The sequence below is a fragment of the Ekhidna sp. genome, assembly GCF_040220215.1.
In the GTDB taxonomy this organism is placed as follows: Bacteria; Bacteroidota; Bacteroidia; order Cytophagales; family Cyclobacteriaceae; genus Ekhidna.
In genome coordinates this window covers 57,672-115,342 of record NZ_JAVJTR010000009.1, presented here as the reverse complement: position 1 = coordinate 115,342, position 57,671 = coordinate 57,672, and the positions used below count along the sequence as shown (strand labels likewise).

General features: G+C 40.8%; 51 protein-coding genes (2 of these 51 cut by a window edge). 26 read left to right on the top strand and 25 right to left on the bottom strand.

The features are described from left to right. Nucleotides 1-4,995, top strand: the 3' portion of a protein-coding gene (locus RIC88_RS02295) for an alpha-2-macroglobulin family protein (RefSeq protein WP_350215812.1). The gene continues 432 nt to the left of window position 1, outside the view; only the last 4,995 of its 5,427 coding nucleotides appear in the window; its start codon lies off the left edge, out of view; its stop codon occupies nt 4,993-4,995. 24 nt (nt 4,996-5,019) lie between these two features. Here the strand turns inward: RIC88_RS02295 and RIC88_RS02290 are convergent, their stop codons facing one another. Next, entirely contained in the window at nt 5,020-6,663 is a 1,644-nt protein-coding gene (locus RIC88_RS02290; protein WP_350215811.1) for an AMP-binding protein, read from the bottom strand. Between the two features lie 122 nt (nt 6,664-6,785). On the opposite strand from RIC88_RS02290, the gene RIC88_RS02285 reads away from it, so the two are divergent. From RIC88_RS02285 to RIC88_RS02260, 6 genes are all read left to right on the top strand, one after another. Then, on the top strand, nt 6,786-7,121 hold the full coding sequence (locus tag RIC88_RS02285; protein ID WP_350215810.1) for a zinc ribbon domain-containing protein YjdM: 336 nt from the start codon (nt 6,786-6,788) through the stop codon (nt 7,119-7,121). 47 nt (nt 7,122-7,168) lie between these two features. Beyond that, entirely contained in the window at nt 7,169-8,224 is a 1,056-nt protein-coding gene (locus tag RIC88_RS02280; protein ID WP_350215809.1) for a bestrophin family protein, read from the top strand. A 152-nt stretch (nt 8,225-8,376) separates the two neighbouring features. After that, nucleotides 8,377-9,891, top strand: a complete 1,515-nt coding sequence (locus RIC88_RS02275; RefSeq protein WP_350215808.1) for an FG-GAP repeat domain-containing protein — start codon at nt 8,377-8,379, stop codon at nt 9,889-9,891. Nucleotides 9,892-9,938: 47 nt separating this feature from the next. Beyond that, nucleotides 9,939-10,520 carry a Crp/Fnr family transcriptional regulator gene (locus tag RIC88_RS02270; protein WP_350215807.1) on the top strand — a complete coding sequence of 194 codons (582 nt, stop codon included), beginning with the start codon at nt 9,939-9,941 and terminating at the stop codon, nt 10,518-10,520. Between the two features lie 90 nt (nt 10,521-10,610). Next, a complete protein-coding gene (locus tag RIC88_RS02265) occupies nt 10,611-10,964 on the top strand; it encodes a nuclear transport factor 2 family protein (RefSeq protein ID WP_350215806.1) in 354 nt (117 codons plus the stop codon). 10 nt (nt 10,965-10,974) lie between these two features. Then, nucleotides 10,975-11,430, top strand: a complete 456-nt coding sequence (locus RIC88_RS02260; protein WP_350215805.1) for a DoxX family protein — start codon at nt 10,975-10,977, stop codon at nt 11,428-11,430. 98 nt (nt 11,431-11,528) lie between these two features. Here the strand turns inward: RIC88_RS02260 and RIC88_RS02255 are convergent, their stop codons facing one another. Next, the gene (locus RIC88_RS02255) at nt 11,529-11,714 is read right to left on the bottom strand and encodes a hypothetical protein (protein WP_350215804.1); all 186 of its coding nucleotides are present in this window, start codon (nt 11,712-11,714) and stop codon (nt 11,529-11,531) included. A gap of 606 nt (nt 11,715-12,320) precedes the next feature. Here RIC88_RS02255 and RIC88_RS02250 point away from each other — a divergent pair. After that, nucleotides 12,321-13,424: a hypothetical protein gene (locus RIC88_RS02250; protein ID WP_350215803.1), complete on the top strand. Its 1,104-nt coding sequence runs from the start codon at nt 12,321-12,323 to the stop codon at nt 13,422-13,424. Nucleotides 13,425-13,557: 133 nt separating this feature from the next. On the opposite strand, the gene ispG is transcribed toward RIC88_RS02250, so the two are convergent. Continuing rightward, nucleotides 13,558-15,504 carry a (E)-4-hydroxy-3-methylbut-2-enyl-diphosphate synthase gene (gene ispG / locus RIC88_RS02245; protein WP_350215802.1) on the bottom strand — a complete coding sequence of 649 codons (1,947 nt, stop codon included), beginning with the start codon at nt 15,502-15,504 and terminating at the stop codon, nt 13,558-13,560. Next, nucleotides 15,501-16,214, bottom strand: a complete 714-nt coding sequence (locus RIC88_RS02240) for an SDR family oxidoreductase (protein ID WP_350215801.1) — start codon at nt 16,212-16,214, stop codon at nt 15,501-15,503. Before RIC88_RS02240 ends, ispG begins: the two co-directional genes overlap by 4 nt. 69 nt (nt 16,215-16,283) lie before the next feature. On the opposite strand from RIC88_RS02240, the gene RIC88_RS02235 reads away from it, so the two are divergent. Then, the gene (locus RIC88_RS02235) at nt 16,284-17,027 is read left to right on the top strand and encodes an MlaE family ABC transporter permease (protein WP_350215800.1); all 744 of its coding nucleotides are present in this window, start codon (nt 16,284-16,286) and stop codon (nt 17,025-17,027) included. Further along, nucleotides 17,024-17,773: an ABC transporter ATP-binding protein gene (locus RIC88_RS02230; protein WP_350215799.1), complete on the top strand. Its 750-nt coding sequence runs from the start codon at nt 17,024-17,026 to the stop codon at nt 17,771-17,773. Before RIC88_RS02235 ends, RIC88_RS02230 begins: the two co-directional genes overlap by 4 nt. Before the next feature lies 1 nt (nt 17,774). Here the strand turns inward: RIC88_RS02230 and RIC88_RS02225 are convergent, their stop codons facing one another. From RIC88_RS02225 to RIC88_RS02130, 20 genes are all read right to left on the bottom strand, one after another. After that, nucleotides 17,775-21,077 carry a DUF8818 domain-containing protein gene (locus RIC88_RS02225; protein WP_350215798.1) on the bottom strand — a complete coding sequence of 1,101 codons (3,303 nt, stop codon included), beginning with the start codon at nt 21,075-21,077 and terminating at the stop codon, nt 17,775-17,777. A gap of 79 nt (nt 21,078-21,156) precedes the next feature. Continuing rightward, a complete protein-coding gene (locus RIC88_RS02220) occupies nt 21,157-24,573 on the bottom strand; it encodes a sensor histidine kinase (RefSeq protein WP_350215797.1) in 3,417 nt (1,138 codons plus the stop codon). A gap of 36 nt (nt 24,574-24,609) precedes the next feature. Continuing rightward, nucleotides 24,610-24,861, bottom strand: a complete 252-nt coding sequence (locus tag RIC88_RS02215; protein ID WP_350215796.1) for a DUF983 domain-containing protein — start codon at nt 24,859-24,861, stop codon at nt 24,610-24,612. A 67-nt stretch (nt 24,862-24,928) separates the two neighbouring features. Beyond that, nucleotides 24,929-25,180, bottom strand: a complete 252-nt coding sequence (locus RIC88_RS02210; protein ID WP_350215795.1) for a CAMCR motif-containing small membrane protein — start codon at nt 25,178-25,180, stop codon at nt 24,929-24,931. Next, the gene (locus RIC88_RS02205; RefSeq protein WP_350215794.1) at nt 25,181-25,765 is read right to left on the bottom strand and encodes a DUF420 domain-containing protein; all 585 of its coding nucleotides are present in this window, start codon (nt 25,763-25,765) and stop codon (nt 25,181-25,183) included. It abuts the gene before it with no gap. After that, nucleotides 25,743-26,168 (bottom strand): hypothetical protein, encoded by a 426-nt coding sequence (locus RIC88_RS02200; RefSeq protein ID WP_350215793.1) that lies wholly within the window; start codon nt 26,166-26,168, stop codon nt 25,743-25,745. Before RIC88_RS02200 ends, RIC88_RS02205 begins: the two co-directional genes overlap by 23 nt. Before the next feature lie 4 nt (nt 26,169-26,172). After that, on the bottom strand, nt 26,173-26,502 hold the full coding sequence (locus RIC88_RS02195) for a cytochrome C oxidase subunit IV family protein (RefSeq protein WP_350215792.1): 330 nt from the start codon (nt 26,500-26,502) through the stop codon (nt 26,173-26,175). 19 nt (nt 26,503-26,521) lie between these two features. Beyond that, nucleotides 26,522-27,277, bottom strand: coding sequence for a cytochrome c oxidase subunit 3 (locus RIC88_RS02190; protein WP_350215791.1), 756 nt, complete (start codon nt 27,275-27,277; stop codon nt 26,522-26,524). 18 nt (nt 27,278-27,295) lie between these two features. Continuing rightward, complete coding sequence (locus RIC88_RS02185) at nt 27,296-27,865, bottom strand: cytochrome c oxidase subunit 3 (RefSeq protein ID WP_350215790.1); 570 nt, start codon at nt 27,863-27,865, stop codon at nt 27,296-27,298. Then, nucleotides 27,862-28,752, bottom strand: coding sequence for a heme o synthase (cyoE, locus tag RIC88_RS02180; protein WP_350215789.1), 891 nt, complete (start codon nt 28,750-28,752; stop codon nt 27,862-27,864). Before cyoE ends, RIC88_RS02185 begins: the two co-directional genes overlap by 4 nt. Further along, nucleotides 28,749-29,768 (bottom strand): COX15/CtaA family protein, encoded by a 1,020-nt coding sequence (locus RIC88_RS02175; protein WP_350215788.1) that lies wholly within the window; start codon nt 29,766-29,768, stop codon nt 28,749-28,751. The genes cyoE and RIC88_RS02175 overlap by 4 nt, the downstream gene beginning before the upstream one ends. Beyond that, entirely contained in the window at nt 29,752-31,614 is a 1,863-nt protein-coding gene (locus RIC88_RS02170) for a cytochrome c oxidase subunit I (protein ID WP_350215787.1), read from the bottom strand. The genes RIC88_RS02175 and RIC88_RS02170 overlap by 17 nt, the downstream gene beginning before the upstream one ends. A 6-nt stretch (nt 31,615-31,620) precedes the next feature. Beyond that, nucleotides 31,621-32,709, bottom strand: coding sequence for a cytochrome c oxidase subunit II (locus RIC88_RS02165; RefSeq protein ID WP_350215786.1), 1,089 nt, complete (start codon nt 32,707-32,709; stop codon nt 31,621-31,623). A gap of 15 nt (nt 32,710-32,724) precedes the next feature. Then, the gene (locus RIC88_RS02160; RefSeq protein ID WP_350215785.1) at nt 32,725-34,086 is read right to left on the bottom strand and encodes a quinol:cytochrome C oxidoreductase; all 1,362 of its coding nucleotides are present in this window, start codon (nt 34,084-34,086) and stop codon (nt 32,725-32,727) included. Nucleotides 34,087-34,095: 9 nt separating this feature from the next. Beyond that, nucleotides 34,096-34,722, bottom strand: coding sequence for a c-type cytochrome (locus RIC88_RS02155; protein WP_350215784.1), 627 nt, complete (start codon nt 34,720-34,722; stop codon nt 34,096-34,098). A 2-nt stretch (nt 34,723-34,724) separates the two neighbouring features. Further along, nucleotides 34,725-35,252 (bottom strand): DUF3341 domain-containing protein, encoded by a 528-nt coding sequence (locus RIC88_RS02150; protein WP_350215783.1) that lies wholly within the window; start codon nt 35,250-35,252, stop codon nt 34,725-34,727. Nucleotides 35,253-35,297: 45 nt separating this feature from the next. Next, on the bottom strand, nt 35,298-36,674 hold the full coding sequence (nrfD, locus tag RIC88_RS02145; RefSeq protein WP_350215782.1) for an NrfD/PsrC family molybdoenzyme membrane anchor subunit: 1,377 nt from the start codon (nt 36,672-36,674) through the stop codon (nt 35,298-35,300). Beyond that, nucleotides 36,674-39,772, bottom strand: a complete 3,099-nt coding sequence (locus RIC88_RS02140) for a TAT-variant-translocated molybdopterin oxidoreductase (protein WP_350215781.1) — start codon at nt 39,770-39,772, stop codon at nt 36,674-36,676. The genes nrfD and RIC88_RS02140 overlap by 1 nt, the downstream gene beginning before the upstream one ends. A 22-nt stretch (nt 39,773-39,794) precedes the next feature. Beyond that, nucleotides 39,795-41,111: a cytochrome c3 family protein gene (locus tag RIC88_RS02135; protein ID WP_350215780.1), complete on the bottom strand. Its 1,317-nt coding sequence runs from the start codon at nt 41,109-41,111 to the stop codon at nt 39,795-39,797. 151 nt (nt 41,112-41,262) lie between these two features. After that, nucleotides 41,263-42,546: a serine hydrolase domain-containing protein gene (locus RIC88_RS02130; protein WP_350215779.1), complete on the bottom strand. Its 1,284-nt coding sequence runs from the start codon at nt 42,544-42,546 to the stop codon at nt 41,263-41,265. A gap of 31 nt (nt 42,547-42,577) precedes the next feature. On the opposite strand from RIC88_RS02130, the gene serA reads away from it, so the two are divergent. The 4 genes from serA to RIC88_RS02110 all read left to right on the top strand — a co-directional run bounded on the left by serA (nt 42,578) and on the right by RIC88_RS02110 (nt 47,122). After that, on the top strand, nt 42,578-44,470 hold the full coding sequence (serA, locus tag RIC88_RS02125) for a phosphoglycerate dehydrogenase (RefSeq protein WP_350215778.1): 1,893 nt from the start codon (nt 42,578-42,580) through the stop codon (nt 44,468-44,470). A gap of 75 nt (nt 44,471-44,545) precedes the next feature. Next, on the top strand, nt 44,546-44,932 hold the full coding sequence (locus RIC88_RS02120; RefSeq protein WP_350215777.1) for a monothiol bacilliredoxin BrxC family protein: 387 nt from the start codon (nt 44,546-44,548) through the stop codon (nt 44,930-44,932). A gap of 57 nt (nt 44,933-44,989) precedes the next feature. After that, a complete protein-coding gene (locus RIC88_RS02115; RefSeq protein WP_350215776.1) occupies nt 44,990-46,060 on the top strand; it encodes an aminotransferase class V-fold PLP-dependent enzyme in 1,071 nt (356 codons plus the stop codon). Between the two features lie 150 nt (nt 46,061-46,210). After that, entirely contained in the window at nt 46,211-47,122 is a 912-nt protein-coding gene (locus tag RIC88_RS02110) for a universal stress protein (protein ID WP_350215775.1), read from the top strand. On the opposite strand, the gene RIC88_RS02105 is transcribed toward RIC88_RS02110, so the two are convergent. Beyond that, a complete protein-coding gene (locus RIC88_RS02105) occupies nt 47,119-47,568 on the bottom strand; it encodes a MarR family winged helix-turn-helix transcriptional regulator (RefSeq protein ID WP_350215774.1) in 450 nt (149 codons plus the stop codon). The two genes, RIC88_RS02110 and RIC88_RS02105, sit on opposite strands and share 4 nt — an antisense overlap. Nucleotides 47,569-47,717: 149 nt before the next feature. Here RIC88_RS02105 and RIC88_RS02100 point away from each other — a divergent pair, with 149 nt between their 5' ends. The 12 genes from RIC88_RS02100 to dapB all read left to right on the top strand — a co-directional run. Further along, entirely contained in the window at nt 47,718-48,254 is a 537-nt protein-coding gene (locus RIC88_RS02100; RefSeq protein ID WP_350215773.1) for an RNA polymerase sigma factor, read from the top strand. Nucleotides 48,255-48,289: 35 nt separating this feature from the next. Continuing rightward, nucleotides 48,290-48,712 (top strand): hypothetical protein, encoded by a 423-nt coding sequence (locus tag RIC88_RS02095; protein ID WP_350215772.1) that lies wholly within the window; start codon nt 48,290-48,292, stop codon nt 48,710-48,712. Nucleotides 48,713-48,714: 2 nt separating this feature from the next. Then, entirely contained in the window at nt 48,715-49,191 is a 477-nt protein-coding gene (locus tag RIC88_RS02090) for a hypothetical protein (RefSeq protein WP_350215771.1), read from the top strand. An 18-nt stretch (nt 49,192-49,209) separates the two neighbouring features. Next, nucleotides 49,210-50,310, top strand: coding sequence for a TorF family putative porin (locus RIC88_RS02085; RefSeq protein ID WP_350215770.1), 1,101 nt, complete (start codon nt 49,210-49,212; stop codon nt 50,308-50,310). 66 nt (nt 50,311-50,376) lie between these two features. Next, complete coding sequence (gene pyrG / locus RIC88_RS02080; RefSeq protein WP_350215769.1) at nt 50,377-51,996, top strand: CTP synthase; 1,620 nt, start codon at nt 50,377-50,379, stop codon at nt 51,994-51,996. Nucleotides 51,997-52,006: 10 nt separating this feature from the next. Beyond that, on the top strand, nt 52,007-53,836 hold the full coding sequence (gene yidC / locus RIC88_RS02075; RefSeq protein ID WP_350215768.1) for a membrane protein insertase YidC: 1,830 nt from the start codon (nt 52,007-52,009) through the stop codon (nt 53,834-53,836). 100 nt (nt 53,837-53,936) lie between these two features. Next, entirely contained in the window at nt 53,937-54,188 is a 252-nt protein-coding gene (locus tag RIC88_RS02070; RefSeq protein ID WP_350215767.1) for a DUF6364 family protein, read from the top strand. Beyond that, entirely contained in the window at nt 54,185-54,601 is a 417-nt protein-coding gene (locus RIC88_RS02065; protein WP_350215766.1) for a PIN domain-containing protein, read from the top strand. The genes RIC88_RS02070 and RIC88_RS02065 overlap by 4 nt, the downstream gene beginning before the upstream one ends. Nucleotides 54,602-54,776: 175 nt before the next feature. Continuing rightward, nucleotides 54,777-55,553 carry a ParA family protein gene (locus RIC88_RS02060; protein WP_350215765.1) on the top strand — a complete coding sequence of 259 codons (777 nt, stop codon included), beginning with the start codon at nt 54,777-54,779 and terminating at the stop codon, nt 55,551-55,553. A 7-nt stretch (nt 55,554-55,560) separates the two neighbouring features. Then, entirely contained in the window at nt 55,561-56,451 is an 891-nt protein-coding gene (locus tag RIC88_RS02055) for a ParB/RepB/Spo0J family partition protein (RefSeq protein WP_350215764.1), read from the top strand. Between the two features lie 91 nt (nt 56,452-56,542). Beyond that, a complete protein-coding gene (locus RIC88_RS02050) occupies nt 56,543-57,124 on the top strand; it encodes a DUF5683 domain-containing protein (RefSeq protein WP_350215763.1) in 582 nt (193 codons plus the stop codon). A 3-nt stretch (nt 57,125-57,127) separates the two neighbouring features. Continuing rightward, nucleotides 57,128-57,671, top strand: the 5' portion of a protein-coding gene (gene dapB, locus RIC88_RS02045; RefSeq protein WP_350215762.1) for a 4-hydroxy-tetrahydrodipicolinate reductase. It continues 167 nt past the right edge of the window; only the first 544 of its 711 coding nucleotides appear in the window; it begins with the start codon at nt 57,128-57,130; its stop codon lies off the right edge, out of view.

The window sequence follows — 57,671 nt, the reverse complement described above, 5'->3', positions numbered from 1 at the left end:
TGGGCCAGAATCAACAAGGACAGTAAAGAAACACCTAAGGTCTTTTTAGAGCTTGAATTCAACTTTCCGGTTCCGGTAAGTGACCTTAAGAGTAAAATGGAATTGCAGTTAGGCTCGGAAACGGTCGCCTATGAAATGGATACCGAAGAAGACTATTCCAGAACCATCAAAATACATGTCAACCAATACGAACTTAAGGACATGGCTATTCCAGTCAAGTTGATCTTACAGCCAGGTCTTATTCCTTTTGGTGGTAAGGAAGCAACCAAAGAACCAAGAGAGGTTGCTACTAACCTCAACAGCCCCTATAACTTCAAGGTGACAAGTGTTTCTTCCAATTATGACGGGACTAAGGGCATCCTGACAATTGTGACCTCACAGGCGCCTCAATCAAGAAACTATGAGAGCCTTATTGAAATAAAGCCAAAGCTGAGGTATGAAGTTGAGCGAAAAAATAATGGTTTCGTGATCACAAGTGAGTCATTTGAAGTAACAGAGAAATATGAGGTAATACTGAAAGAAGGGATGGAAGGTGAAATCGGAGGTATCTTAAAGAACAATTATCGCGAAGAATTCTCCTTCGGAAAGGTGCAGCCAACAATCAAGTTCGCCAGTACCAAAACCCGATTCTTAAGTAGAAAGGGATTTAAAAATGTGAAGGTGCAAATCCTGAACATACCTGAGGTTGAAGTGGTGGTCTCTAAGCTTTATGAGAACAACGCGATGACGTTCCTATCCAGCCGTGATTATTACTACGACTACAATAGCGACGAATATTACTACGGATACAACTATAATAATACAAGCCTGCAGGACGAGATTTTTTCTGAAAAAATCAATACGTCTGAACTCCCGAGAGAGGGTAACTTCAGCTTGCTAAACCTGGATTTTGAGGATAAGCTGAAAAACTACAAAGGCATCTATGTAGTACAGGTTCGCTCTACCGAGAACCGATGGCTAAAAGACTCCAGACTTATATCTGTTTCCGATTTGGGAATGATCGTCAAAAACGGAAAAGACAAGGTTCATGTATTTGTAAACTCTCTTGACTCTAGCGAACCGATAGCCGGTGCGAATGTCACTGTGATTGGAAACAACAATCAAAAACTAAGTACGGTGACTACAGATCAATCCGGAGTTGCCGTACTCAATCTTGACCCCAACCTACCAAATGGTTTCAGGCCAGAAATGGTCACTGTGAGCAAGGGGGATGATTATAACCTACTGGACTACAATTCCACAACGGTTCAAACCTCTCGTTATGATGTTGGTGGTAAATATCTGGGCGACAAAGTCTATGAGGGCTTCATCTTTATGGAACGTGATCTCTACCGTCCGGGAGAAACGGCAAATCTTGCTGTCATTGTACGTGACAGGAAATGGGGACTTCCGGGTGAAATTCCAGTAAAAATCAATGTTCGAACTCCTGATGGAAAAGAGTTTGTGAACCGTCAGAAAATTCTGAATGATCAGGGGTCAGCCGAAACCTCTATCTCACTTCCAGGGGCATCACTGACAGGAAATTACACCGTTTCTGTTTATACATCGAACGATAAATTCCTCACGAGCAAGACGCTGAAAGTGGAAGAATTCCTGCCGGATCGAATCAAAGTAGAATCGAAGCTGGATAAAGAAGAATACCTCCCAACAGACAATAAAATCAACATGGATATCACCGCTGTGAATTTCTTTGGCCCACCAGCGGCTAACAAAAACTACGAGGTGCGCATGCAGTGGACCCGAAGTGGATTTTATCCGAAAGACTATCGGGGATACAACTTCAACTACGAAAAAAACAACACCGACTTGTATGATATTACTCGTGAAGGCACGACAAGCGAATCTGGTCAAGCCAACCTATCTGTAGACATACCGAGCAACTTCAAGAGTAATGGCATCATTCGTCTCACAGCTTATGTGACAGTTTTTGATGAAACAGGACGTCCTGTGGCTGTAGTCAATCGGGCCAACCTCTACACACAGGAAGTATTCTTTGGATTGAAAAGTGATGACTACTGGGTTAAAACCGGTGATTTAGTTAAGACCAAACTAATTGCGTTAGACAAAGACGAAAAAGTCCTGAAAGGTCAGAAAGCTACTGTTAAAATCATCAAACATGAGTATAAAACTATACTGGCGAAATCAGGAAGCTATTATCGCTACAGATCAGAAAGTTATGAGCGAATCATCGAAGACAAGGAAATGGAGTTCAATGGAATTGACACCAGCATTTCTTTCATCCCGGATTTGTCGGGTCGATATGAAGTACGCATCTTCCCTCCGGGCGTAAACAACTACATCTCTCGCAGCTTCTATGCTTATGGATATGGGTCTACTACCGTCAATTCTTTTGATGTTGACAATGAAGGTGAAGTAGATATCGTATTAGATAAAGAGAATTACAAATCGGGAGAGACGGCCAAAGTGCTTCTGAAAACACCGTTCTCAGGAAAAGTACTGGTGACTGTGGAGTCCGACAATGTGCTGGATCATTTCTACGTTCAGGCCAACAACCGATCTGCACAATTTGACCTACCAATTAAGGAGAATTACTTACCTAACATCTTCATATCAACTACCCTTTTTAAGCCGCAGAAAGAATCAGATATCCCGCTGACTGTAGCGCATGGGTATATGCCAGTGAAAGTGGATAAACCTGACAATAAGCTGGAAGTGAAAATCACTGCAGTAGAAAAATCCGAATCCAACAAAAAGCAGAAGATCACAATTTCAACTGCACCAAACGCAATGGTTGGATTGGCTGTAGTCGATGAAGGAATCCTGCAAGTGTCCAAATATCAAACCCCTGATCCGTATGATTTCTTTTATGGAAAACGTGCCCTAGCAGTCAATTCCTATGATATTTATCCATACCTCTTCCCGGAAATTGCCGGAAATCTGACTGGTGGCGGAGCGGGTCTGGCTTCAGAACTATCATCACGTGTGAACCCGCTTAACAATGACCGGGTGAAGCTGGTCAGTTTCTGGAATGGGGTTAAGAAAGCCGATGGTAGCGGAAAACTCGAATACACCATAAACATCCCTCAGTTCTCCGGTGATCTACGAATCATGGCGGTGGCATTCAAAGATGCTGCCTTTGGAAATGGGCAGAAAAATATGAAGGTTGCGGATCCGATTGTGATCAGCCCGGGAATCCCTCGATTCCTGAGTCCAACAGATACCCTGATCATGCCGGTTGCTGTCTCCAATACAACAGATAATAGCATTCAATCTACGGTTAAAGTCAGTACAGAAGACCTATTGAATGTTGCTGGCAAAAAAGAAATAAAATCGAAGCTCCCGGCAAGTCAGGAGTCCATGTTCAACTTCAAGGTTTATGCTGATAATAACATTGGAAGTAGCCAGATAAAAGTAGATGTGAATGCGGGAAGCGATAGCTACTCCCACCTCACCGACATCACAATACGTCCGAACTCCCCACTCCTGAAAATCACCGGGTCTGGCGTTATTAAAGGAGCCAAAACAGAACAGGTAGAAATTAAAGATTCCAACTTCATTGAAAAGACAGTAGAGCGAAAACTGATTGTAAGCAAGTCACCCATGGTAGAGTTTACACAGGATCTCTCGTATCTGCTACGTTATCCGTACGGCTGCATTGAGCAAACCACCTCGCAAGGGTTCCCATTGCTATATTATAGAAATGTGTCCTCGGGTGTATTGAGTAGCGATGACCTTGAGGTTAATAATGCCAACTACATCGTAAATGAGGTCATCAAGAGAATTTACCTGATGCAACTTTACAATGGTGGTTTTTCTTACTGGCCTGGTCATGGGACAGCTTCATATTGGGGTTCTGTATATGCAACCCACTTCTTAGCGGAAGCTCAACGCGCTGGCTATAGCGTAGATGCCGAGGTACTTGCAAAAGCTATGGATTACCTCAAGCAACAAGCCAATGAAAAAAAGGTAATCGACTATTACTATACCTATACTCAGAAAAGACCTATTTATCCGCGAGCAAATTTCTATTCCCTCTATGTACTAGCGTTAGCAGGTCAGCCACAGCGATCTACCATGAACTTCTATTTGTCCAAGCAAGAATATATAACCGCTGACAGTAAGTATTTACTAAGCGCAGCATATGTGCTTGCTGGAGACCCTTCCAGAAGCAAAGAACTTATCCAAAGTAACTTCACGTCAGAGTCAAAAATACGGTCTACAGGAGGTAGCTTCTACTCACCTATTCGTGATGAAGCCATAGCTTTGAATGCACTGTTGGATATCGACCCTACTAATGATCAGATTCCGGTGATGGCTAAGCATTTGTCTGATGCATTGAAAGAGCGCAGTTGGTTTAGTACGCAGGAACGTGCCTTTACTTTGGTTGCGTTGGGACGGATTGCTAAAGAAGCAGCTAACTCTTCCATCAACGCAGATATCAAAGCGAATGGAAAAACGATCGGCTCGTTTAAGAACACCAATGAACCGCTGGAGCTTACAGGAAGTGATATAGGGGGTAAGATCTCTATTTCCACTAGCGGAGAAGGGACACTCTATTACTTCTGGGAGTCAGAAGGTATCAGCAAGGATGGATCTTATGTAGAGGAGGACAACTTCATCAAGGTCAGGAGGACGTTCTATGCCGAGAACGGCTCTGTGGCTAACCTTAGCAACATCAAACAAAACGATCGACTGATTGTGGAACTGACGCTCTCGAAAAATTTCAACACTTCAATTGACAATGTTGTGGTGACTGACATGCTACCGGGGTGCTTCGAGGTGGAAAATCCAAGGTTTGGAGAGTTGCCAGCTTATCGATGGATCCGTAATGCCAGCCGTCCTGAGTACTCAGACTTCCGGGATGATCGTGTGCATTTGTTCACAGATTTGAATTACAGTGGAGAAAGAAAGTACTACTATATGGTGCGCGCAGTTTCAAAAGGACATTATCAGTTGGGTCCGGTTGCAGCGGATGCTATGTACAACAATGAGTATCACTCTTATCATGGTGCTGGAAAAGTAATTGTGAGGTAATTCAACAACTTACATCCCAATCATTCACTCCTCATAGATAACCCTACCCGGATTATCAAACCAGGTGACATACATGGGTTGATGAATGGCTTCTACCCTCGTTCGTCTGATTTTCATGGATGGGGTCATGAGTCCGTTTTCGACGGTCCAGTCTTCCTTCATAATGATTCCCTTTGCCAATTTTTCGTGGCTTGGGAGGGAGGGGTTAAGATCGGCAATAGATTTAGCGACAGACTCACTGAGCTCTTCTCTGCTTTTTGCTCTGCCTGCTTCTGAAGGAACAATCAATGCCATCGGTTGGGCGATTCCCATCCCAACCACACAGACATGCTCAAAATCCATATTCTTGGCCAGGTTCATTTCAATGCCTGCCGGAGATACGTATTTGCCTTTATCCGTTTTAAACTGATCCTTGATTCTTCCGGTAATTGATAGATAGCCATCGTGATCAAACTCACCAATGTCGCCGGTTCTTAAATAGCCATCTTCGGTAAACATTTCTTTGGTTTTCTCAGGCTCCTTATAGTATCCGACCATGAGGCAATCGGATTTCACCTGTATTTCTCCTTCCGAGGATAGCCGAGACTCAACTCCTGGCAAAGGTCTCCCAACAGTTCCGAATTTATTGGTTCCGGGTAAATTGAAATGAGACAATATGCAATCCTCAGTCATGCCATAGCATTGCTTTATCTCTATCCCCAGTTTATTATACCATTCCAGCTGACTTACGGAAAGTGGTGCTGCCCCTGAAAAACAAATGGCATTATTAAGTCCCAGTTTCTTTCGGACTTTCTTCTTGATAAGTCCTCCGATGATAGGTAAAGGCAACAGTTTATCAAGCTTTTTCTGTGGTAGCTTCTCCAGAATTTTTTCCTGAAACTTCTGCCAGATTCTTGGAACCGCCAAAAAGACATCAGGTGCAACATTTGAAAGATCCTCGGCGAAGGTGTCCAACGATTCCGGAAAGCTTACGCACCCGCCTTTATAAATCGATCCCATTTCGATCCCTATGCGTTCCGCAATATGAGAGAGGGGCAGATAAGAAAAAAATTTGCCCTTAGTAGGTAATTCCAACGCTTCTGTTCCAATGCTAGCAACCCCGTTGAAGGATTTCACCAAATGCATCACTCCTTTTGGGTTGCCGGTAGTACCGGAGGTATACATGATCGTCATCAGGTCATCAGGATTTTGAATGTGTGGGGTGAAAGACTCATCTGACTTTTCAGCGAGCTTTTCCCAAGAGTGTTGTTCCTCAATGCCATAGAGCTCAACGCCAACCCGAATGATGTCAGGAATGCCGGATTTCTGAGTTGAATAATCATCCAGCTTGCCAACTATGATCGCTTTACATTCACTATGAAGCAGGATTTCGTTAATGCTTTTCGCATCCAATGACGGATACAATGGCACAGAAACAAACCCTCCGAGCATCATGGCAAGGTCAGTCATAAACCAGTGGGCACAGTTTTTTGACAACAATGCAACGTGATCTCCCTTTTTCAATCCTTGTGCCTGCAAAGCAGCAGCAACGTTACAAGCCTGTTGGTACACCTCCTCTCTTGAGTATTCAATGAAGCTTCGATTGATGGGTTGACGTAGAAAAGTGTATGCCGGGTTTTCTTCCAGCCAATGCTGAAAGGCCTCCAGTGGGGTATTAAATTTATTCATGGGTTTAGGCGATGTTAGTTTTTTTGGAATTACTGAAAGAAAGTTAATGATTTCAAACCAGACATTCACAGTTAGAAAATGTCATAAGAAAAATCATCCCTGCATTTCCCTATTTTTACGACATGACTGAATCACCTCCTTGTCCCAATTGCAAATCGCCATACGCTTATCCGACAGACGATCTGCTTATGTGCCCGGAATGCGGACATGAATGGAATCTGGAAGATGTTGCTGAACCAGATGTTGATGCAATCAAAGATGCAAATGGAAATGTATTGCAGGATGGTGACTCAGTAGTTGTTATCAAAGACCTCCCGGTAAAAGGCGCACCAAAGCCGGTGAAAGCCGGAACCAAAGTAAAAAACATCCGACTCACTGACGGAGATCATAACATCGATTGCAAGATTGATGGGTTCGGGTCAATGGCATTAAAATCTGAATTTGTGAAGAAAGCATAAACCTGAAAGTGTTGTTGTAAATTAGTATTCTTAGAACGCCACAGACCATGTACACCAGACGAACCTACAAAGCCTCTGAGCTTTTCCTTTGGACCAGATTCGACACCCTGAGAATATTTTTCATCATCACCTTATGGGTGCTGGCCTATTATTTTCTCGATATCGCCTGGCTGCAAATCCCATGGACACCCATCGCCTTGATCGGTACCGCAGTGGCCTTTATCATCGGGTTTCAAAACAATGCTGCCTATGACCGGATTTGGGAAGGACGTAAAATATGGGGTGGTATTGTAAATACTTCCCGCTCCTTAGGGATGTTTCTGCAAGACATGATCACTAATGAGCATGCGAAAGAAAAGCAAAGCGATGAACTGCTGAAAAAGGAAGTGAAAACCCTCACCTATCGACATATTGCGTGGATGACAGCTCTTCGGCATGCCATGCGCGTGCAGAAGCAATGGGAAACGACCGTCAACCAAAAGACCAATCAGGAATGGGGCATCCGACCCCCGGAAAGACTTTCAACCTTAGAAGCTGATCTTAAACCTTATCTCAGCAAAGAGGATATGGAGGATATTCTAAGCAAAGACAACAAGCAGACGGCTCTATTGTATCAACAATCACATCACCTGAGGAGGCTCAAAGAGTCAGGACTGATTTGGGAGTTCTCTTTTCTCGAACTGGAGGGTCTGTTGAAAGACTTGTTTGACTTGCAGGGTAAGAGTGAACGGATCAAGAATTTTCCATACCCAAGACAATTCGCGACACTCAATCATTATTTCATGTGGATCCTCCTCCTTTTCCTCCCTGTAGCACTGGTTCCCCAGTTTATGGAGATTGGTGCTGGTCTGGCCAATTCCTACCCAGTGATTGGCAACCTGTTTATCTGGTTCGCCATACCTGTGTATACTGCGGTAGGCTGGGTCTTCCACACCATGGAGCGAATCGGAAGAACCGGAGACAATCCGTTTGAGGGTACTTCCAATGACGTGCCGATCTCTACCATTGCTCGTGGGATAGAGATTGATTTACGACAAAACCTGGGAGAAGTCAAGGCTGATATTCCGGAACAGTTTGAGGCTAAATTCAATGTGCAGTTTTAAGCACAGAATGTTAGCACTTAAAACAAAATTTACCTCTAATATGAATAGTTGTTTATAACCATTATTCACCTACTTTTAGTATCGATCAGATTCCTACAAACATTCAGATTGCGAAAAAATTATAGTCTGAAGCCAGTTTAAACACAGAAATAATGAAAATCAAACAAACCATATGTCTTTCACTACTGGCTATATTCTTTTCCTGTGGGTCTGATGAGCCGTCAAATGTAGAACCTCTTGATGCTGAAATTGTAACACTAGAACTGCAAGCCGGAACGAAAATATATGCAACAATTATTACTGAAAATACAATTACTACCGAAAGCAAACTTCCTTTTTTAGTTTCGGAAGTAAGTATTAAAACCCTTAATCTGTCTTCCAATGCAACAGCAGATCGAAAAGTGGGTGACAAACTTGTGCTCGATAGTGATCCGGTAACGATCACAGTAACAGCAGAAGATCAATCTAAACAAACTACTTATTCCATCGTGTTAGTGAAGGATGAGGGGCTTGAATTATCTCCAAATGCAACTATTGAATTAGGTAGTTCTTATTCATTGCAGACTTCTGATGTTTATGTTGATAGCTGGCAACTTAAAAAAATAGATGGTCTGGAATTTACGCATGCGTACGGAGATTTCAATTCTGATGGACACACAGATGTACTGATGGCTGGTGGTAAGTTTAAAACGTATGATAGATATCCGATGCATTTATTTCTTGGCAATGGATCCGCTGTAAACGCTGACTATTGTGAGTGTGCCGGAGCGTGCAACACTTCGTGTGATGGTTTTGTGGAATCTACTTCCGCATTTCCGGCAGACTTTGAAGGTATGATCAATGCCCGAAAAATTATAACCGGCGATTATAACAATGATGGATTACTGGATGCTTTTTCCATTGGTCATGGATATGATGACGTTCCTTATCCTGGTGAAGCTCCTATTTTGCTTATGAACAATGGTGCTGGTTTTACACCAACCATCTTCAATGATTTTGTAGGATTCTATCACGGTGGTGCTTCCGCAGACATTGATCATGATGGCGATTTGGACATTATCATGACAGGCTGGCCAATGCCTCAATTTAGCACTGTTATCCTGCTTAATGATGGAAGCGGTAGTTTTTCGGCTGCTACGGATCGTATTGACGACTATTTTCTAGATAATGGAGGATACTATACGGCTGAATTTATCGATATAGATAAAGATGGATTTATCGATTTAGTGCTTGCCGGACATGAAGACCCAACTGCTGAAAATGCGCCATCACTTATCTTATGGGGGAATAGTTCCGGAAAATATTACCGTGATTTGAGTACGACCTTACCTACGCTCACTGACTATACCATCGTAGTGGATATTGATGCAGAAGACATAGACAATGATGGGGATCGTGACATTATTTTAAACCGGGTTACGGATGGGAATAAGTATGGTTTTTACGAGCGATTTCAATTGCAGGTCATTGAAAATCAGGGAGACCGAACTTTCAAAGATGCTACTTCCGAACGTATTACAAACAATGAAGGCGACACGTGGAGGTTGTGGGTTTATATGCAGGATTTAAATGGTGATGGTACTGTCGATCTATATTATGAACGTGATCATTTTCCTAATTTAAAGTGGATCAATGATGGCAGTGGAAATTTCACGCTTGTGAATTAACCTGTGCAGTTCTAGCAGCTATAACTTAGAAGTTAAGTTTAGGAAAAATGGAATTCGAATCTTTAATTAACTATCTAAATCAACACATCGCCTTAAGTAGTCATGAGGTTTCTATTTTAAAGGATCGCGCTAAAATACGGACTTACCTCAAAGGGCAATACATTGTTCAGCAGGGAGACATCTGTAAATATGAAAACTTTGTTGTTTCCGGTTGCGCCAAGACATTTTTCATGGATAAAGACGGCAATGAACACGTCGTTATGTTCGCACTTGAAAACTGGTGGACTGCAGATCTGGGGAGTTTCATCAGTCAGGAGCCGGCTGATTATAACGTTCAGTGCTTAGAGAAAACAACAGTCATTCAATTTACTCCTGAGGCCCTTGAGCACTTATATTCCGAAATTCCACAACTTGAACGATTCATGCGGATTATCATTCAGAAAGCTTTCGTGGCGTCTCAAAAGAGGATTGTTCGTAATCACAGTCTATCAGCTAAGGATCGGTATATGCTTTTTAGAGAACAATACCCTGAGATTGAACAACGCGTACCTCAATACCTCATTGCTTCTTATTTAGGAATTACAAAACAATTCTTAAGTAAAATCAGGGCAGAACTAGTGGGTAGTTAATCTAGATTAACCTTCTTTTTACTCCTGGTTGAATTTTTAAGAAAACCCCTTCTCAGAGCTTTGTAGTGTTAAATTTTAAACACAAAGTTCATGAAAAACTTACAGGAAAAAATCAATGACTTAAATGATTTAGTGCTGCAGGGAAAAGCCCTGGAAGCATTTGAAAAGTACTATGCTGATGATGTTGTCATGCAGGAAAATGAAGCTGCCCCTACCTTAGGTAAATCTGCAAACAGAGAAAGAGAAATTGAGTTTTTGAACAACATAACTGAATTCAGAAATGCCAATCCTGCAAAAATTACAGTTGGAGAGAATACCACCATGGTAGAGTGGCACTATGACTACACCCATAAAGAATGGGGTGTTCGCAAGTATTCCCAGATTTCTGTGCAGGAATGGGAAAATGGAAAAATCATTAGGGAGAAATTTTACTACAACGCTTAAATCACATAAGATGAAAGAGAAAATATTTAAAACAACTGATTCTTATGCACCCTTAGCTATTAGAATCATGCTGGGGTTGGTCGTATTTCCACATGGAGCTCAGAAGCTTTTGGGCTGGTTTGGCGGATATGGTTTTTCAGGTACAATGGGGTTCTTTACAGAAACCGTTGGCCTACCCTGGATCGTGGGTTTTATGGTGATAATTTTGGAGTCCTTCGGGGCAATCGCATTAATAGCCGGTGTTGCCACAAGATTGGTTGCTGCAAACTATATTTTGCTGGCACTCGGGATAATCTTTAGTTCCCATATCCAAAATGGATTTTTTATGAACTGGTTTGGGAATCAGGCAGGCGAAGGGTATGAATTTTTTCTGCTTTGGATTGGAATGGCTGTCGGCCTGTTAATCACAGGAAGTGGAGCTTATTCTATTGATAAACATCTGATACTGAAAAATATAGACAAGTAATACTTGGGAAATTGTCACGTACATTTCTTGATTAATAACCCTGGCGATTTAAAAGCTCAATTTGCTTTTAAATCGCTTTTTTCAGCCTTGCAAAAAAATTAATTGAGACTGCTTCCTTTGATGTAGGGTAATAACGAGCTGTCACTGAAATCCTTCACCGCATCCAGCAGTAGGTCAATGGATGGTTTGTCAAAACCAGCGAAGCGTTCTTTCTTTAATAAATCCTCCAGCTTGTGAACGTCATTCAATAAGAAGGCCAGGGTTTGTGGATCGTAGTATTTCATTAGGATGGCGGTTGGGTTAGCCCCTCAAATTAGCGAAAGTGAGGGGAATGGGCAATTGAGAATTTACTCTCACTTAGCTGAATAAGGGATTTAAAATTCACCACCTTGGTTCTTATGAATCGTAAACGTAGTAGTTTGGGAATGGCATAGATGCTGCGTACATCTGCCTGTCGGCAGCAGGCAGGCATGACACTGTCGCTAAAAGCACTATCTATAATCGGAGTGTCATTCTGAGTATAGCGAAAGAATCTTTACCACTTTGCTTATTTCTAACTGAACATTAGACCCTAACACCTGCCGTCCGCGGGAGTTCAAGGTGACGGTCTGGCTAAACTGGAGAGTCGTCAGACGAGTAAATCTGTAAGTATTGGAGAGAGTTCAAGGTATGTGCTTTAAACAAAGCAACTCGTCAGACGACTTTCTTCCACCTCGGTTTTTGTCTCCACGAATCGAAAAAATAGGTTTGTGAAAGTACAAACCGAGATTAAAGGATTCTAATACCAACAACGACACTCAATGACCATCCTGAAATTGGGATAGATTGTATAAAAAAAACGGAATGACTATCTTACTATTGGTTCTGGTCTGCTTTTAATTCCTTACTCCATGAAAGTCTTACTCAGCAGCCTATTTCATTCGTTTCTGAGAATTCTAGCCTCTGTCCTTGTATGTGTGGCTGTGTTTGACATCCTTTTGAAAATTGCAGAGGTTTTCGAAAACTATACTCCATTTGAATATGCTTACTGGGATATTAATGGCACCATTTACACCTTTTTGGTTTACCTAGGCATAGCACTTGGGATTATCTGGTCCATTTATGAAAGGCAAAAAGAAAATCTAACCAACGCGCTCAACCATTTTTGTCAATTGTTCATCCGTATATGGTTAGCTTTCCTCATCTCTTCTTATGGATTTGCTAAAATTCTTCGAACACAGTTTGAGGTTCCCGAACATATCAAAGACATTCCTATAAATGCCTTGCACCCTTTTTATCTGACATGGTACTATTTTGGCTTTTCACGTGAGTATGCTTTGATCCTTGCGGCTATTGAAATTAGTGGTGCATTTTTCTTATTATTTCGAAAAACCCGATTGCTGGGGTCAGCCATCTTATTTCCTACCATGCTTAACCTGGTGTTCATTAATAAGTTTTACTTCATTAATCCCTGGTCTTTACTGGCGTCCATATTTTTCACACTCGGAACTTTCTATCTACTTCTCATAGATCTGGAAAAGATAAAATCTACCTTTTTTAACTTTACGATTAAACTAAAATGGAACATTTCAGGGTTGATAAGGACATCTTTAAAAGCCTTGGTGCTGCTTGCAGCATTTGGCCTAATCTGGATGTATGCCAATGATAGCCCGATCAATAATACCTTTTTAAAGGGGGTCTGGTCAGTGGAAGCGATGAAGAAAGGAGCTGATCCGATCACTTATCCTAACAACAAAGATTCTGTTTTAACAAAGCTATACTTTGAGTATGCCAGTCCTGAACGCATAGTTTTGGAATTCAACCATCATACTAATCGTCTTAGAGCGAATTATCAATTGAGTTCTAACAACGATAGTCTGATCATTTTAGCAGTAGATCAGCGAATCCAACTTCGCATTAATCAACTGAATGCTGAGACGTTAAAACTCGATGGGTTACAAGGAGATGACTCCCTGCAATTAATACTTAAGAAAGTACGTAATTCTTCCAGGTAGCCACGTGCCCCGGTTCATATCCTCATGTCGAAAATCTAGATGCTTCATTCTTCAGCCTGTCCTAGCAGGTAGTCATGACTCTGTCGCTAAGACTATCTTTACTCGGAGTGTCATTCTGAGCATAGCGAAGAATCTAAACCTCCACTCCTTCGGGCTCCACCCACTTGCCATGTTCTTTGATGAGGTCAATGAGTTCGTCTAGTGCACGCTCAGATGGAACGCTTCGTTTCACCACTTCCTGTCCTTTGTAGAGCGTGATCTTTCCTTTGCCAGAGCCCACATATCCAAAGTCCGCATCGGCCATCTCTCCCGGGCCATTTACAATGCATCCCATGATCCCGATCTTCACACCTTTCAGGTGATCTGTTCGCTTGCGAATCATCGCGGTGGTCTCCTGCAAATCAAAGAGCGTTCGTCCGCAAGATGGACAGGAGATATATTCCGTTTTAGTGATACGTGTACGAGCGGCCTGCAGAATTCCGAAAGCTGTATTGTTGTACAATCGCAAAGTGTCAACCGAAGGTCTAAAGGTCGGAGATAGCATAATTCCATCTCCAATTCCATCCACATACAAAGTGCCGGCATCCGTGGATGCATAGATCATCAACTCGTCTTCGGTCAGCTCAGGGTAGGCCTGTTTCAGTACGACCGGAACCTGAATATTTCGATTCATCAGCTCCACAACGAATCTGCGGATGCTTGCCGTGGCATGAGACTGCTCAGAATGCAGTATAAGCACGGTATTGGCTGTTTTTTCCAGTAAACCAAAGATTGTTTGGTCCCAGTTATCCGTATTAACTTCTATAAAGTTTAACTTCTCATTAAATGATTCAACCTTTTGTAAATCAGTAATTAAAGGGAATTTATTTGCTTGATCGCTGCACGATTGCCAAACCTCGTAATCCATGACCTCTTTCAGGCCATTCGGTAGCATGAAATCAATGGGGTTTGAGCCCGAATAAATGTAATCCGCTCCCAGGTCATTCATCCCCCATTTGTCCAACTCCGGCAAATACGAGTGCCCGATTGCTTTCAAATCTTTAGTCTTTACCTCGGCAACTTTAGAGAAGTCCGCAATGACACGTGGCACATTTTCATCTCCAAAATTTAGTACTTCTCCGGTTGATCTTCGGTGGTATTCAAACGGATGTATACTATAATTTTCGATTGATTCGATTTTCGGTTGATTCGATTTTTTTGACAATCGGTCTACCATGATCTGCGCCACCGGTGCTTCTACTTCCGGCTCCTCTGTAAGTGATACTCTTACCGTATCACCCAGCCCATCTTCCAGCAAGGTTCCAATACCAACCGCCGACTTGATCCGTCCATCTTCCGCCTCTCCTGCTTCGGTCACCCCCAGGTGCAGTGGGTATGGCTCCAGTCCTTCTTCGTCGAGCTTATTTACCAGCAAACGATATGCTTGTACCATCACCTGTGGGTTGCTACTTTTCATTGAGATCACCAGGTCTTTATAGTTCATTGCCTCACAGATGCGAATAAATTCCAAAGCAGACTCCACCATGCCAAGTGGTGTGTCTCCATAGCGGCTCATGATACGATCCGAGAGCGAGCCATGGTTGGTTCCTATTCGCATGGCAGTCCCATGCTTCTTGCAGATCTCTACCAGGGGAGAGAACTTATCTTCTATCCTTCTGATTTCATCAGCATACGTCTCGTCCGTATATTCAATCTGTTCAAATTTCTTTTTATCAGCATAGTTTCCAGGATTCACCCGTACCTTCTCTACGATAGTAGCTGCAAGCTCCGCAGCATTTGGGGTGAAGTGGATATCTGCAACTAATGGGACATTGCATCCTCGTTTGCGCAGCTCATTCTTAATGTTCTCCAGGTTTTGTGCCTCTTTAATGCTGGGAGCAGTAATTCGCACATACTCACAGCCTGCCTCTACCATGCGAAGCGTCTGCTCCACCGAACCCATGGTGTCCATCGTATCCACGGTGGTCATGGACTGCACCCGAATCGGGTTATTCCCACCGAGAGGAATGTCACCAATGAACACTTCCCTTGTTTTTCGTCGGGAATATTCTGTGAGGCTATTGCAATACTTCTGAATCATATATCTCCTAATTGAGGTCTGAGAACCACATCTTCAATCACACTTCGTTCACTCAACCGATAACTGGTGTAGATGGTTTCGGCAATATCTTCCGGTTTCATAAAACGTTCATCCGGAATATCTACTCCATCCCAGCTTGGTGTTCTCACCGCTCCTGCTAAAATGGACGTCACACGTACTCCAAACTCCTTTAACTCCTCTCTGATCGCTTGTGAAAAGCCATAAAGCGCAAACTTAGAAATCGAGTAAGAGCCGCCATTCGGGTAGGCTTTCAAGCTCGCCACCGAACAAAGGTTAAAAATATGTCCGCTCTTATTTTGTTTCATGGCTGGTGCAATAGCACGTGTCAGATGATACGCACTATATAGATTTGTGTCAATCATTTGCTCTAAGGCCCCATCCGCTTCTTCCAGTACTGATCCGGGATTAAACACACCTGTGTTGTTAACCAGGATTTCTACCGGCTTGGCAATCATCTGCACAAACTCAACAAAGTCTTTTACACCTTCCTTTTTTGAAAGGTCAGCCTTGAAGGTGTGAATGAGTGTCTGATGCTTTTCGCTTATTTCTTTTCTCAACGCATCCAGATCGTCATCTTTCCTGGAACAGGTAGCTACGGGCCACCCTTCGGAAGCAAATCGATCCACCAAAGCTTTTCCAATTCCTTTCGTTCCCCCGGTAATCACCACTAATCTCTCTGAATTATGCATGTTTCTTTTTTGATTATTCCTTAAGGTGTTATGTTTGACAAAGCTAACAATCTTAGCGTTCGCAACTTCATGAAGAGTTTAGGGAAATTCATCATCTTTTTAGGCCAATTGTTCGTCAGGAGAGAATCCTTTAAGACGTATGTCGTCAGGACTGTAGATGAAAGTATAAAGGTCGGATACAACTCTGTATTCATTGTTGTGATTGTTTCTGCCTTCATGGGGGCTGTTACAACTGTGCAAACTGCTTATAACCTCATTTCTCCATTAATTGCCGATCCAATCATTGCTCTGGTTGTTCGTGACATGACGCTTATAGAGCTGGCTCCAACTATTACAGCCATTGTATATGCAGGCAAAGTGGGATCAAACATTGCAGGAGAAATTGGAACCATGAAAATAACGGAGCAGGTAGATGCACTGGAGGTGATGGGGATCAACGCTACCTCTTACCTGGTTTTACCCAAAATAATCGGATCTGTTCTCATGTTTCCTGTTTTGGTTATCCTGGCAGGGTTTGTCTCCATATACGGTGGCTACCTCACTGCACTTTTTACAGGCGTAATTTCAGGAACAGATTATATCCTTGGTATACAAATGGACTTTAATTCATTCCAGGTCACATTCGCTTTGATAAAAGCAGTAGTGTTTGGATTCCTTGTAGCCGCAATCAGTTCATACAAAGGATACTTTACTACAGGTGGTGCCCTTGAGGTTGGTCAGTCGAGTACGAATGCAGTAACCAGCAGTTGTATCGCTATTCTTGCCGCAGATTATCTTCTTGCATATTTACTAGCACCACTACTCACTCCATGATTACGGTAAATAACATATCAAAATCATTTGATGATAAGCAGATACTCTACAACATTAATCTGCAGTTTCAACCAGGAAAGACAAACATGATCATCGGAGCTAGTGGGACAGGAAAAAGCGTTCTTTTAAAATGCATTGTTGGACTAGTAAGCCCTGATGAAGGCACGGTTGAATTTAATGGCCGGAGTTTTGCAAACGCAACTAAGGAACTGCAGACAGAAGTACGACGCGAAATGGGCATGCTTTTTCAGGGAGGTGCACTTTTCGACAGCTTAACAGTGGAACAAAATGTAATGTTTCCTTTGAATGTCCTAACCAAACAATCGGAAGAAGAAAAGCTGGAACGGGTTAATTTCTGCCTGGAAAGGGTAGGTTTAGAGGATGTAAATCGTAAAATGCCTTCCGAGATTTCAGGTGGTATGAAAAAACGCGTTGGTATTGCGCGAGCCATTGTAACAAAACCAAACTACCTCTTTTGCGACGAACCAAACTCCGGTCTCGACCCACAGACTTCCATTAAAATTGACAACCTCATCAAAGATATCACCGACGAATACGGCATAACAACAGTGGTTGTTTCTCATGATATGAACTCTGTACTGGAGATGGGTGATATTGTAAATTTCATGCATGAGGGAAGAATTCTCTGGACAGGGCCGAGTAGCGAAATTGGAGATTCAGATGTGCAGGAACTCAACGATTTTGTATTCGCCGGAAGACTGATGAAAATGGTTAAAGGAAAATAGGTTAAAAAAAAGCAGTTACCTGAACATTGCCCGTATGAATTGCTGAGGAATCTTCCGATTTTCTACCGTTGTAAAGTAGGGAGATTTGCATACCTTTCGAAAGTTTTTGTTGCCAATTAATCTGCCAGGTCTGGTTGGTTCCGGGTTGTAATGCATCCAATAGTAAATAGCCCAGATAAGAAGCCGGATCTCCTGAAAAGTCAATATTAACAACTGAAAACATCCCCCTTAGCGATCCACTCCCCGCCTGATTCCAGGTAATTTCTGAGCTATAGGTTTTAGTAAGCACTGATTCCGAACTGGATTCTGTGAATTCATTGTTTCTGGCTTTTCGTTCAAAGCTTCCGATCAATCGAAATACGTTGGAAGGCTGCCATATGATTTGAGGCCGGTAAGCATTGGTAACAATTTCGAAATTTCTTGAATCCAGAAAATCCGATTGATTTAATAATGTGCCCAAAGTTGTAGTTACTCTAAAGGTATATTCGGCACTTAAGTCCACTTTGGCATTTGACACCCATTCATTCTTTTCACGCGTCTCAAATCCCTGAACAAGCAGTTGTTTGTTGTCTGATGTCTGATAAGTAAAGTCTCCGGCAAACCCTCTCCCATTTCGGTTATAAAACATCGTATAGCGCTTACCATTCTGTGCAGCAATCAACTGATCATCGGATAATTGGATCGCAAATGGATTCAGTCTATCGTTATATGCATCCGAGGTGGTTTTATAATTAACATTCAGATTGATATTCGTTGAAAGCTTTGATGCGAATTGTTTAAAGCCACCTTGATTACGCCAACCAGCTGGGAATCGAGCATCAATGGTATGAAGATAAAAGGTCTGAAAGGAGGTGATGTAGTCGTCCGTTGGGGTAAAGATTTTTACGTAGTTTCTCTCATCCGGATTGATCGCTTCAAAAAACTCATTCAGGTCCTGAACACCATCATCATTTGTATCTCGCCAGGTGTGGGTTCCTTCTCCTGTTGCTACCGGTAGGTAAATAAACTCTCTCCTGAGCTCACGACTATTGCCGGAGGCATAAGAAAAATTGGATCGTATATTTCGATTCAAAAATGATTGAATCCAATTAATCCGGCCATTAATCACTTCGTCCTGACCAAGATTTAATTCAAGTTTATCTTCCACCTTACGATAGTTAAAGTCAGCAGTAACACTTCCCTTTTCTCCATTATAGCTGTATGAGGTTTTGAGGTTTTTTGAGAACAAGTAATCCTGTATTTCTCCATTCACAGGTAGCTGATCTCGTCTTAGTTGATATCCAATCCGGTAGGTTGACTTAGCTGAATCCGTACTTTCCAGGTATGCTTCATGGGCCTGATAGTGCATTAAAGAGCTAACGATGCTGTCACCACTCTGAATTTCATTCTGATCAAGATCAAAAATATACCCCGGAGCTAATTTCCATTTACGATAGCTTAAATCTGATTTTGATCTGACCCAATCTGTCGTCCGATCTAGTTGATCATTGGTTAAACGAAAATGGGTGCTGGATAATTGAAAGTTCGATAGCCGCTGATTAAAGTCAACGGATTGCTGCCATCCATCAATAAAATCGGAACGCTTCCTTCTGTTGAGTGAAGCTATAAATCTGTTCCCTTGATCCTTCTCAACACCTGCTTTTAAAAACAGGATCAAATCATCCGTACTTTCTGTACGATTAGGTGTGTAGTTCCAATCGCGATCGAATAAAATTGGACGGTACCGATCTATGAATGTGAAGTCTGCTTCATCATATTCCATGGAGATAGCACCCACCCATTTATAGTCACTGATAAATGCTGGTCTGCCTTGTGTTTGAATGGAAGTGAAATACCCTCTACTGCCATTATCGTCATCATCAATATTCGAATAAAGATTTTGGTCGGTCTTTGAAAAAGCAACCTCACCGGTCATTTTTTCATAAGCTGAGAGATTCACCTCACCACCGACCGTCATCATCTGCCTGCTGTTGGGCAAAGGAATGAAAGCTCCCGGTTGATAGTTACCCTGAGATACTCCACCTTCAGGTGACACCCATTCGTAAATTCTGCCATTGGCTGTAGTTTGCAAGAGCACATAATCTCCATTTCCAAATCCTACTTCAGAGAATGTGGGGCTGAATAATTCCTCAGAAGCATCTGTTGAGTATTCAAAAATCGATTCTGCTACTCCATCATTATCCACTGTATCCTTTCTGGAATAAAGAATCCTGTTTTCTGAAAATTGAACACTATCAAATCCGGTAATGAATGCCTGATCCAGGTTGTCGCCTATGCCTCTCAGTTGAGTGAGGTCATCCTCGCTGAGATTAAAACCAAAACTAGTATTCGGATTATCCCGCTCTCTATAATAGTTGGTAAATAATTTCACTTTTTCATTTGATACGGACTGATAAGCAGAAAGATTAGAACGGCTATAAAACTGCTCAGCATATTCATAATCAACCCGTATAATGGTGAACTGAGTAATGATGATGTGATTGTTAAAGGTTATTTCCCCAAGGTTATAATCAATCACATAGTCCCTATCAAACCCCCGTTCCATCTGTTTTCCATCAATGAATACCTTTTCGGAATTGGCCAGAACAATGATAAACCGTTCTCCATTTGGGCCTCTTAACTTGTAAGGCCCGGAAAGTCCGTCCACGGGTGGAATGATAGCTGAATTGAATCTGCCCTTTGACAATGCCCCGGAAACACGTGATTCGTGCTTCCAGTTTTCAGAACTTCCACGATAGCTAGCCTGAAGTCCCTGAATGTTTTTATAGTATTTAAGAAAATACCCTGCATCTGATGGTTGCTGAAGGACAATGTCCCCTGCGATTACATCAAATTTATCGTTGTACAGCTTGATGAAAACATTATCGAAATCGCGGATTTGCTGGGTATTTCCTTCCGGTTGATAAGGGACATTTTGATCCGTTATGACTGCAGATATATTCAAATTCTCGTCCAGCTTTCCATCCATCTGGAGGTTCAAACTGGAATTGACAAACAAGCTCTGCCGATTGCCGAATGACACTCCTCTTGAAATTGCGCCATATTTTTGAACTCCACCAAACTCAAATAGCTCTTCTTTTTCTACCAAGGACACCCCATTTATAATGATCCTATCCTCTCGGGAATCATCATAGTCTGCAATGTCACGATTTTGAAAAGGCTTGGTAAGAATAGTAGAAAGAACACGATAGCATACCTCTACCTCTCTAGATTGACTATCCACACTGATTGTCTGAGTAGAATCATTCCAGGTATATGAAGCATCTACCTGAATGGAACCGGACTCTATAAGTGTTGAATCCAAGAGAATTGATTGATTAGTTGGTATTATACGACACTTAAGGTTTTGACCCAAGGCATACTGACCAATAAAAATGAGCGCACTAAGAATTAGCCACCGGCATGGAAATGAAAAAGGTGGTCCCTTCATCCTGTTTAGATTCAAACCATATGTTGCCTCCCGCATTTTCAATTCCTTTTTTGGCCAATGCCAATCCTATGCCGCTTCCTGTTGACTTTGTACTAAAATAGTTCAGGAAAATCTTATCCTTCAATTCATTGGGAACTCCTTTCCCATTATCACTTACGGATAATAATCCTTTATCCGAGCGCTCTTCCAGTTTTACACTGATTTTCGCTTGCTTGTCAGAAACTGCCTGCAAGGCATTAAGTACGATGTTATTCAAAATCCTACGGAAGATATCTTTATCAGCTTCAATTTTAATATTAGGTGCAATATCAATCATCATTTCCACGTCTTCCGCACTGTAGAGTTCAACTACTTCCTTGATCAAATTTCCAAAATCAAAAACCTGATTGTCGGGTGCGGGCATTTCAGCAAATGCAGAAAACGACTCTGCAATCTGGCTCAAGGTATCAACCTGGGTAAGTAATGAGGTTAGGGTCTCATATTCCTTTGAAGCGGCATCATGCTTTCGAAGCATCTGCTGAATCTTCAATTGCATTGGAGTTAGTGGGTTTTTTATTTCATGTGCTACTTGTTTTGCAATCTCCTTCCAGGCCGTCTCTTTCTGACTTTTAGCCAGGGCAAGCTTGCTGTCTTCCAGCTTGACCAGCATTTGATTATAATCCTTCACAAGTGATCCGATTTCATCAGAAGATTCATATTGAATAGGTTTATTCACCTCTTGTAATGTGACCTTCCGAATCTTTGCAGCTACCATTCTCAGTGGATGTAACAGATTATTCAGAATGGCATTCCCAAACACAATTGCCATGATAAAGATGAATCCGAAAATGGTTATCAAATTACCAAAAACCTCAATCTGCTGCCTTCTTAAATGATTTTTAGAATCAAAGAAAGGCATGGCGATAAATCCGGCCACTTGATTATTAATGGTATTAACAACCGCATAGCACACTTTATAATCCAACGAGCCAACAGACTCTTCAGCGATTATGCTTTGATTTTCCTTTACAACCAGCTCTTCAAAAACGATTGGATTTATAAGGTTACCCTGAAGGTTCAAATTGAAGATTTCCGGCTGACTAGTAGCGACCAAATAACCAGACTCATTATAGAAACTGAGATCTGATTGAATGTAGCTGCTGATCTCGGCTAAGCGATAAGCACCTAGTTCGTTATTTACTTCCTCGATATCATTTGAAAGAATCTCTGATATGTACAAGGCCTGTTTAATGTAACTACGGTTTATTTCCTCTCTGTATGAAGTATTCAGGGTATTTAACAGTGCAAAACCGGCAATCAACAGCGGTATCATAAATGCCATTCCGAGGTAAAGCTGAATCTTGCTCGTGAAATTCAGCTTAAACCCATGCTCTATTGCAGAGCTGGTCACGCTAAAGGCACCAAATGAAAATAGCAGTAACAGGAAGAAAAATGAAAAATTCGTCAGTCTATCTCGCGCTTCGTACTTCTTTGAAATGATTAGAATGGTCCTTCCGTCATTTGTTTTTACGCCATAGTAATGCCTACCGTTCTTCTCGATTCCACTGCTATAAAGCTGCTCTCGTTCAAAGTCATCATGCTGAGGCCACTCTCCTTGTCCAAATTTGCTTCGATGGAAAAGTATATCGTCTCCGGCGAAAACAGCATAATCAAAATCATTGGATACCGAAAAGTATTTGTTGTCCGTTAAAAGCGCAGGGTAAACACTGGAAGGCACTCGCTTCTTTATTTGAAGGATAATCAAGCCCACCAAATCACCGACATTAATCTTGCAGATGTATTTAAAGTTAGTCCCCTCGTCTACGAAAAAAATGTTTTCGTAATCTGATTGATTCTCCGGGGTTAGCAAACTAAATTCCCGCGTAAATCGGGTGTTTAACTGGAGTTGCTGATAATCCTGAAATACAATTTCTAAATCATACTTGTTGAAGTATGGAGTCAGAAACTCACTTCTAATCTGCTCCTCAAGGACTCTCCTGCTTCTTTCACTCGCGATTAATGCCAGCTCCTCATTGCTGGATAGCCTTTTGATGGTTTGATCCAGGTAATACTCCCCCAGTACATCCCTTTTCAGCAAAAGATAATTGGCAAATTTTTTCTTGGCATCCAGCACCGCTCCCTCTTCATATTTGTAAATACAAAAAGCCAAAACAGATGAAATACCAAGACTTATAATCAGGATAAACAGAAGGTTAGCGTATGTAAATTCTTTGAATGATTTCCCCCATTGATAGCGAAGTGAAATCAATAAAACAGAAATATGCACTACGCTAAAAGTGATGGAAAGAATATCTAAAAATCCCATTACTACACCTGCTATTAAGGCTCCTGTAATTGCCTGAGCAATGTAATGACTGCTTCTGATTAGTTTAAGAGACAGGTAGGTAAAATAGAAATAACCAATACTCGCAAAGAGAATACAGAGATAAGCTACCGCTCTCAATGAATCAAATTGAATAGACTGACCTACATCCAGTGACAATTGAGAATTACTGATAATACTCCAGGCTATGTGTAGTACTACACCCGTCAGAATGGTATTTATGGCGCTGATAAGTGCTACTCCGGACTTAGATCGCCTAACCTGCTGCAAATAGGGTGCACCGGCCAGAATAATTAAATTCAGTAGCACACAGTTGATAAGTAAATCTCCAAGGGTAGGATTAACAACAGATGATGTGTATCGAATCGGGTCGAATAGCTCGTATCTAAAGAGCATCTGAAATGCCTCAAATTCGAGTGTTAAATACCTTAAAACGAAGAGAACAATTGTAGCTTTCCAGAATGAAGAAATGTTTTCCTTCGAAAATCGAAGGTATTCAATTGAGAGAACGATGATGATAATCACACTGACCAACACATCAACTACTCTATTGGGCATAGCCTTTACGTCGAAATACAAAAGGTCGCGATATACATAGTCTCCTGATGCTGCTGAGACATTAGTCACATACTTGTAAAGCTGATCGCTTTTATCCTCTGTGAGGTATTGATTGGTAATACTGTAGGACTTCAGCAATTGATGACAGGATACGTACACACATTGATCCTCTTTTATTTGCTGAACCAGAAATAGTCCCAGATCATTCACTACAACCTGAATAGTATCATTTCCAATGTTGGAAACAAAAGGTCTGTTGTCGCTCCAGTTCTCCAGCCTTCCTTTACAAATTGTACGCTTGCGGAAAGCATCATTTGACGATGATTCATTTTTCCAATCAATTAAATCGAGGTGCTGTGCTTCAACAATATTATCTAAGCTCTTCCGTGCCTTTTCATGTATGGTTTCTTCCCAGTCAATTGCAAAGTGATTGACGAAGATTGTGCTCAGGCACACAAGCAATAGTCCAATGGAAAGCTTATGATTCACAAGCTTGAATATACAATAATCACGCCTTTAAAGGCCTTAGCTCTTCCAAATAAGATAAAGAAATATGACCCTGGAATATCTAAAGTTCCATGGAAACAATAAGATAGCGGCTGCTAAAATGGAGATGAGATAAACATTTAGAGAAGGATCACCAAAGAAGTGGTAAAGTACAAATGCTGTAACAAGGAATATGGCTGTAGAAAAGCCATAGCTGACATACATTGCTCCATAGAAATTGCCGGGCTCCTTCTCATAACGAAGGTTACAATTAGGACAATTGGCATGCATGGAAGCCATCTTTTTTAAATTAGTTGAAGAATGAGTGAAAATCTCTCCTACTCTGCACCGGGGGCATTTAGCCTTTAAAACGCTCGTTAAAACTGACACTTTTTGTTGCTTTACTGTTTCGATACCATAAATAAATAATCACAAACACAACTACATAAGGGGTGAAGAACAGGAACATAATTCCATTATTCAAGCCCTCGGCTGTAGAAGTCTCACCTGCACTTACATTGTTCTTGATTTGCGTCCGGCACATGGCGCACTGTGCCCAGTTTATCAAGGGTAAAAGAAAAGTGCTTGTAAGAATTAAAAACTTTTTCATCTACAAAAAATAGTATGGTTTGATCATGAAGTAAACAATTACTCCTGTAATCGAAACGTACAACCAAACCGGATAGGTAAACTTAACCATTCGTTTATGTCGGGCTATCTGGTCTGTCAGTGCATAATAAAATGCGAACAGTACAAATGGCACAACTAAAATTGAAAGTAGTATGTGACTTGCAAGAATAACCAGATAGACAACCCGACTGGTTCCCGCTAAGGCTAATTCTTCTTCATTTAGTTGACCGTCATGATTCAGGTCACCGAACTTCACAGATTCTACACTTGAATGATACAGTACATAGGACAGTAGAAACAGCACTCCAAGAAACAGGGATGCAAACATAAATGACCGATGTACCTTTATATTTCCGTTCTTGATGGCTATTAAAGCCGCAATAAGCGTCAGTACGGTCATGGAATTAATTGTTGCATGCAAGCCAGGCAATAACTTAACCCAGTCTCCGGCTATGCCAAGTTTGGCAGGAAAGTAAATCAGGAATGCAACAATCATTGGGATAAGGATTGATACCAAATAGATAATCCTCAAATAAACTTTATTACCTGCTTGTGCCTTTTCCATAGGTCTGTTGAAGTTTAAGTATATCTAATTCTGTTAGCAGCTCGTCTACTCCGTCCCTGCTAAACTGATATGTTCCCCATAATCCCTTTTCGCTTACCAAAGCAAGGTCTGCTTCAGGTGTACCGATACAATCAAAGAAGCTCTGGTCTTTATAAGATAAAATAGCAGATCGTTTTTCCGCACCAAATTTGACACGGTTCATATAATTGGTTTCCACAACAGTGAGTGTATCACTTATGGAAACAATCGTAATTTCATTGTACGCTCCACATTCATTGGATAGCTCTTGCTTCAATGAAAGCGAGAAGTTGTTTGTCCCAAACAACTGTAGTATAAGATACCATGCGACAGGTATCAGAAATACGATGAAAATGATGAGTCGTTTAAGTCCCTTGCTTTTCAAAAGATCAATAAAGAACTTCTAAAATTGCTCCGCCCTGGTAGATCATAATGAAGATGAAAAACACTACAAATAGCATTGGTAGCACGATTGACATCTTCAGTGATTTCTTCTCATGACCTAAGTGCATGAATTCAGAAACAATGTAGTAGGCTTTTACAATTGTCAGTGCGATGAATACGATGATTCGAATCCACTTATGCTCATGTGGCACAGTGAATGCAATACCGAATTCCACAGCAGTAATGAGTGCTAGGTACCACATTACTTTCAGGAAGTTTTTCACTTTCGCCTTATCTACCGGCTTTACTTCGACTTGTGGAGTTTGCTGTTCCATTTATATGACAATTATAAGATTAAACTAAGTAAAAGAATGTGAATACAAAGACCCAAACAAGATCTACAAAGTGCCAGTAAAGGCCAACTTTCTCTACCATTTCATAGTGCCCCCTCTTTTCGAAGATGCCGACAGTTGCCTGATAAAAAATGATGAAATTAATCAGCACGCCACTAAATACGTGGAACCCGTGAAATCCTGTAATGAAGAAGAATAGCGCAGCAAAATTTGGAGGGCCATATTGATTGGAGGATAGCCCTGCTCCCATCAATGAGTTTCCAATTGCATTCATAGAGATATCAGCCCCATGAATAAAGTGAGCCCATTCCCAAGCTTGACATCCAAGGAAAGTAAGACCTCCTAAAATGGTCCAAAGCATCCATTTCTCAACCGCTTTTCTATCCATTCGCTCACCTGCTTCCACAGCTAGTACCATGGTTACACTACTCACGATCAGGATGAATGTCATTAGCCCTACAAATACCAATGGTGCACTCTCAATACCCAGTGCATGCATTCCAGGGAACGCCTCAAACACTTTTTCAGGGATTGGCCAGTATTCCTGTGAGAACTTAAAGTCAGCTACTGAGCCTGTATATGATGGGTGGCTGAAGCGGATTAAACCGTAAGTGATCAGCAATGCAGAGAAGGTAAAAGCATCTGACAAGAGGAAAAACCACATCATCAGTTTACCATAGCTCACTTTCATCGGGGATACACCACCAGCCCAGATGTTCTTATCTTTTTCGTCTACTATTACAGCCGAGTTAGCCATTCGTTTAGGTTTTGTAGGTTAATTATTGAAAATCAAAAATAAGTATAAAAACAACCAAAGTCCACCCAGAAAATGCCAGAATGTGGTACACATTTCTATGCGAAGTAAACTCTTGGAATGTACTTTATAGTTGAATGCTTGCTTTAAAACAATCAGTAAGAAAATCACTGCTCCAATCAAATGAACCACGTGCAATCCTGTGAACACATAAATGAAAGAACTAGCCGGGTTTCCAACAAAATGATACCCTCCATCAACTAGCTGTCCCCAGGCCTTAAACTGCCCAATCATAAATGCAATGGCCAAAACCGCAGTAATGGCTAATCCTATTCGGATGTTTTTAATATTGTTTCTTTTCGCCGAGATATAGGCGAAATGCATCGTCACACTACTCAGGATAATGATCGCAGTAGTGATCTTGAATAATGACGGAAACTCGATGTAAATCCAGTCTCCAATGGACATCTTCACCACATATGCACTTGACAGTGATACGAAAATCATTACCACTGATACCAAAAACAACCACATCGCAAATTTCTGTGGATGCATTGACCTAACCTTACCTGTTTCAATCTCTCCTGTCATATCTTATCTAATAAAAAGGTTATTTGCACAATGGGTAAATAAATAAAAGACCCAAACATAATTCTCCGGGCTTTTTGGTTGCTGGCATCTTTCATTAAGCTAAAGGTGGTAGCAAGAAACAATACCCCACATATAGTTGCCACTACACCACTTGTCAGTCCTGTTAATCCAAATATGGTTGGCAGTAAACCCAGTGGCAATAAAAACAAGGTATACACCATAATGTTTATGGCAGTACTAAGGTCTTTTCCACCCCCACCTGGTAAAAGCTTAAAACCAGCTTTTTTGTAATCTTCATCCGATACCCATGCAATAGCCCAGAAATGTGGGAATTGCCAGATAAACTGAATACCAAAAATGATCATCGCTTCATAGGTGAGCATTCCACTGGCGGCTGCCCATCCAATAAGTGGAGGCAAAGCTCCCGGAATAGCACCTACAAAAACTGCAATTGATCCAACTCTCTTGAGGGGTGTATAAACAAAAGCGTAAAGCAATAATGAAAGAAATGATAGTGCTGTGGCTAAAATATTGGTTGCCAATAGCATTAGAATCAACCCAGCCACGCCGGTTAAAATACTAAACCAAACCGCTTCTTTTTCAGTAATCCGATCAGATGGTAATGGACGATTTTTCGTCCGTTTCATAATCGCATCGTATTGTTGCTCAATGACTTGATTGATCGTAACTGAAGACCCGGATACTAAAAATCCTGCAATCAAAAACAGCATAAAGTTACCCCAATGAATGGCTGACTGACTCGCTAATGCATAACCAAACCCTGAAGAGAATACCACTAAAAATGAAAGCCTCGGTTTAAGTAGCTCGTAAAAAGCTTTCGCTTTAACTCCTGAGGAAATATCGATATGTGAAACGGTAGAATTCACTTAACAAATTTGAGTCGCAAAGTTAAATAAAACAGGTAGCTAAAGATGCCAACTGCCAGAATTAAATGAAGCGGTTGCAGCCAAACTGGAAAATCAAACCGTACCATCCCAATTCCAGCAATCATTGCCAAAAAAACTAAGAATACTAAACGCATACTTAAGTTGATAACCCATACCTGTTCCGTTTTTCTGGCATAGTAGAATATGGCAACTGCACCAATTAGAATTAACCATGAGTATGACCTGTGGATATAAAAGGAATCTGATAAACTTTGACTCCACTCACTCCTGCCAATGGTGGAAATCAGCAAATCATCAATTACTCCACGTACCTCTGTTCCAAGAATCAATTGAGGTATGAATAACAATGTTGTTAATAGACTGACAATAAATAGGTTTTTATCAGGATAAATAGATAGTTCTCTAACTCGGACATTCATCCAGATAAGCATAGCTACAATGACTAAGGCCAATAACATATGAAAGGTTATGAAGCCATGAAGTAGGTTGGTGGACACAACTAAAGATCCAACCCAACCCTGGAAGCCTGTTAAAACAAATATCATGACTCCCATGAAAGGAATCCATTTTGACCTGCTTCGAAAAGCAAAAGCGAAAATCATGTTTAGAAAAACTAGAAACCCTATTAATACGCCAACCAATCGGTTAACATATTCAATCCAGGCTTTGGTTACGTCAAACTCTTGCTCTACAAGGACTGCTGGATCTTCAGTAATTTTTTTACTTAGCTCTTCATAACCGAGTGAATTGAATAAACGAGCAAGACGCTCATTCTTAGTGATACGCTGCTCCCTGAAAATATCCTGATAATTAGCCGGCAGTCCCTCAGCTGTTATAGGGGGAACATAGGAACCAAAGCATTTTGGCCAATCTGGACAGCCCATGCCTGCACCCATCACACGCACAATGCTACCCACCAGGATCAGTACGAATACTGATCCCAGCGTAATTGCATTTATCCTTAAAAAATTCTTTCGGTTAATTAGCCTTTTCAACTCCGCTCAAATCTTCATCCTTAGTTAGCTCGTTTTCATGCTCAAGGTTAGATTCAGGAGTGTGAGAGTAAGGTACAGTTTGCGGAATGAAATCATCCTTTGCTCCTGGCTTACTGTAATCGTATGGCCATCTGTATACATATGGGATAGCTCCAATCCAGTTTCCATGTCCAGGGAATCTTGGAGTTGTCCACTCCATGGTGTTAGACTTCCATGGATTTTTAGGTGCAAGTTTTCCTCTGTAAATAGAATAGAAGAAGTTAAACAGGAAGATAAACTGTGCTGCAAAAGTCAAAATAGCCGCAACACTTACCAATGCATTCAAATCACCATAAATGCTGAATGTCTCAAACGATGTGAATGAATAATATCTTCTTGGGAAACCGGCAATTCCGATATAATGAAGTGGGAAGAATACCAAATAAATTCCTACGAATGATAACCAGAAGTGAAGTTTACCCAGCTTATCATTCATCATCCGACCAAACATCTTAGGGAACCAGTGATAAACCCCGGCAAGCATTCCAAAGAATGCAGCACTTCCCATTACCAGGTGAAAGTGCGCTACTACAAAGTAGGTATCGTGTAAATTGATATCCAGCACGGAGTTTCCAAGGAATATACCTGTCAATCCACCTGATATAAAGAAAGACACCAACCCTATCGAGAATAGCATCGCAGGAGTAAAGACAATATTACCTTTCCACAACGTGGTGATGTAGTTAAATGCTTTAATCGCGGATGGAACCGCAATTACCAATGTTAGGATGGTAAATACTGAACCTAAGAAAGGATTCATTCCTGTCACGAACATATGGTGTGCCCATACGATAAAAGACAAAAATCCAATTCCCAACAATGAACCAATCATCGCTTTATAGCCAAAGATTGGCTTACGTGCATTAGTTGCAATAATTTCTGAAGTGATTCCCAGTGCCGGAAGGATTACTATATATACCTCAGGGTGACCAAGGAACCAGAATAAATGCTGGTACAAAATCGGGCTACCACCTACATTAGGAAGTGCCTCCCCAGCAATAAATATCTCTGAAAGGTAGAAGCTTGTACCAAACGATCTATCAAAGATCAAAAGCAAAGCTGCTGAAAGCAATACAGGGAAAGAAAGCAGACCCAGAATTGCAGTGATAAAGAACGCCCAAATGGTCAAAGGAAGTCTTGCGAAAGACATCCCTTGCGTTCTCATGTTGATGATTGTTGTGATGTAGTTAATACCTCCCAATAGAGATGAGGCAATAAACAATGCCATGGATACTAACCAAAGCGTCATTCCTAACCCTGAGCCCTGTATCGCTTGTGGTAGTGCGCTCAATGGCGGATATACGGTCCATCCACCACCCGCAGGTCCTGTCTCAATGAATAGTGAAATGAACATCACCACACTGGAAGCAAAGAAGAACCAGTAAGACAACATGTTCATAAAGCCTGAAGCCATATCACGTGCTCCAATCTGAAGTGGGATTAAGAAGTTTGAAAATGTGCCACTCAAACCTGCTGTCAAAACGAAGAACACCATAATGGTTCCGTGCATGGTCACGAGTGCCAGATAAAATTCGGCATCCAGTTTACCTGCTTCAGTGATCCACTGGCCCAGTATTGGTCTCATCCATTCCAGACTCATTTCAGGGAAACCCAACTGAAGCCTGAAGATGATGGAAAGACCTCCACCTATTAATGCCCAGAAAATCCCTGTAATCAAGAATTGCTTCGCGATGGTCTTATGATCAGTCGTGAAAATATACTTGCTTACAAACCCCTGCTCGTGATGCTCATCGTGGTGATCATCGTGAGCTAAATCTTCCTGTAGTTGTATATCTGTTACTGACATATCTAATTATTTTGAACTGCTTGCTGCAGTTGTAACTTTTTGTTCTTTCTCAATGTTTTCAATTCCGGCAGCAATTTTCGCTGCTTCTTTCAAATCCTCCGGAACCTGGCTCAAATAGCTCGGATTCTGCTTAAGAAATGTGTTTTCCTGGCTTTCTTTATACCAGCTATCATATTCATCCTGATCCAGGACGGTAATGATACCCTTCATACCGTAGTGGCTTTTTCCACAAATCTTGTTACACACCAACTCGTAGTTAAAATCCGGATTCCCGGTGATCTCTCTCATCTCTGCCGTGCTCACCGTCGGTGTAAACCAAAACTGAGTAGGCATGCCCGGTACTGCATTCATTTGCATTCTAAAGTGAGGATTGTATACACTATGGATAACATCTCTTCCTCTAATCTTCAATAGAACAGGCTTATCTTTAGGTAGAACCAATTGTGTTGGCATGAAATCATCATGACCATTTTGGTCCTCCAGATCAATACCCATCGAATTAATTGCATCAATCTTTCTGAAATCAGAATCTCCTAATGCTCCATCTTTTCCGGGATACCTAAATGCCCATGCATATTGATAACCCATCACCTCGATTAATTCAGCGTTCTCTGGTGCAGGTCCTGTTACTACATTCCATTGCTTCAACCCTGAAATGATCAACCATGCTAGAACGATTGCCGGAACAATTGTCCAGATCATTTCAAGCTTGTTGTTGTGTGGGTAATAGTGAGCTGTATTTGTCTCTTTGTATCGGTACTTCCAGCTAAATCCAAATAGGAATATTTGAGTGACGATAAATACAAAAACTGTAATCGCCATGGTGATCCAGAAGAGATTTTCTGTGATTACCGCATGCTCAGAAGCTATCGGAAGGTTGTAATTATCATATTCCGTCATGGAGAAATAGAAAAAACCTACCACTCCTAATACAAGGAATATAATCATCAACACTCCCTGGAAACTATTCCCTGAAGGCACATGACTTTTGCTTTTATCTTTCTTTACAACATCAACTAAAGTGGTGACGCGGTATGCTGTGAATATCACAGCTATAATGAGAATGACCGCTATAAAAATGATTAAATTAAGCATATCCTATCCCTCCTATTAAATATGATGATGTAAACTTTCTTTCAACATTGGATGATTCTTTGCGAACAAAGGTGCTTTTGAAAGTGCATTAAATGTCACATACAAGAAAGCACTTAAGTAAACCAGTATCAATCCGATTTCAAGGAATCCAAAACCGCTGCTGTCACCGACAGTACCAGGAGAAACCATTAGATAAAAATCTAACCAGTGTCCAAATACAATCGCAGGACAAACAACTTTCAGGATTCTTGTTTGTCTCTTCGAATCTCTAGTCATTAAAACTAAGAAAGGGAAGAAGAAGTTTAGAATTAAATTGATATAGAAAACAGGAGCATAATGATCATCTTTCCAACGCTCCATGAAGTAAATAGTTTCCTCAGGAATGTGTGCGTAATAGATCAATAGAAATTGCGAGAACCATACGTATGTCCAAAAGATGGTAAAGGCAAAAACAAACTTTCCTAAGTCATGAATATGGTTTTCATTCACTACAGAGAGATATCCTTTGTCTTTAAGCATCACAACTATAAACAGCGTGAGAGCTAGACCCGCTACCCACCAGCTGGCAAATGAATACCAGCCAAACATCGTACTGAACCAGTGAACGTCTATAGACATAATCCAATCCCAGGCCGCCATTGATGATGATACGGCAAAGAATACAAGGAAAATGGCTGAAGTAGATCTCATCTTATACCACTGTGTGGTTCCACCTTCTATATCTTCAGCAAAAGCCAATTTTCTAAGCTTTCTAAAAAGTAAATACCAAACTCCAAAAAAGATAACCAGTCTCCCAACCCAGAATAATGGAAACTCTCCACCCTCTAATGGCCAGAAGAAATATGGAGCTTTTCCCTGAACGATTTTATCTCCACCAACTTCAGCATAAAGATCCGCATGCGTCCAGTGGAACAAGTCATGCCCACCTATCAAAAACACAACCAACATCAATACAAATGCGATTGGTAGCCAACTACCGAATGCGAATGGTATCCTTTTTATTCCAGCAGACCAACCTGCCTGTGATGCGTATTGAATTGCAAAAAAGAAAACACCAATAATTGCCAGTCCTGCAAAAAACACATTGTTTATCCAAAGGTTGGAAAGCAATCGTTTTACAGATGGGCTGCTACCATGATGTGCTCCTTCTTCACCATGCCCTTCTTCCGATTCGTCACCATGATCTTCAGCACCATACGGCTCTTCACCATGACCATCGGCAACAACTTCTGCATGATCGCCACCATGACCGCCACCATGATCACCTGATCCCAATGTAAAGTAGCCTAGCACAGAAAGCACCACCCCAACCAATAAGGTTATGATTAAGCGTTTCTTGGCAGTAGCAGTAAATTCAAATCTTTCTTCTGATACCATGAGTAGACTTTAATTCTTCTTTTGCAATTCTTTAACATATCGGGCAATTCTCCACCGATCATCAGGACTTACCTGTGACCCATGAGCACCCATTAAACCTTTTCCAAAAGTGATCACATGAAAAATGTGACCTTCTGTAATCTCTAAATATGCAGCACCATTCAAGTTAGCAACTCCAGCATATGCTTCAGCAACTAACCCATCTGCATTTCCTTCAGCTCCATGACAATGTTTGCAGTAGCTTTCATACAATGCTTTACCATCCTTTATCACACTTTCATCATCAGCAGCAAATGGACTTTCAAGTGTAGCCGCTGCAGTTTCCAGATCATCAATGGTCATACGTACCGGAAGAGGCTGCCCTCTTCTTACGGTGTTTGCCACCGGCTCTCGCATGTTCATTTTAAATTCATTGTATGGATTTGAGTTGTAAAACTCTCCATGCCCGTCTTCTTCGTTCGAATCCAGCCAGGAACCCTCATCCTCATTTGTAATCTGAGTAAGTGGTTCGTATGGGGTAGAGTGATACATTTGAGGAGCGTATTCCAATCCAGTATCATCAACACCAGCTGCACATGAAGCTACAAGTGCTCCAATCGTGATAATTCCTAAATATCTAAGCTTCTTTAGTTGCATTATCAATCAAACTTTTTATTGTTAACCTCTGTAGCTCCACTTCCCTGCAAAACCTTCTTAATGTCTGCTTCAGATTTATCGTTTCTTTCAAGATCAATGGCCATCACATGCTTATCATCTGTGATTCTGATATCATAAATTCTTGGCTTACCCCAAGGCTTCAAATTAGAGATCACAAAGAAAGTACCTACCATCCCGAAAGAAGCCAGTAGTACCGTCATTTCAAAAGTCACCGGAATAAAAGATGGAATTGGAATATAATCTTTACCTCCAATGATCATCGGCCAGTCAATGCCCATCATACCAATCATCATGGTCAATGCCAGACATGTACCTGTAATCCCAAACAAGAAAGCTGCAATAGATAACCAGCTTCTTTTGTACCCTAAGACGTCTTCGATTCCATGAACAGGGAATGGCGAATAAACCTCTTCGATTTTTACACCAGATTCCCGGACTGTCTTGATGGCATCCATCAAAACATCTTCATCATCATAGACGCCCAGTACGTAATTTGTTCCTTGAGACATATTTCTTAATTATATAAATCTACTTAAACACTCCACTTCCCTATCCTATTTACCGCCGGACTGTGTCCGGTCACCAGTTGCTTTAATAATACTTTTTACCTCAGCCATATTAATCACAGGGAAAAACTTGGCAAACAAGAAGAACGCTGTGAAAAACAAACCGAAGGTGAATACATAAACTCCTACATCATACATGGTTGGGTAAAACATCGCCCAACTTGATGGAAGGTAGTCTCTATGTAATGAAGTAACAATAATTACAAATCGCTCGAACCACATTCCAATGTTTACAATAATTGAAATGACGAAGGTTGCTGCAAGATTTGTTCTGATTTTCTTGAACCAGAACAACTGAGGTGAGATCACATTACAGGTCATCATCGACCAGTATGCCCACCAATAAGGTCCCGTTGCTCTGTTTATAAATGCGTACTGCTCAGCCTCTACTCCTGAGTACCAGGCAATAAAGAACTCAGTGATGTAGGCGATACCTACTATCGACCCTGTTACAATGATGATGATATTCATCATCTCAATATGCTGGATCGTTATATAATCTTCTAATTTATATGCCTTTCTGGTTACCAGGAGAAGTGTAAGTACCATTGCAAATCCGGAAAAAATCGCTCCTGCCACAAAGTAAGGCGGGAAGATGGTTGTATGCCATCCGGGGATCACTGAGGTAGCAAAGTCAAATGATACAATGGTATGCACTGAAAGTACAAGTGGTGTGGCTAATCCGGCAAGCACAAGAGAAACGGTCTCATAATGCGACCATGTTTTAGCGCCACCTGTCCATCCGAAGCTAAGTGCTCCGTAAATAGCTTTTGAAATCTTGTTGGTAGCTCTATCCCGAATGGTGGCAAAATCAGGAATCAAACCGATGTACCAGAATACTAATGATACAGAGAAATATGTTGAGATCGCAAATACGTCCCAAAGAAGTGGCGAGTTAAAGTTTACCCACAAAGATCCAAATGTATTTGGTAGTGGCAGTGCCCAATAAAATCCTAACCAGGGACGACCCATGTGTAGTACAGGGAACATAGCAGCACAGATTACAGCAAAAATCGTCATCGCCTCTGAAGCCCTGTTAATAGACATTCTCCAACGCTGACGGAAAAGTAAGAGTACAGCAGAGATCAGGGTTCCTGCGTGACCGATACCTACCCACCATACGAAGTTAGTGATATCCCATGCCCATCCTACTGTTTTATTAAGACCCCACATTCCGATTCCATCCCAAAGAGTAATTGCTACTGCATACCCTCCGGCAAGGAGAAGTGCTAAAGAGACGGCCATAGCCAGCATCCACGTTACCGTAGGTTTCTGCTCTACTCTTCCAGCAATATCCTCAGAAACATCGTGGACTGTCTTTCCACCCGTTACTAAGGGTATCCGTACTTCTGATTCTGCGTGCATTATGCTTCTATTTTATCGTTTTTGTCTTTATTTCTGATTTTGGTCAAGTACCAAACGTTTGGCATTACTCTTAACTCCTCCAGCACATGATATGCTCTATCCTCAGTTGCCTCTACACTTTTATCGCTGTACTTCAACTTCAATGTTTTTGATATTCTGCTTTCCGGATCTTTCATATCTCCGAATACCAACGCATCCGTAGGACATGATTTCGCACAAGCTGTTTGGATTTCACCATCAACCGGTCTTCTTCCCTCCTTCTTAGCATCAAGTTTTCCAGTTTGAATTCGCTGAACGCAGAAAGTACATTTTTCCATAACCCCTCTTGCTCTCACAGTAACGTCAGGGTTCAATACCATTTTACCCAAATCATTATTCATCGGAGTGTTCTTGTCGAACTTAGCATTATCATGGTACTTAAACCAGTTGAATCGACGCACTTTATATGGACAGTTATTCGCACAATATCTTGTACCAATACATCTGTTGTAAGTCATTTGGTTAAGACCTTCGCTAGAGTGTGTTGTAGCTGCAACCGGACACACCGTTTCACATGGTGCATTGTTACACTGCTGACACATCATCGGTTGGAAAGTCACTTCTGGATTCTCAGCAGCAAGTTCTTTCTGCTTAACCTCCATCAGGTTTTTATCATCAGAAGTAAGCTCGTTCTCAGGTCGCTCACTGTAGTATCTGTCGATACGAATCCAGTGCATTTCTCTCCTGTTTAGTACTTCTTCCTTACCAACAACCGGAATATTGTTCTCAGTCTGACAAGCCACTGTACATGTTCCACAGCCTGTACAAGAGTTCAGGTCTACGATCATTCCCCAATGGTGATTCGGGTATTCATGACCTTTCCAAAGTGATACGGCGTGTGGTCTTACCTTCGTTCCATCCGCCTTTGAGATCATTGGGAATGATCTACCGGCTTGAGGGTCTTTTTGGTATTCACCAAGCGTAGACTCCTGAATTACAGTCTCTCTTCCGGAGTAAGTTTGAGCAGTTTGAGTTTGCGCTACTTTGCGCACATCTCCATTTAGTTCAATCGTTGCTTTCCCGGTATAACTAAGTCCTGTGTTAGAACTGCTAATCAGCTGATATGCATTAACACCAACACCATTTCCTACTTTACCAGCCGTAGTTCTTCCATAACCCACAGCTAGACCTACTGTTCCGTAAGCCTGACCTGGTTGAGGCATTACCGGAGCAGTAACTGACTGTCCATTGACGGTAAGGGTTGCCACCTTGTAGTCCATGTCTCCACCTTTCACATCCCATCCATTTTCTCTGGCCTGACGTGGAGAAACAGTTAGGTAGTTATCCCAGCAAGCTTTTGTAATCGGGTCCGGCATTTCCTGCAACCATGGGTTGTTTGCCTGAGTACCGTCACCTACTGAATAATTTGTATAAAGTGCTAACTCCAAATCATCTGATTTAGCTGAGTAACCTTTCAGATTTCCACCAACTACAACTGCATCAACAGACACTGTTTTAGTTGCTGCAGCTGCCTCAACATTGTAGAACCCGTCATGTAAGCATTTATCGAAGAAGCTGGTCACATCACCATCAGCGAATGGCTGCCATCCAGTCTTCACAAATTCGTAATAAGAAGCGTTAATATCAGACCATCTCAAGAAAGATTCCTGAGCCTGTCGTGTATTGAAAATATTTTTAATGGTCGGCTGTGAAAGCGTTATATGCCCTGTCACCGGCTCAAAATCATTCCATGATTCCAAATAATGATGATCAGGAGTAATATACTTCACTGAACTACTTGTTTCATCCATTCGATCTGAAGTCGAAATCGTAGTTTTCACTTTTCCTAAAGAGCTTATCAACTGAGCTCCCATTGGATGATCATATGCAGGGTTACAGTTGTAGAATATAACTGATCCTACTCCTCCTGCTTTTACATCATTTACCAATTGAGCAAATGCAGCATCACTTCCTTTACGTGTATTCACACTTCTGGAAAGATCAATCGTAAATCCGTAGCTCTGAAGTAAATCATTAATAGCAATAACAAGCAGCTGAACATTCTTATCATTCGATCCGCAAACAACCAGCGATTTGCCTCTTGACTTCCAAAGGTCATTGGCCGCTTTCTCAAGCATTACTGAATCTTCAAGCCTTGCAACACCTGTTGTCGCAGCTCCGGCTTTTTGTGCTATAAGATTATATAGGTTAGCAACATACAACCCTTCCTGTGAAGGTTTAATTGGCTGTCTGTAGTCTGCATTTGAACCTGTCAATGAAAGGTTAGATTCAAAAGCATATAGCCTTGACATCTCTTTCTTATCTGGTCCTAGTTTTCTTGTCGCAGCAAATTGTTTGTTATTCACTGCCTGATTTGGCCATGCTCCTAAGAAATCTGCTGTAAAAGAAACGATGGTACTCGCTTTTGAGAAGTCATGGACGGGTAAGCTCCTGGAACCGGTTGCTTCACCATAAGCGTCAAGTAAACCACTGAATGAAACAGGGTCGTACTGAATATGCTCTACATCGCCATATTTATCTCTTAGTGCCTGAATAGCACGTGCTGTGCTCGGGCTACAATTTGAATAAGAAACAATTGAAATCTTGCCGGCGTTGGCTGCAAGCTCAGTTTTAATTCTCCCATCAATGGTTTCCCAGTCTGTGTCTTCTCCTGCAATTTTAGGATTTTGAAGACGCTCGCCATCATAAAGTGAAAGGACTGAAGATTCAACCTGAGTAGTTGTACCTCCCTGGCTGATCATTGAAAGATCATTACCTTCAATTTTTATGGGTCTCCCCTCTCGTGTTTTTACAACTACAGAAGCAACATCGTTACCCATCGCATAGGTGGAAGCATAATAATTTGCTACACCAGGATCAACATCAACAGGTTTGTTTACGTAAGGAATCGCCTTTCGAATTGGCGTCTCACATGCCGCTAAAGAAACAGCAGCAACTCCAAAGCCCATCAATTTCAGGAAATCCCGCCTTGAAGGTTCACCGTTTTCTCCACCATTGATTGGCAAATATTCCGGGAATTCTTTTGAAGCTCTATCTTGGAAATCAGCATTGTTTTCCAATTGCTCCAACCCTTTCCAGTATTTCTTAGTTTCTTTCATTTAGATCAGCTGTTTTCGAATATTAATAGTGACATTTAGCACATTCCAACCCACCGATATCTTCAACTTTCATCGGCTCCTTGCTTTGCTCAGAGTGAAGCTTCACAAGCTTGTCATAATATTCGTTTCCTTTCGTATTTACATCAGTTTCTCTGTGACAATTGATACACCATCCCATGGTAAGGCTGGAGTATTGATACACCACTTCCATTTCCTTGATTGGGCCGTGGCATGTTTCGCACTCAAGATCAGCTACATTGACGTGCTGTGAATGATTGAAATATGCTAAATCAGGTAGATTGTGAACCCTCACCCACTCTATTGGTTTAGTGTCTGTACCGTATGTCTGAGTCGCAGGATCATAATCGATCGCTGCGTAGATTTTTGCAATTTCATCTGAAACCCCATCTTGTCCTCCAACATTCTTGATTTGTGAGTGACAATTCATACAAATGTTTGGAGAAGGGATGTTTGCTGATTTTGACTTGTTCACACCTGTGTGACAATACTGACAATCAATTTCGTATTGTCCGGCATGCAATTCATGAGAGAATGCAATCGGCTGTGTTGGTTGATAACCTTGCTGTACACCTATTGTGAATGCGCCATCAATCAACGTTTTCAAAACAATGATTGTGAAAACGAATATCACCAGGCCAACAAAATTGTTGCTCTTCAGAAATGCTCCAACATCAAATTGCTGCGAAACCACTTCCTGCTCTGCTTCATCTAAGCCCTTAACATCCTTAAGATGCTTAACAAGCGTTCTGGCGGCAATGATCAGCGCTACAACCGCGAGTGCTAATACAACCACCAAAATGATGATGATGGCCATTAAATAAGATGATGAAATAGAATCACTACCTTCATCTCCTACATTCCCAGTATCACCAGGATCAGGGGGAGGTGGGCCTTTTGCTGTTTCAGCATTTATATAGGCAAGAATCTCCATGACCTGCTGGTCACTGAATGGAAATGCCTGCATCAAAGTTTGATTGTATTCTTCGTAAAGAGCTACTGCTTCAGGATCCCCATCGGCAATCATTGCCTGTGAGTTTTTAATCCAGGAGTTCAGCCACTCAACCGATCTGCGCTCAGTTACGTTATTAAGCGCTGGACCAATTCGTACTTCCCAAATTCTATGACAAGTTGTACAGTTAGTCTTGAAGGTAGATTCCCCTGCAGCAATTACGCTTTCGTCAGTGGGTATTTCCTGAGCTTTAAGACTCAGGGTGATAAATATTCCTAAAGCAAGGCTCAGAAATATTCGGGTTAGATTCGGTGTTGTTTTAAACATGTATTCCGATGGCTTGAGATCAAACGCGTACAAAAGTAACATTGGGTTGTTGTTTTTCAAAGGTGGGTTTTTACCCTACTACCCACTTACTTACTATGCTTTTGTAAGGTGTTGTATTTCAGGATCTTAATTATGAATAAAATCAAAAAATTCACCTTATTTAGAATTATTTTAAATAACTAAAACCAATTGTTTATTTGGTGATTTCGACAGGGTCAGTATTTTCCCTTAGGCCTCCGTTGAGGTAATCATATAGAACCTGATGAATGCTTGGTCGCACGTTGAGTTCGTAAAGTGCTCGCTTTGTTCTGGACGGGTAAACCCGATTGGTGAGGAAAACGAAAATCAACTCATTTTCAGGGTCGCCCCAGGCAAGCGTCCCCGTGTAGCCTGTGTGACCAAAACTTCTAAAGCTTGCGCTTCTCGCCACACTGCTTCGAATAGAGTCATACTCCAGCAATGGCATATCAAAACCAAGCCCTCTTCTATTTTGATTGTTTGGATATTGAGCAGTAGTAAATAGTTGTATGGTTTGTGGCTTTAATAATACTACAGAATCAACCTTTCCATTATTGATAAACAGATTAAATACTTTGGCTAGATCTTCAGCATTACTAAAAAGCCCCGCATTTCCGGAAATTCCCTTCATCATGATCGCCCCCTCATCGTGCACTTTCCCGTGTATCGGCTCCATCCGAAAAAACGTATCAATTTCTGTTGGGACGATCTGCTCCCGGGCAAACTTCTCAAGTGGATTGAAGGTTAGGGTACTTGCCTGTAATGGTTCATAAAAATGAGTCTCCAAATATGTCTGATAGGAAGTATCCGTCAGATTTTTCACCAACTCAGGAATGAGGTAAAAAAATAAGCCTGAGTAGCGATACTTTTTTTCATCTGAAACATCACTTTTTCGAATCATCTTTTTAATTCTCGAATAAAAATCGCTGTGCAGATACAGGCTGTCAGAAAGTGGAAATGGATAGTCCTCATCTAATTGATCTGAAACGGTTCGGTTTCTAAACTTTCCGTTCTTCCTCCTGGATTCCTGATGATATGGAATCCAAGGGTAAAGTCCTCCTTGATGAGCTAATGCCTCCCTGAAGGTCACGCGTCCTACTTTTCTACCCAGCTTATCAATATGATCTCTGATTTCGTCTTCCAGATCAATGTGATCATCTTCATATAGTTTCATCATCGCTAGTGTACCTCCGACAACTTTGGTAATGGAGGCTAAATCATAAATATCGTTGACGGCAACTCGCCTTATCGAATCATAAGTATGATGTCCGTATGATTTCAGAAAGAATAGACTGTCAGCCTTGCTTGCATATACAACGCACCCGGGAAAAGCCTCCTGGTTTATCGCTTCATAGACGATGCTATCAATTAAATAGTGAAGCTTTTCATAAGATTGAGCGTTAGCGAAAACACTCAAGAAAAAGAAAATAAAAAATAAGGTGCCTTGGAGCTTTTGCATGTTCTATTTTTGATGCTTATCCGTTTAATCAATGAAGCAAATCAAATATTTTATTATTGATTTTGATAGCACATTTACGCAAGTAGAGGCATTGGATGTACTAGCTGAAATCTCTCTCAAGGATAACGAAAATCGATCGAAAGCCATTGAGGAAATAAAGACTATTACTGATCAGGGAATGGAAGGAGGAATTTCGTTTCGCGAATCACTGAAGAGACGCATTGATATCCTTCAGGCTAACCAAAAAGATTTGCCTGAATTGGTAGAACGACTCAGTAAATTGGTCTCACCGTCTTTTCAGCGAAACACTGAGTTCATCAATAAGTACCGGGAACAGATTTACATTGTCTCAAATGGCTTCAAAGATTTCATTGTTCCAATTGTTGAAAAGCTGGGCATAAAATCCACCCATGTTTATGCGAATGAGTTTGAATATGACACAGATGGAAATATTATAGGCTTTGATGAAAACAATATACTATCAGGCAACAACGGGAAACCTAAACAAATTGAAAGTCTGAAACTGGATGGAGAAGTGTTTGTGCTTGGTGATGGATTTACAGATTATGAAATAAAAAAGGCCGGTCTTGCGCACAAGTTTTATGCTTTTACGGAGAATGTGCGAAGAGAGAAAATCCTGAGCGAAGCGGACCATGAAGCTCCTTCGCTAGATGAGTTTTTATTTACTCAGAAGCTGGAAAGAGCCCACTCCTATCCTAAAAATAGAATAAAGGCACTTTTATTAGAGAATATTCATGATGGGGCTATCCAAAGACTGAGAAAGGAAGGCTATCAGGTAGAAGTTTATCCTTCCGGCATGACTGAAGATGAACTTGCGGAAGCCGTCAAGGATGTGAGTGTCTTAGGCATTCGCTCCAAAACGATTGTAACCAGAAAAGTACTTGAAAATGCCAAAAGACTATTGTCTATTGGAGCTTTTTGTATCGGCACTAATCAAATAGATTTAGTAGCTGCGCAGCGAAAAGGTGTCGCCGTTTTTAATGCTCCCTTTTCAAATACTCGTTCCGTAGTGGAGCTTGCTCTTGCAGAGATCATTTTGTTGATGAGAAACCTTCCAGATAAAATGAATCAAATGCATCAGGGGAAATGGAACAAATCAGCCTCTGGAAGTTTTGAAGTAAGGGGAAAAACACTTGGGATAATCGGATATGGTAAAATCGGCTCCCAATTGTCTGTTTTAGCGGAATCAATAGGCATGAATGTCCAATACTTCGATTTGGAAGAAAAGTTGGGATTAGGTAATGCAAACCCTTGCTCAACATTGGAAGAACTTCTTAGCACTTCGCATGTGGTGAGCATCCATGTGGATGGAAGATCAGAAAATGAGTGGATGATTGGAGATAAGGAGTTCGGTCAAATGAAAGATGGGGTGGTATTCATTAACCTAAGCAGAGGTCACATTGTAGACATTGATGCGCTTAAAAAATATATAGATAATGGTAAGATTCATGGCGCGAGTGTCGATGTTTTCCCGGAAGAGCCATTGAGCAATGATCATCCGTTCAAATCCCCACTTATGGGCCTCAGGAACACGATTCTAACTCCTCATGTAGGCGGTAGCACACTGGAAGCACAGGAAAATATTGCTGATTTTGTTCCATCAAAAATCATCGAATACATCAATACAGGTTCGACGACTAACAGTGTGAATTTTCCAAACATTACTTTACCTAGCCTCAGCCAAGCTCATCGTTTTATTCATATACATAAAAACGAGCCGGGGGTATTGGCGGACATTAATAATGTACTCGCAAAACATGGCATCAATATTGGAGGTCAATACTTAAAGACTAATGATATTATCGGGTACGTTATTACGGATATAGATAAGAACTATGATGAAGAGGTAATAAAAGACCTGAAATTGATAAAAGGCACCATTAGATTCAGAGTTTTATATTAAGTTTAAAGCAAATTTTAGATAAAACCACCCAACCTAAGGAGCTTATTTTGACGTTTATAAGCTAAATTGTAAATAATGAGTTATCCGCTTAATTGGAAATCGCTTAGTACTAAAGATCAATTCGACCAATTGGTAGAGAATTCGAGAGAGAAGCCTGCGCTAATTTTTAAGCACCGGCCTTCATCTCCGGAAAGCACACATGCCCTCGAACAATTGGAAAGAGATTGGACTATTTCTCCGGAAAATCTGGATCTCTATATGCTTGATGTCATGAAGGAAAAAGACATTAATGAGGTAGTAACAGATATGGCCGGAGTAATCAATGAATACCCACAGGTTCTGCTGTTTGCTGATGGTGTGACCATGTATGACGAATCAAGGGAAATGATCAGTGTCAAAAAAATCAAGTTGGCATTGAAGATCATAAACAGAACATTTAAATGGATGGAAACAAGGGTGTAAAAATCACTTATTCATCTTTTAAAATTTAAATTGCTCTTTCTTAAAAGAGCTTTTTTTATGTCTAACAAAATCTACTTCACCCCCGGTCCTGCTCAACTGTTCTACACTTTTGAAGAGCATCTCAAAAAAGCACTGTTTCTTGATATTCCTTCTATTTCTCATCGAAGCAGTACATTTATTGGAGTTGTGGAGGAAACCACTGCTGCGCTAAAGGAGCTCTTAGAAATACCCAATGGTTATAACATCTACTTTCTCAACTCTGCGAATGAAGCCTGGGATAGAATCATTCAAAACCTGGTAGATCAAAACTCACATCATTTTGTGAATGGATCATTCAGTCAAAAGTTTTACGATTTTGCGCTATCCTACAATAAAACAAGCACAATAACGAAAGTTGAAGATGGGGCAGCTTTTACCAATTGGGGAATTCCCGAAGAAGCAGAACTGATTGGGATTACGAAAAATGAAACGAGTGTAGGGCATAGTTTTTTAGAGGAAGAAATTGCATCCTTAAGAAAAAAAAATCCTGATAAATTAATTGCACTTGATATAGTAAGTGCCACTCCTTCGCTTCCAATAGATTTAAGTCAGGTGGATACAGCCTATTTCTCCGTTCAAAAAGCCTTTGGGCTACCACCTGGTTTGGGTGTTTGGATCGCAAACGAAAAATGCCAAGAAGTTGCGCTTAAAAGAGCAAACAATACATCTATCGGTTCATACCGGGCTCTTCCTAACCTCAAGAAATTTGGTGATAAAAATCAAACACCTGAAACACCTAACATGCTGTTCATCTACTTGTTAGGTAAAATCGCACAGGATATACTACAAGCCGGCGTTCAGCGCATGAGGAATGACACCACCTATAAGGCTGCTATTCTCAATCAGGCGATCGAAAATCATCAGCTGTTAGATCATTTTGTAGCCTCCAAGGACCATCGATCCAAAACAACGATCGTTGCAAAAACAAATGATCCTGAAAAGTTTATTCAATTTTTTGAAAAAAGAGACATCATCCTCGGCACAGGGTATGGTCCGCATAAGAAAAATCATATCCGTTTTGCAAATTTCCCAACTCATTCAAAGGAATCTGTAGAAATGGTATGTGATTTATTAGAAAAAATAGAATAATATTCTGATTAGGTGAAACTTTTTGGGCTATTCATAGTATTAATTTCTCAACATGAATATTTAAAGAAAAAATATTTTGAAAAAGAGAATTTAAATATTGATGAAAGTTTATTCAACTATACCTTTGCACTTAAATAAACACCCAGAGCATTGATCGCACCACTAAAAAAAGTAATTGTTTGCCTAGACCATACGGACATGGATCAAGGCCTTATTGAGAACGCATGCGCTTTAAGCAAAATCGCCGGCACCACTCAGATCACATTTCTAAACATCATCAAGGATTTTAATCTTCCCGATTCTGTACTAAAAGAATTTCCGGATTTACTGGACAAAGCATTGGAAGAGCGAAGGAACGAAATCAAGGGGTTGATCAAGAAGCATTTTAAGTGTGACGTTCCAACTAAAATAATGGTTAGGCAGGGAGGCGAAACCAAGGAGATACTCAATGCCGCTAATGAAATCAATTCAGATTTGATCGTCCTTGGACGAAAAAAAGTAAGCGACTCTGTTTTAAGTACACGTATCGCCAGAAGATCTCCGTGCAACCTGCTGGTTATACCTCAAGGTGAGAAATTAAAGTTTGATAAAATATTTATCCCGGTAGACTTCTCAGATTATTCAGCTCTTTCATTGAAGCGTACACTTCTTTTGACAAAGGATTTGAAATCCAAAATCTATCTTCAAAACGTCTATACAGTACCATCTAGTTATAGATATTCCGGCAAGTCATATCAGGATTTCTCTGAGATCATGAAAGGCCATGCTATTAAAGACCTGGAGGTATTAATCAAAAAAGCTCAGAAACAAGAACAGGAACTTATTCCTGTCACCACCCTCGATAAGGATGGAAAGGTCATTGACCTAATCCTAAAAGCTGCTGCTCAAAAGAAAGTGGATATGATTGTCATGGGTGCAAAAGGAAGAACAGCAACTTCAGCTTTGTTTATTGGTAGTAAATCAGAAAGGATGATCCGAATAAATGATAGCATTCCTTTGATGATTATCCGCAAGAAAGGTGCTGTTGCAGGCATTTTGGAGACGCTTAAAGACTTAGGTTAACTCCTCATCTTATCGAGAAGGGAGTTTAAAGTAGCAGCTTCCTTCTCAGTTAACTTACTGCTTCCTCTCTCCCATTCTGTCATTTTCACGTCCATTACCTCCAGTAAATTCAAGCCCTTTTCTGAAATTAATACGTCCACAGCTCTCCTGTCTTCGGAGCATTGTTTTCTTTTCACTAAGCCCTTTTGTTCCAGCTTATCAACAATTCTGGATGCGTTAGAGCTTTTATCCAGCATGCGATCGATCAATAGATTAACGGTGGCAGGTTTGGGATACTGCCCTCTCAGAATTCTCAGGATATTGTATTGTGGCGTAGTAAGCCCGTGTGACTTAAAGAGTTGAAGTTGCTGTTGGTGGAGCCATGCATTCGTATAAATAATATTAATAATAGTCTTTTCATATTCACTATTAAACTTTTCCTGTTTGATGTCTTCTGAGATACCCATACACTTAAATTAACAAACAAAATAAATACAATTACATTAGATGTAACAACATACCTTAAAGAAAGGTTACGTTATGATAATAAATCACATCTAAAATTAAACCATCAACTAACTTTAACATCTAAGTGATGGAATCCACCTGAAGTACATTGGAAGAACAAATTATAGCAAAGATTCGGAATGATGAGACTCGAAATTACGGGTTCAATCTTCTGGTGCGTGAGTATCAGGAAAGAATCTACTGGCATGTAAGAAAAATGGTAATCGATCATGATGACGCAGATGATTTGGTGCAAGAGATTTTCGTTAAAGTCTGGAAAAACCTCGGGAAGTTTCGAGAGGATTCAAAACTATATACATGGGTTTATCGCATTGCTACCAATGAGTGTTTGAATTTTTTGAAAAAGAAGAAGCGTAGGTTTTTTATACCTATACATGATCTGGAAGGTGAATTGACTGAAAAGCTAACCAGTAGTTTGGAACCAACAGGAGATGAAGTTCAGATGAAACTTAATAAGGCGCTTTTAAAGCTTCCTGATAAACAGCGTCTGGTTTTTAATATGAAATATTTTGATGAGATGAAATTTACGGATATAGCTGAGATCACCGGGACAAGTGTTGGGGCTTTGAAAGCAAATTACCATCATGCCGTGAAAAAAATTGAAGATTTTATTAATGGTGATTAAACCTTTTAAAATTATTATAATCTAAGGAGTACGTGATGAAGTATAAACTTGACGATATCGACAAAAAGGAGCAATTCAAAGTGCCAGATGGCTACTTTGAAGATTTGCCCATGAGAATTCAGAAAAGAATTCAAGTGGAAACTCCTGTGAGTAGAAGTAAACGCACTGCCTGGAGTCTTGCAATGGCGGTATCACTGCTCTTCATTATCGCGTATGTTTTTATTATTCCTGATGGTGATCCTACCGCTGAAGAATTGCTTGCTGAGGTTTCGCAAGATGAGCTGATTGCCTATCTCGATGTGGTGGAGTTAGATGAATATGAGCTTGCAAGTGCTTTTGAAGGCGATGACGAGATCTTTGATTTCGAAGACACAAATGTTTTGGATGGAATAGATATGGATGACCAAGCCATTGATGATGTGCTTTTAGAATATGATTTAGAATACGAATACTTATAAAGATGAAAAAATTACTGACATTAATTGGCCTTTTTGCTTGCCTCAGTACTTTGGCTCAAAGCCCTGAGGCACTGGAGAAAATAGAGGCTGCCAAGATTGCTTTGATCACTGAGCGTCTAGAATTAACCCCGGAACAGGCTGAGAAATTTTGGCCTATTTACAGGGAGTTTGGAAAGCAACGACAGGAAATCAGGCGTGATTTTGACAATGCCAGAAAAAGCTTCGACCCCAATAAAGCATCCGAAGAAGAGAACAAAAAGATGCTAGAGATGGCTAACCAGGTAAAAGAACGACAGCTTAAACTTGAACGAGCCTATTCAGATCGTATTCTGAAGGTCATTTCCACAAGACAGCTTAACAACCTGAGGAAAGCAGAAAATGATTTCAAGGAAATGTTGCTGAGAAGAATAAGGGCGGAACAAATGAAACGTCAAAAACAGCAAAGGAATGACGGTCGTCTGAAGGATCGACGAAATTAAACCAACTTACCCTACCTGATGCATCGAACAGTCACCATATTGGTGCTGCTCCTATTAGCCTTTACTTCCAAATCCCAGGATACGCTAAGCTATGCCGAGCAGCTAAAAGCCATTGAAGAGGAAATGGATTCTTTATCTATTTTCAATTTGATTGACAGCTTGTTTACGCTCGATATCAAACCGAAAAGTGAGCTTAATATCAGGTTTGGATTCACTACTAATGTAACCAGTGCCGGCAGGGATTATGAAATTAGCCAATCCGGTATCTCTCCAGGCCTTTCCTATTATCATAAATCCGGCTTCTATAGTGACTTAGCTGGTTACTGGAATAGTGGGATAGAACCCAACTATAACCCCACGGTATTCTCAGTAGGATATTTAGGCACTTTCAACAACCCGAATTGGAGCTACACCATAGATGCGGAAAGATGGTTTTACAATCCAAAGGACTCTTCAGATAACCCACTTACATATTCAGTAGGTAGCTCAATTAGCTATGATTTCAAATGGGGATTTGCATCAGTTGATTATTCCCTTCTTTTCGGAGAAGAGACTGCCAACAGGATTATCCCAAATATCACTGGAACCATAAATCTGGGTAAATGGTGGATTTTTAAAAGCATCAACTTATATCCTTCGGCAAGTATGATGATCGGTAATAGTGATATCACTCAACTAAGGATTTCAAACCGTGAGATTAGTGACCGGAATGCAGATCGTATACTTAGGTTGACAACCTTTGCAAACCTGACTGATGAACAAAAAAAATACGTTGGTACTATAATCATCAGGGCCTATAGGAATGGCTCCATTACTGAAGACACCAGAAACCAATTGCTTTTAGATTTACGTAATTCCGCGAACTTGTCCGATGAAGATCAGGTGGCTCTTCAACAGATTGTTAATGAAGGGTATGAGGTTACAGAATATATAGACAGCAATGAATTTGGAATTTTGAACTATGCTTTTACACTTCCTTTATCATTAAAAACAGGTTCTTTCTATTTCCTGTTTAGTTATACGTATAGCATTCCGGTACAATTACCTGGAGAATTTATTGAGGTTGATCCAATCGGTTATTTCGGCGCTTCAATTTCTTATCGTATTCCTTTTAAATAATCGGTTACTTAAAAGAATAAAAACCTACCTTTGCGTCCCGTAACGAGAAAAAGGAAAACGCTCTTCATGTCTAAAACGAAATACATCTTTGTTACGGGCGGTGTAACATCATCCCTCGGCAAGGGAATCATCGCAGCATCTCTCGGTAAGCTACTACAAGCCAGGGGATTATCCGTAACCATTCAAAAATTTGATCCCTATATCAATATTGATCCCGGGACTTTAAACCCTTACGAGCATGGGGAGTGCTATGTGACCAATGACGGAGCGGAAACAGATTTGGATCTCGGCCACTACGAGCGGTTTCTTAGTATAGAAACTTCGCAGGCAAACAATGTCACCACAGGACGAATCTATTATAATGTCATTCAGAAAGAGCGACAGGGAGAATTTTTAGGGAAGACTGTTCAGGTTATCCCTCACATCACGGACGAGATCAAAAACAATATCTACAAACTTGGGGAAACCGGAAAATACGATATTGTAATTACTGAAATAGGAGGCTGTGTTGGTGATATCGAATCGTTACCATTTATTGAAGCGGTTCGTCAGGCAAAGTTTGAACTAGGTCCTTCAAATAGCATTTCCATTCACCTGACTCTAATCCCCTATTTGAAGGCCTCAGGTGAGTTGAAGACAAAGCCCACTCAGCACTCCGTAAAAGAACTTCTGGAAGCTGGGATTCAACCTGACATCCTGGTATGTCGATCGGAGTATCACATAACACAGGAAATCAGGAAAAAGCTTGCATTGTTCTGTAATGTTCCTATCAATTCCGTTATTGAAGCATTGGATGCTCCTACCATTTATGATGTTCCTATTCTGATGAGAAAGGAAAAGCTGGATGAGCGAGTCCTGACCAAATTCAAGATGCCTTACAAGAAGGAGCCGAAGATTGACAAGTGGAAGGAGTTTCTTGGACGGCTTAAGAATCCAACCGATTCTGTGACCATAGGACTGGTAGGTAAGTATGTTGAATTGCAGGATGCCTATAAATCCATTGCAGAATCATTCATTCACGCCGGAGCAGCCAACGAATGTAAGGTGAATCTAAACTGGATACATGCTGAAGAATTGGATGGTGAAAATGTACATAAAGAGCTGAGTGGACTGGATGGAATTTTGGTAGCTCCAGGGTTTGGTGAGCGTGGTATTGAAGGTAAAATCTATGCGGTTCAATATGCCCGTGAGAATAAAATACCCTTCTTTGGAATTTGCCTTGGCATGCAATGTGCGGTTATTGAATTCGCCAGAAATGTAATTGGTAGTAAAAAAGCCAACAGCACAGAAATGTCAAAAACCTCCTACCCGGTCATCGACCTGATGGAAAGTCAGAAAAACATCAAAAATAAGGGTGGTACGATGCGACTTGGAGCTTATGTTTGCGACCTAAAAAAAGGAAGTAAGGCGTACGGAGCTTACGGAACAAAGAAAATCATGGAACGTCACCGTCATAGATATGAGTTTAATAACAAGTATCTGGAAGATTTTGAGAATGCCGGCATGATTGCTACCGGTATCAACCCGGACACAAATCTGGTTGAAATTATGGAGATCAAAGATCACCCTTGGTTCGTAGGAACACAGTATCACCCCGAGCTAAAATCAACCGTAATGGATCCGCACCCTCTTTTTGTGAAATTTGTAAAAGCATCCCTGGATTTGAAGAAAAGTCAGGCGATCTAATTCTAAATAAATGGACAGAAATCAATTTATAGGACTAATCCTAATGTTTGCCTTATTGGCAGTTTATTTTACATGGTTTGCTCCAGAGCCGCCCGCTCCGGAACTGTTAACCACTCAGGAAGAACCAATAGCCGAAACAGTAGCTGAAGCTACCTCATCGGATACAGCTAACATCACTTCAACACTCCCCGCAATCTCTGATTCAGCACAAGCAACGCTGAACACTCAGAAATATGGAGACTTTGCGTTTGCCGCTAGTGGGACAGCCTCGACAAAAACCATAGAGAATGATGAGCTCATATTAACGCTCACTAATCAGGGTGGTAGAATTAAAGAAGTAGTTCTTAAAAAGCATAAGGACTATTTAGGTAATCCTCTGGTTCTGGTAGATGGGTCTAAATCAAAGTCAGACCTTATTGTAGATCATAATGGAAAAAAGGTAAACCTTTCAGACCTGACATTTGTACCTAACATCACGAAAATTGGTGGAGACACAACACAGATTTCATATGTATTGAGTAATGGCAGTTTCTCCATTATCCAAAAATACCTTCTCCCTGCAAAAGGCTTTGAAGTTGCTTATAGCATTGAAAGTAAAAACCTGAATACGGTTCTGAACCCAACAGATGTCAACTACAACTGGAACCATGCCATCAACCGGGCAGAGAACAATCTCGAAGATGGTCGGTATAACAGTAACGTTCGATATTATCTGGAAAACGGCGATTATGATGAACTAGCAGAACGAAGCAATGAGTTCGAAGACGAAACGCTTGGAGAGCTGGTGAAGTGGGTTTCTTTTAAGCAAAAATTCTTCACAGCCGCTATCATTGCAAATTCATCTTTCCGATCCGGATATGTGAGTCAGACTGTAGATTTCGGAGATACGACCTCTGTTAAAAACCTCTCTATGCAGATGCTGATTCCATATTCAGATTTTGCAAATGGATTTGGTGCTCGCTACTATTTCGGATCTAACAATTACGACATACTTAAGAAGGTAGCACCTGAATTTGAAGAAAACCTGGATATGGGATGGGGTCCTCTCCCACTCGTGAATAAGTATTTAATCATTCCGATTTTTCACTTTCTAGAGCGATTCTTTACCAACTACGGAATCATCATTTTGATTATTGTAGTGGTTATTCGAATTATTCTCGCTCCGCTAACCTGGAAATCTCACATGTCTATGGCTAAGATGCGGGCAATGAAGCCTGAGTTAGATGAGATCAAAGCTAAGCATGACGGAGACATGCAAAAAGCCCAGCAAGAACAAATGAAGTTGTATCAGCAGGTTGGGATCAATCCTGTTAGCGGATGTATTCCAATGTTGCTACAAATGCCAATTCTATTCTCATTGTTCTTCTTCTTTCCCAATGCGGTAGAATTAAGACAACAGTCATTTTTATGGGCACATGATTTGTCTACCTATGATAGTGTGCTTAGACTTCCATTTGAAATTCCTTTCTATGGAGATCACGTAAGTTTATTCACCCTACTCATGACACTTTCAACCATTCTTTATACATGGAGTAACAGTCAGATCACAACGGTACAAGGGCCAATGAAAACTCTTCAGTATATGATGCCGATCATGTTCTTGTTTGTCTTGAACAGCTACGCATCCGGTCTTACTTTCTACTATTTTGTGTCCAACATGGTAACCTTCGGGCAGACCATGCTCTTCCGTAAGATTATCGATGAGGATAAGATTCACGCCTTACTACAGGAAAACAAGAAAAAGAACTCCAACAAGAAGAAGTCGAAATTTCAGCAGAGACTGGAAGATGCGATGAAGGCCAATCAGGAAGCTCAGAAAAAGAGTAAAAAGAAAAAATAGGTTGTTGATAACCACACTAAAAACCTTGGTTCTAAGTAAATAAATCAAGGTTTTTCTTTTTACGTAAACATTTTTTACTTTTGACGTATAAGTCATTTATATGGATGCAAAAGTTACTTTGAGTTTTGACAAGTCAGCCATTGATTCAGCAAAGCAGTTTGCCGAAAGTCATAATATTAGTTTATCTAGGCTCACAGAGTTTCTTTATCGGCAAATAGCATCCAAGAACTATAAATCATTGGAAGAATTACCCGTTGCTGACTGGGTTCATCAGATAGCAGAAGGTGAGATCGAATACAAGAAGTCTTCTAAATCTATGAAAAAGGTTTTTTACGAAAGTCGCAAAAAGTGAAGGTCTTTCTTGATGCCAATATTCTTGTGGCCACACTCAACAAAGAATATCCAATTTTTACCTATTCTTCACGTGTCTTAAGCCTATCCGAATCTTCCAAATTCGAGCTTTATACATCCAGTTTGTGCCTGGCTATTGGCTTTTATTTTGCCTCCAAAAAAAGCGGAACACAAACAGCCCGAAAAAAAATATCGATTCTTAAGGATAAAATTAATCTGGCTGTTATTACTGAAAATGCCGTTAGCAAAGCTCTCGACAATCCAAAAATAAATGATCTGGAAGATGGCTTTCAGTACTATGCCGCAATTGAGGCAGGGTGTTCGTGTATCGTGACAGAAGACCTGAGTGACTTTTACTTTTCTGAAATGGAAGTTCTTGATAGTAAATCGTTTCTAAACCATCATGTGTTTTGACTCAAAAAGAAAAAATAGGTTGTTGATAACCACACTAAAAACCTTGGTTCTACGTAAATAAATCAAGGTTTTTCTTTTTTACACAAGTTATTCACAACATGACTATCTTGAGAATAGGTTGGATATATTTGTGTCCTTTACACTACCTAAAATCACATTTCTAAAGAAAATTTATATGGGTAAGATCATTTCTGTCGCAAATCAAAAAGGAGGAGTTGGCAAAACAACCACTGCAATAAACCTGGCGGCAAGCCTTGCAGCTCTCGAATTCAAAACATTAATTGTGGATGCTGACCCACAAGCTAACGCCACATCCGGTGTGGGTGTAGATCCAAAAAGCGTAGAAGTGAGTATTTATGAATGCATGGTCGATGGAGCAAGCGCCAAAGAGAGCATCGTGGATACCCAAATCAAATTCTTAGACCTTCTTCCATCTCATATCGATTTGGTAGGAGCAGAAGTGGAGATGGTAAACATTGAGGAGCGCGAGGAGAAGATGAAACTAGCTCTTGCTGAAGTGCGTGACGATTACGATTTTATCATTATCGACTGCTCTCCCTCCCTGGGTTTGATTACCATTAATGCATTGACAGCATCAGATTCTGTGATCGTTCCTGTTCAGTGCGAATATTTTGCTTTGGAAGGTTTAGGTAAACTTCTCAACACAATCAAAATCATCCAGACCAGACTGAATCAGGATTTGGAAATTGAAGGCATCCTACTAACAATGTATGATGTTAGATTGAACTTAGCCAATCAGGTGGTTGAAGAAGTGAAAATGCATTTTGAGTCAATGGTGTTTAGCACCATGATCCCTAGAAATATTAAGCTAAGCGAATCTCCGGGATTCGGCATGCCGGCCATAACACATGATGCTGATAGCAAAGGATCCATTAGCTACCTTAACCTGGCCAAAGAAATTTTAGTTAGAAACGAAGTAAAAGCAGCCTGAAGAGAACATGGCAGAAAGTAAATTCAAGAAAAGGTCCGGCTTAGGAAGAGGTCTTGGTGCTCTTCTGGAGGATTCTGGAGAGAAGGAAAAAATAAGTGGTTCCGGAGCTACACCCAGGGGCGCTATCAGTGAGATAGAAATCTCAAAAATAGAAGCCAATCCATGGCAGCCACGGTCTGATTTCGACGAAGAAGCTTTGAATGATCTGGCTGAATCAATTAAAGTTCAGGGAATTATTCAACCCATCACTGTCCGCGCACTTAGCGCAAATCAGTTTCAACTCATTTCCGGGGAGCGAAGACTTCAAGCAAGCAAGAAAGCCGGACTAAAAGCTATTCCCGCTTATATCAGGATAGCTGATGACCAGCAAATGCTGGAAATGGCCCTGATCGAAAATATTCAGCGTGAGAATTTAAATGCGATTGAAATAGCATTGAGTTATCAACGACTCTTGGCAGAGTGTGACTTGAAGCAAGAAGAACTTGGTGACCGTGTGGGTAAAAACAGAAGTACGGTTACCAACTACTTGCGTTTGTTGAAACTACCACCGGATATTCAAATTTCACTCCGTGACGGGAAGTTGAGTATGGGTCATGCGCGAGCTTTAATCTCCATTGATGATGTATCTCTTCAACTGGACATCTTCAACCAAATCATCAGGCAAGACCTTTCGGTAAGAAAAGTAGAGGAGTTGGTAAGGTCAAGTGGAAAGAAAGAAGATAAAGCTCCAAAATCTGTGGAGGTTGATCCGGAAATAAAAAAGCTTCAAAGCAAGCTTTCCTCCCATTTTGGATCTAAGATTGCCATTAAATCAAATGAGCAAAACAAAGGAGAGATCAAAATTCCTTTTAGTTCTACGGATGATTTGAATCGGATATTGGAAATCCTGGATGTTTAGTCACTAAGAACTCATTTGAAAATAAATCTTTGTAGAAATCTCCCTGATAATTGAGGTTTAGGCGCGAACTTTGTAAAGCAATCACCAGATGATGAAAAGTTTACTGTTCGTTCTTGCTTTCTCAGGCTACACTTTGATTACATACGCACAGGATAAGCCTATTCTGATCGATGACTCAACCTTTGCAAAGGCTGATGAAGATGCTGAGCTTTTCGAAGAAGTGTCAAGTCTTGACCCTCAAAGGGCTGCTTTGCTTTCTGCTGTATTTCCCGGCATGGGGCAGGTGTACAATAAGCAATACTGGAAAGTGCCCATCGTTTTGGCCGGTGTTATCACATTTGCCCATTTTATCGATTACAATAATAAGGTATACCACAGCCTAAGAAATGCAGCTTTGATAACAGCAAGAGATCCGGAAAGCAATCCTTTTAAATCAATAGTTACTACTGAGAATGCATTGATTAGAAACAGGGACGTTTTTCGAAGAAACCGGGACATGCTGATCATTGTAGGTTCTGCATTTTACATTCTCCAAATCGTAGATGCCCATGTATCGGCACATTTAGAAGAATTCAAAGTAAATGATAAACTTGCACTTGGAATAGAGCCTTCTATTCAGCCAACTCCATTATTTTCGCAGGCGATCGGATTGTCATTCGTTCTGAAGTTTTAGGAAATGAATATTTCATTGATTGGGTACGGTAAAATGGGTAAAACCATAGAGAAAATAGCTCGTGAGAAAGGTCACAATATTTCTATCGTGGTGAAATCTTCAGAGGATCTTACAGAAATGACCTCTTCCAATACAGATGTTGCTATTGAGTTTACGCAACCTGAATCCGCATTTGATAACCTCTCCTACTGTTTGGATCACAACATTCCCGTGATATCAGGCACAACCGGATGGACAGAAAAACTTTCCGATATTAAGCAATTGTGTCAGGAAAAAGATGGCACCTTTCTTTATGCCTCTAATTTCAGCATTGGAGTTAATCTGTTTTTTGAATTGAATAAATGGCTAGCTGATAAAATGGCTCATTTGAATTTCAAACCATCACTAAAAGAGGTACACCACACTGAAAAAAAAGATAGTCCAAGTGGAACTGCGATTACTCTGGCAGAAGGAATTATTTCCTCTCAACCATCCTTTGTGGGCTGGATAAATGTAGAATCTGCCGACCATAAAAAACTAGGAATAGTTTCCGAGCGAATTCCCAACG

What these genes read in the sequence shown, in the direction of transcription:
- RIC88_RS02135 (WP_350215780.1), bottom strand. Translation starts at nt 41,111, where the DNA reads ATGTTACTTTTGTACGCGTTTGATCTCAAGCCATCGGAATACATGTTT.
- pyrG (WP_350215769.1), top strand. Translation starts at nt 50,377, where the DNA reads ATGTCTAAAACGAAATACATCTTTGTTACGGGCGGTGTAACATCATCC.
- RIC88_RS02290 (WP_350215811.1), bottom strand. Translation starts at nt 6,663, where the DNA reads ATGAATAAATTTAATACCCCACTGGAGGCCTTTCAGCATTGGCTGGAA.
- RIC88_RS02190 (WP_350215791.1), bottom strand. Translation starts at nt 27,277, where the DNA reads ATGGCTAACTCGGCTGTAATAGTAGACGAAAAAGATAAGAACATCTGG.
- RIC88_RS02285 (WP_350215810.1), top strand. Translation starts at nt 6,786, where the DNA reads ATGACTGAATCACCTCCTTGTCCCAATTGCAAATCGCCATACGCTTAT.
- RIC88_RS02150 (WP_350215783.1), bottom strand. Translation starts at nt 35,252, where the DNA reads ATGTCTCAAGGAACAAATTACGTACTGGGCGTCTATGATGATGAAGAT.
- RIC88_RS02250 (WP_350215803.1), top strand. Translation starts at nt 12,321, where the DNA reads ATGAAAGTCTTACTCAGCAGCCTATTTCATTCGTTTCTGAGAATTCTA.
- RIC88_RS02130 (WP_350215779.1), bottom strand. Translation starts at nt 42,546, where the DNA reads ATGCAAAAGCTCCAAGGCACCTTATTTTTTATTTTCTTTTTCTTGAGT.
- RIC88_RS02170 (WP_350215787.1), bottom strand. Translation starts at nt 31,614, where the DNA reads ATGTCAGTAACAGATATACAACTACAGGAAGATTTAGCTCACGATGAT.
- RIC88_RS02055 (WP_350215764.1), top strand. Translation starts at nt 55,561, where the DNA reads ATGGCAGAAAGTAAATTCAAGAAAAGGTCCGGCTTAGGAAGAGGTCTT.
- RIC88_RS02205 (WP_350215794.1), bottom strand. Translation starts at nt 25,765, where the DNA reads ATGGAAAAGGCACAAGCAGGTAATAAAGTTTATTTGAGGATTATCTAT.
- RIC88_RS02195 (WP_350215792.1), bottom strand. Translation starts at nt 26,502, where the DNA reads ATGGAACAGCAAACTCCACAAGTCGAAGTAAAGCCGGTAGATAAGGCG.
- RIC88_RS02260 (WP_350215805.1), top strand. Translation starts at nt 10,975, where the DNA reads ATGAAAGAGAAAATATTTAAAACAACTGATTCTTATGCACCCTTAGCT.
- RIC88_RS02060 (WP_350215765.1), top strand. Translation starts at nt 54,777, where the DNA reads ATGGGTAAGATCATTTCTGTCGCAAATCAAAAAGGAGGAGTTGGCAAA.
- RIC88_RS02155 (WP_350215784.1), bottom strand. Translation starts at nt 34,722, where the DNA reads ATGCAACTAAAGAAGCTTAGATATTTAGGAATTATCACGATTGGAGCA.
- RIC88_RS02255 (WP_350215804.1), bottom strand. Translation starts at nt 11,714, where the DNA reads ATGAAATACTACGATCCACAAACCCTGGCCTTCTTATTGAATGACGTT.
- RIC88_RS02070 (WP_350215767.1), top strand. Translation starts at nt 53,937, where the DNA reads ATGGATGCAAAAGTTACTTTGAGTTTTGACAAGTCAGCCATTGATTCA.
- RIC88_RS02165 (WP_350215786.1), bottom strand. Translation starts at nt 32,709, where the DNA reads ATGCTTAATTTAATCATTTTTATAGCGGTCATTCTCATTATAGCTGTG.
- RIC88_RS02265 (WP_350215806.1), top strand. Translation starts at nt 10,611, where the DNA reads ATGAAAAACTTACAGGAAAAAATCAATGACTTAAATGATTTAGTGCTG.
- serA (WP_350215778.1), top strand. Translation starts at nt 42,578, where the DNA reads ATGAAGCAAATCAAATATTTTATTATTGATTTTGATAGCACATTTACG.
- RIC88_RS02115 (WP_350215776.1), top strand. Translation starts at nt 44,990, where the DNA reads ATGTCTAACAAAATCTACTTCACCCCCGGTCCTGCTCAACTGTTCTAC.
- RIC88_RS02085 (WP_350215770.1), top strand. Translation starts at nt 49,210, where the DNA reads ATGCATCGAACAGTCACCATATTGGTGCTGCTCCTATTAGCCTTTACT.
- RIC88_RS02160 (WP_350215785.1), bottom strand. Translation starts at nt 34,086, where the DNA reads ATGGTATCAGAAGAAAGATTTGAATTTACTGCTACTGCCAAGAAACGC.
- RIC88_RS02140 (WP_350215781.1), bottom strand. Translation starts at nt 39,772, where the DNA reads ATGAAAGAAACTAAGAAATACTGGAAAGGGTTGGAGCAATTGGAAAAC.
- RIC88_RS02095 (WP_350215772.1), top strand. Translation starts at nt 48,290, where the DNA reads ATGAAGTATAAACTTGACGATATCGACAAAAAGGAGCAATTCAAAGTG.
- RIC88_RS02280 (WP_350215809.1), top strand. Translation starts at nt 7,169, where the DNA reads ATGTACACCAGACGAACCTACAAAGCCTCTGAGCTTTTCCTTTGGACC.
- RIC88_RS02275 (WP_350215808.1), top strand. Translation starts at nt 8,377, where the DNA reads ATGAAAATCAAACAAACCATATGTCTTTCACTACTGGCTATATTCTTT.
- RIC88_RS02090 (WP_350215771.1), top strand. Translation starts at nt 48,715, where the DNA reads ATGAAAAAATTACTGACATTAATTGGCCTTTTTGCTTGCCTCAGTACT.
- RIC88_RS02185 (WP_350215790.1), bottom strand. Translation starts at nt 27,865, where the DNA reads ATGACAGGAGAGATTGAAACAGGTAAGGTTAGGTCAATGCATCCACAG.
- RIC88_RS02240 (WP_350215801.1), bottom strand. Translation starts at nt 16,214, where the DNA reads ATGCATAATTCAGAGAGATTAGTGGTGATTACCGGGGGAACGAAAGGA.
- RIC88_RS02050 (WP_350215763.1), top strand. Translation starts at nt 56,543, where the DNA reads ATGAAAAGTTTACTGTTCGTTCTTGCTTTCTCAGGCTACACTTTGATT.
- RIC88_RS02120 (WP_350215777.1), top strand. Translation starts at nt 44,546, where the DNA reads ATGAGTTATCCGCTTAATTGGAAATCGCTTAGTACTAAAGATCAATTC.
- ispG (WP_350215802.1), bottom strand. Translation starts at nt 15,504, where the DNA reads ATGATTCAGAAGTATTGCAATAGCCTCACAGAATATTCCCGACGAAAA.
- RIC88_RS02235 (WP_350215800.1), top strand. Translation starts at nt 16,284, where the DNA reads ATGAAGAGTTTAGGGAAATTCATCATCTTTTTAGGCCAATTGTTCGTC.
- RIC88_RS02230 (WP_350215799.1), top strand. Translation starts at nt 17,024, where the DNA reads ATGATTACGGTAAATAACATATCAAAATCATTTGATGATAAGCAGATA.
- RIC88_RS02215 (WP_350215796.1), bottom strand. Translation starts at nt 24,861, where the DNA reads ATGCATGCCAATTGTCCTAATTGTAACCTTCGTTATGAGAAGGAGCCC.
- RIC88_RS02270 (WP_350215807.1), top strand. Translation starts at nt 9,939, where the DNA reads ATGGAATTCGAATCTTTAATTAACTATCTAAATCAACACATCGCCTTA.
- RIC88_RS02105 (WP_350215774.1), bottom strand. Translation starts at nt 47,568, where the DNA reads ATGGGTATCTCAGAAGACATCAAACAGGAAAAGTTTAATAGTGAATAT.
- yidC (WP_350215768.1), top strand. Translation starts at nt 52,007, where the DNA reads ATGGACAGAAATCAATTTATAGGACTAATCCTAATGTTTGCCTTATTG.
- RIC88_RS02210 (WP_350215795.1), bottom strand. Translation starts at nt 25,180, where the DNA reads ATGAAAAAGTTTTTAATTCTTACAAGCACTTTTCTTTTACCCTTGATA.
- nrfD (WP_350215782.1), bottom strand. Translation starts at nt 36,674, where the DNA reads ATGCACGCAGAATCAGAAGTACGGATACCCTTAGTAACGGGTGGAAAG.